Here is a 57,671-nt window from a genome sequence, read left to right on the forward strand (position 1 = left end):
TCCCTGTCCCGATGAAAAACGGCCTGCATCCATGCAGGCCGCCCTCCGGGTCTTCGGTTGCCTTCGTTAGTGCGCAGCTACGCACAGCCACTGCAAGAGCTACAGCTAGTGCAACTGCAACAGCAACTGCAACTGCAACTGCGGGAGCAGCAGAATTATCTGCAGACGCGACAATGCTCATTAATTGCATGCATCGAGAGTCCCTTCACGACGTGCACTGTTCCGCAAACACCACCTCTACGTCTGCTGGAGAAGTAGCGATAGCCGATTCGCGATGGAGCGAAGACGATCAATCTGCCAACGCCATCACCGGTGCCGCCCCGACCCGAATCGTCCATTTGCGCGAGTGCAGCAACAGGTTGCCGGCCATGCTGGCCTTCACGAACGCGGTCTTGTCGGTCACCCGCAGTTCCAGGGTGCGCGTCGCCGGTGTGGCCGCATCCTGGCGGAAGTCGTAACTGGCCGCGGTCGCGCCCGAAATGGCCACGCCGTCGAGGTACCACTGCACCGCGACGGTACCCACGCTGGGCCGCAGCAAGGTCGCGCTGAAGCGCCGCGTGGTGCCGCGCGCGTAACCGACCGCAGTCGCCGGCGACGGGATCTCGGTGCCCGGCTCGATCAGGTCGATGCCCGCGGCCGGCGAGCCAAAGCCGCCGCGATACAGCATGCGCACGTATTCCTGCCGGCACACCGCGCAGAAGCTGGTGCCGAGGCTGCGCATCAGGCAGCTGTTGTCGACCGGCCGGAACATGCCGGTGCTGCGGTAGCGCGCGCCTTCGAACAGGCCGGTGCCGGCAATGCCGTCCGGCGTCGGGATCGGCAGGCCCGGGGTGAACCAGCTGCGCCACTTCACCAGGCTGGCATTGCTCTGATTGGTGACGTTGGCTTCGCAGGCCGCGCTGCCGCTGATGTCGCTGCAGGCCGGAAACCCCGGATAGGGGCTTTCGTACTCGTCGGCGAGGCCGTGGAAGCTGTGGCCGAACTCGTGGATCGCGATCAGCGCGGCGCTGCTGTGCGCCGAGATGACCGCATAAGAGCCGCCGGCGCCGCCGTAGACCGGGTCGTTGACGGTGACGATGATCTTGTCCCAGTTCGGGAAGCTGGCCGCGGCCGCCATCACCTTCGAAGACCGCGCGGTCAACAAGTGATGGATCTGGTTGGTGCAGAAGGTGGAATCCAGGGCAGTGGCGACGAACTGGCCGGCGCGCGGATCGGTGCGCGAATCGGCGTCGGCGCAGCAACTCGTTCCGGTGCAGCCGGCCCGGTACGGCGGATGGTCGGCGCCGGACTGCTGCGAGGCGATGAAGCCGGCCTGCCAATTCACGAAGCTCAGGTATACCTTGTACGGGCTGACGTTGAACATCGCCGTCTTCAAGGACGCGGCCTGGCTCGTGAAGGTGCTCTGTTCGGCCGCGGTGTAGCCATCGCCGAGCACGAGGATGTCGAGGCGATTGGCCGAGTTCGCCGCCTTGGCGTCCTGGGCGTGCTGCGTACCCACCATTGCGACCGGCTGCTGCAGCATCTGCGCCAGCGGCAGCTGCGAGGAACGGATCGCCAGCTCGCGCAGGTCGATGCGCTGCACCGACTTGGCGTTGCCGAGCAGTTCGATCTCGTCGGCCTCCGCGAGTGGCACCCGCACGACGAAGGCGCGATGCGGGTCGCGCACCAAGGGGTTCAATTGGATCGCGCCATCGCCGTGATCGGGGTCGCGCGCGAACTCGGCGCGGATGAAGTTCGGCACCTGCGCTTCGTACAACGCCGCGCTCTTGGCGCCGTTGCGCGAGGCGCGATAGGCCACACGCTCGACGCCGCGCTCGGCCTGGCGCGCCCCCTGCCGGTCGCGTTGGCCATCGGACAGTTGCACCTGGGTGTAGAACACCGGCTCGGCGCGCCCTTGGGCGTCCCGTTCGAACACGACGTAGTGCGCCGGCACGGCGGCGATGGCGCAGGAACTCGCGAGCAGCCACAGGCTGGCGATGCGCAGGAGCGAAGACAGGGTCATGGGAGCGTTCCGGAAGCACGGCACGACGGGCGGCCGCGCAGCGGGCGCGGCCGATTCTCGCCGGAACTTGCCCGGACGACGACGCTGGACCGTCTTCGATCGGCACCCGACGACGACCGCACGCTAACGCAGTCGCCGCACCCGGATCACCGTACCGGTCGCACTATTCGGGCGCTTGCGGCCCCTGGATTTGTGACGTGCTTGTGCGAATGCGCACAAGTCATAACGAAGCCGGCGCATCGGCACACGATGCGGGCACACGCAGGGCCGGAAAACCGGTCCGCGACTTCCTCCTTTGCGACCCGATGGCGGAGTCCTTTCCGCCACGCGCGCCATCCCGGGCGCGTCCCCGATTCCGACCGGCCGCCGTTCCTTGGCGGTCGCTTCCCTTCACGCCGCTTCCGGGCGCGCCAGGTCGAATCGAGCGGGTTTTTCGGGCCGGCGCTTCCTTCGCCGTGTCGGTCGGGGCCTCGGTCGGAACGCGATCCGCCGACGAGGACGCGATGCCGCATTCCGTTGCTCGAGCCCCGATCCGACTGCGTGGGAGTCCCTTCCCTTTCGCGTGAGTCATTGTCGCTTTTGGGCGTCGCACAGGCTGAGAAGTGCCGGCCTCCGACGACGTCTTTTTTGCGGTTTTTTCTGCGGTTTTTGCGATATTTCGCTTGCTTTTTCCTCCGGCTTCCATGCGGTTTTTCGTCGTCGTGGGCGGCTGCGGCATCCGTGCCGCACGACCGGGTTCCATAACGGCCGCGACGCTTCCCACGGACATAGAATCGCCTGCGCCGCGGCCCGGGTCAGTCGGGCATCGGCGCAGGCGCGGGTAGGATTTTGCCGGGGCGTCGTCGGACGCCCACACGGCACTCAGGGCATCACGGGCGGGTGATAGGTCAGGGTCGAACCGAGCAGCCACAGCAGGCCCAGCACCAGCGGGATATGTACGAGCAACTGGATGAAGGTGAAGCCGACGATGTCGCGCGCCTTCAGGCCCAACACGCCGAGCAGGGGCAGCATCCAGAACGGATTGATCAGGTTCGGCAAGGCCTCGGCGGCGTTGTAGACCTGCACTGCCCAACCCAGATGCACCTGCAGATCGTTGGCGGCCTGCATCACATACGGCGCCTCGATGATCCACTTGCCGCCGCCGGACGGCACGAAGAAGCCGAGCACCGCCGAGTACACGCCCATGACCAGCGAGAACGTCTCGGTGGTCGCGATTTGCACGAACACGCTCGACAGATGATGCGCAAGCGTCTGGCCGTCGCCGCCCTTCGCCGCGGTCAGCAGGCTGGCGATGCCGCCGTACAGCGGGAACTGGATCAGCACGCCGGTCGTGCTCGGCACCGCGCGCGTGACCGCATTGAGGAAGCTGCGAGGGCGCCAATGCAGCAACAGGCCGGCGGTCAGGAACGCGAAGTTGTAGGTGTTGAGATTGGCGATCGCGGTGACCAGCGGCTTGTTGGCGAACTCGTAGGCGAGCCAGCCCAGGCTCATCGCCGCCAGCAGGATCGTGATCAGCGGGCTGTATTCGAGCCATTCGCCGGGCCGCGAACGCGGCGGCAGCACCGACGCCGCGCGCTCGTCGGCGACGTCGAAGTCGGCCGCGCGCCGCACCGAGCCGCCGCGCGGCGCGGTCACGAAACACACGACCAGCGAGACCGCGATCAACACCGCGGTCAGCGCGATCGACTGCCACAACAGGATGGTTTCGCTGAAAGGGATCACCCCGGTGATCGCCAACAGCGCCGGCGGCATGCTGGCCGGATTGGCCTGCAACTGCGCCGCCGACGAGCTGAGACCCATCGCCCACACCGCACCGAGGCCGAGATAAGCCGCGGCGCCGGCGGCGCGGTAGTCCATGTCGAGGTCCTCGCGGCGCGCGAGTGCGCGCACCAGCAGGCCGCCGAACACCAGCGAGAAGCCCCAGCTCAGCAGCGAGGTCAACATGCTGATCAGGCCGACGTAGCAGATCGCCCCGCGGCCGCTGCGCGGCACCCGCGCCAGCGCGTCGATGACCCGCGCCACCGCCGGCGCGGTCGCGACCACATAACCGCCGATGACCACGAAGGCCATTTGCATGGTGAAGGGGATCAAGCTCCAGAACCCGTCGCCGAACGCAGTCGCAGTCGCGGCCGGGGTGGCGCCGAAGCCGAGCGCGAACACCGCGACGATGACCACGCCGAGCGCCGCGAACACGTAGGCATCGGGAAACCAGCGCTCGGCCCAGGCGGCGCTGCGCAGGGCGAAACGAGCGAGCGGCCCGTCGGCGGGTGTGGCGGAAACTGCGGTCATGACGGCTGTCCTTCGACGAGAGCAAGGCATTGTCGAGGCGGTCACGGCCGCGACCACTTGCACTTTAGTCGCAGGGACGGGGTGTGGCGAAGGTCGTCGTCTAAGAGCAAATCCCCCTGCCCCCCTTTGCAAAGGGGGGACAGCATGCGGTTTCGCATAGACGCCGTTGCTACCGTATTTGCTGGACGGGTTCGAGAAGCGTTTCTGATCGACATCCAGTCCCCCCCTTTGCAAAGGGGGGCCAGGGGGGATTTGCTCTTACCCCCAAACCACCGCGCCCTACATCAAGGCCCCGCCGGCTTCGCAATCTCCGCCTTGGGCCGGCTGCCCGAGCCGATCACCGCCTCGGCCCGCAATTCGAAACTCGCGTCCTTCGAGAACAAGCCCGGCGTCGCGACCGCGGTCCAGGCCGGGTAGTGATCCTTGAAGAACTCGCGATGCACCTTCAGCACCGGATCCATGCGCCGCCGGAACTCGGCGTGATCGGCCGCGACATGAAAGCTCTGCAGCTCGACCACGTCGGCCAGGCTGGCCCCGGCACTGCGCAGATGCGCTTCGAGTTGCTCGAACACCCAACGCGCCCGGGCTTCGTCGTCCGCGCCTTCCATCGCCGGAATGCCGGAGACGATGACCCGGTCGCCGACCTTCACCACCGGCGAGTAATGCAGCCCGTGATACGACCCCTCCCAGCCCTTCGGCGCGAAATGTTCGCGGCTCGGCGCCGGCGCCGACTGCGCGAACGCGGCGCCGCTGGAACCCACCAGAGCGGCCAGGGCCAAGCCCCGCAACCACAGGCCACGCGACAGATTCAACATGACGGCACTCCACTCGGGACGATCCGCCATTGCACGCCAGCGGCGCGCGCCTGTCATTAACCGCGATCACGCACTCGCGGTCCGCTCCCGCCGATCCCCCTGGCAATCCTCGTCAGCGAGCGCTCGCGATCAGGCCGCGACGCTGGTCGCGCGCAAGGCATAGTCCAGGGCCAGGCCGGCGAAGATCGTCAGGCCGACCCAATGGTTGTGCAGGAAGGCGCGAAAGCACGGCTCGCGCTCGCGGTGCCGAGCGATCACGAACTCATAGGCCACCAAGGCCGCCGCCACCGCCAGACCGCCGAAGTAACAGATCCCGAGGCCGGCCCGCTGCCCGACCAGGAACAGCGCGACGAACATCAGCGCGTACAGGATGCCGATCGCGACCAGGTCCATCTCGCCGAACAGGATCGCCGTCGATTTGGAGCCCATCTTCAGGTCGTCCTCGCGGTCGACCATCGCGTACCAGGTGTCGTAGGCGGTCGACCACAGGATGTTGGCCGCATACAACAGCCAACCCACGGCCGGCACCTCGCCCTGCACCGCCGCGAACGCCATCGGGATGCCCCAGCCGAAGGCCATGCCGAGGTAGACCTGCGGCAGATAGGTATAGCGCTTCAAGTACGGATAGCTGGCCGCCAGCACCACGCCGACGAAACTCATCAGAATGGTCAGCCGGTTCAAGGTAAGCACCAGCGCGAACGCCGTCAGCATCAAGGCCGCGAACACCGCCAGCGCCTCGCGCCCCCGCACCTCGCCGGTCGCCAAGGGCCGGTGCTTGGTGCGTTCGACGTGCGGGTCGAGCCAGCGGTCGGCGTAATCGTTGATCACGCAGCCGGCCGCCCGGGTCAGCCAGACCCCGGCACTGAATACGAACCAGGTCCACAGCGGCGGCACGCCCTCGGCGGCGATCCACAGCCCCCACCAGGTCGGCCACAGCAACAGCAACCACCCGATCGGCCGGTCGCCGCGGGTCAGTTTCCAGTACAGCGCAAGCTTGCGCCGCCAAGCCGGCGCAGGGGTGTCGGGGTGAGCGTGATCCATGGCGCATAGAGTAACGCGGGCGTCCCGGCGCTTCGCCGCGGGAAGGGCCGGTGGGCTTTGCGGAGGGCGGCGGCGTCGGGCTGGGGAGCCATGGAGTCGAAGGGCCCGCATCGAACGGGAGCAATCGCGGCTGACAAGGACGGCGGACGCCATGGCACGGCCGGGCACCCTGCCCTCACCGCGGCCGGATCGCCGGGCCGGTTCGGGGCCACCACCTTCGGCTGCGGTTTCCGCTAGAATGCACGGCCGCACGATCGCTTCGTGCGTGTCTACCACGCGCCTGTAGCTCAGCCGGATAGAGTAGTGGCTTCCGAAGCCATTGGTCGGGGGTTCGAATCCCTCCAGGCGCGCCATCCCCCTCGACTTTTTCTACGCCTCGTCGCAACGACGAGTAGGCCTTATTTCCGAGGCTTTTGGCGTTTTCCATTGGTCGGCGAGTTATCCACAGCCTGGCCATTTGGCGATTTTTTCGCCTCTCTCCGGGCCTCTACTCCAAAGCCTGTGGTCGGCCGACCATTGCTCGCCCTTGAAAATCAGGCACTTACGAAGGGCGGTTTTTTCGATCTTTTGAGCCCGAGGCAACATCAAACCGCTTGATCCGACCATTGAAGGTGCGTCGACAGTCAGCTCCGCGTTCGAACGCCGGACGGGCCTTCCGCGCCCCGGCTCCTGCCCCCAACACACTCTCCCGAAGGTTCTTAGTTCGACACAAAACGAATCGGTGAGAAGTCGAATGATAGTTACCTACGAATGTCCGTTCCCTTACGGTAATTCCGTTAATAGAGTCTTGCGGCATGCATTCGCAAACTCGGTATTAGCCGCTCGGCAACAACCGGATCGTGTTCACTGCACAAGGAGAAAGTTGCATGGCAAAGAAACCGGCCAATCACGGCAAGAGCTGGACTCCTGCGCAAGAGAAGCAGCTTAAGCAACTCGCTAAAGAGAACACCCCTACCCCGGTCATTGGGCTTAAACTGGGCCGCACAGAGCATGCTATTCGTGGCAAGGCCGTCAACCTCAGTGTCTCACTGAAACCGACCAATCAATCTCCGTACAATCGGCGTAAGTCCAAATAGCTCATTCAAGCCGAGCCGCTTCGCGGCTCGGACTAGAGATCGATCTGATACGTTGGCGGCTCTAATTTGACGCGCCCACGGCTACTAAGTTCAAACCAGTCTCTTCACGCTGGGCTACCTTGGGGAACGCCATGGAATATCCCGAAGGCACCCCATGCTGGAATTCCGCGCCCACTGTCGACCTTCGACCTCCCTGTTACGAGCGATTAGGGCGCGCTCCTTATGGACAGACATATCCAGACCCGATGCCCGACGGGATCTCGTAGACGAACAAGAAAGCGACCGTCCGGGGCCGGAAGGAACGGAGTAAGGATCGCCTCCCCAGGTAGGGAATGGCATCTCATCCGGTGAGAGCCACGAGTCCTCTATTTAAGACAAACATGATCGCAGGCTGGTGACGAGGCCGTGCGCCCCCGCTTCATATCGCAACGTGTGCGATGCCGCCACACGAAACTCACCGCAGCGGGTAGATCTCATCAGGGTCGAGTCGAAAGCCGAGCACGCCTTGTCCCAGGATGGTGCGCTTCATTCTTTACCGCTTGTTCCAGCGTGTCTGCAGCCCTTCGAACGTGGGCAAGAGCCAGCTGCACACCGGAGCCGTTTTCGACGTCCAGATGGAGTTCCGCGACGGCTTTAAGGCAGTAATTTAAAACTGAGGTCGGCGCTCCCAGCTGCTCCCTCTCGTACCGAGACAGACAGCTTCGATCGACGCCAAGGCGCTTCGCAAACTCTGCTTGAGTCGCGGTCCCACGCGCTGCGATCAGGAGGTCTCGCTGAGAGGTCGGAAATACGTAAGCCATTTTGTAATTATCACACATTTGTGCTATAAAAGCACATATCTCCACAAGTGTGGGGCGCTTTTCGTACTATTCGCCCAGGAGGCTCCCATGGCGCGTGCTGACCAACTAAAAGCGCTTCTGCGCGCCTACGCAGGCGAAGAAGACGCACAGTTCTTCTCGGTCGCGCTCCAGATGGCGGCGGATGAGGCGCAGCGTGGGCATACACGGCTTGCTGCGGAGTTGCGCGCGCTCATTGACGCGGCCAAGGCAAAACAATTCACGAAGCCAAGTTCACGCCTCATTCCGCTGGCCCAGCCGAAGGGTGATCTGGCGGAACTTTTAACTGTGCAGTACCCGAGCCATCATTTGTCTGAGATGGTCGTATCGCCTGAGGTTCGAGCAAAACTCGCGCGCGTCCTAAATGAGCAGCGACAGCACGAACGACTTACCGGCCACGGCTTAGTTCCGCGCCGGAAATTGCTGCTGATGGGGCCACCAGGTACGGGAAAGACGCTCACTGCGAGCGTCTTGGCAACGGAACTGAGGTTGCCTCTCTTTGTTGCGCGTTTTGATAGCCTGATTACCAAGTTCATGGGCGAAAGCGCCTCCAAGCTCCGTCTGGTCTTCGAGTCTTTGAAGACCACGCGAGGCGTATATCTATTCGATGAATTCGACTCGCTCGGGTTGCAGCGTGGAACCCAGCACGACGTCGCAGAGATGCGTCGTACGCTCAATATGTTTCTTCAACTCATTGAGCAGGATTCGTCCGAAAGCTTGATAGTGGCGGCGACCAACCACGGCGACTCGCTCGATAGCGCGTTATTCCGCCGCTTCGACGATGTCATTCGGTACCGCGCGCCCGATGATGAAGAGATTATTTACCTACTCAAGAACAGCCTGGCGCTGCTGGCGCCCCCATTGCTGGACCCCCGGCGTCTTGTGTCCGCTGCTCGAGGCCTCTCTCACTCCGACATTGTGCGCGCGTGCCAAGACGCCATGAAGGATGCCGTTTTGGAGCATCGAGATTACGCGACCGAGGAAAGCGTGCTTCAGCACCTAGGCGAGCGTTCTGCTAGTCTTGGTCCGGTGAAACTCAGCTAAGGGACAGGCTGTCATGGCCTGTTAGGGGCCATGCCAGAGCTAGATCACCTTCGAATAGTCGATTCTGCCGACGCGCGGCCTTTCCGGTCGACCCTGACAGTACAGCAGCCGCCACCGCCTCCGAGAGATCGGGCGACTCATGGCCAAAGACTGCTTCGCCAGTTTGCTGCCCTGGCGCAACGAGAAACAGAGCTCACGCAACTCCGCGCGGAGAGAAATTTGCCCCAGCAGGGCATGTCCATTGTGCTCGAAATCTCTCCCAAGGGATTCCTTGACTATAAGAAGCTGGAGTGGCGTAGGGAAGGGATCGAAGTTCTCAATGTTGCCGAAGGAAGCACCTCTGACTTGGTCGTGGTGTTTGTTCCTGACGGGCACCTGACAGCCTTCGTCAGTCGTATAACCGAGTATTTGGAACAAGACACACGATTCAACAAGCCGAAAAATGCGGCGCTGGTCAACGTCATAGAAAACGTTCGGAAGGCCGCCTTCGACGAGCTTTGGACGGACGTCTGCGACGCGCCGCCTGCAGGCGAACCCAAATGGTTTCAGCTTTGGCTCAGGGAGTTGCCTGAGGGGCCATTGGTAACTCGCGATCGTTTTGCTGGACTCGCGCAGCAGCTTGGCATCGAGGTAGAGCCGGGCTTTGTGTCTTTCCCGGATCGCATAGTCATCGCAGTATGCGCAACCCGAGAAACGCTCGAACAGGCCATCGAGCTGCTGGACGCCGTGGCCGAGATCCGTAGCGTCGCACCCACGGCTGAGTTCTTTCTGTCACGGTTGAATCCTGCTGAGCAAGCAGCGTGGGTGAATGATCTCGCGGCGCGCACGACGCACGCCGAGGGTGAAGCGGTTCCTTACGTTGCGTTGCTCGATACGGGCGTAAATAGCGGACATCCTCTTCTCAGGCAAGGACTGGCGTATGACGACCTCCATGCGCTGCAGCTTGCATGGCGTAGCACCGACCATCATGGCCACGGAACGCAGATGGCCGGACTTGTGCTGCACGGAAATTTGGTGGACCCATTAGCATCGGCCCAGGACTATCAGGTCACGCATCGCCTAGAGTCCGTGAAGATTCTGCCGCCTGAAGGAGAGAACCCTCCGCATCTGTATGGATGGATTACGGAACAGGCGACAAAGACCGTAGAGAATCCGCATCCCAATCGTCGCCGCACATTCGCGATGATGACGACTTCCATTGGGAAGACAACAGGCTCACCGTCGGAATGGTCTGCGACCATAGATCGATTGGCATTCGGTGCACCCGATGTGGTTGATGATGAGAGCGAAGACGCGCAGAGCATGCCCCGCTTGTTCGTCCTATCTGCTGGGAACGTTGGATGGCCAGACTGGAAGAACTATCCAGCAATCAATGATCTGTCGCCGATAGAAAATCCAGGCCAGTCCTGGAACGCGATTACGGTTGGCGCATGCACCTATCTAACCGACTTCGATCAGGATGAATACCCATCATTCCAGACGATCGCATCCGGCGGAGGCTTGTCTCCTTCGTCATCGACATCGTTGATGTGGCCAAGGACCAACTGGCCGTACAAACCTGACGTGGTCGCCGAGGGCGGAAACGGCTGCTTGGATTCGAGGATCCACGTAATCGTCGGACCAGAAAACCTTCGCTTGTTGTCGACCTCACACGATATGGCGACGGCTTTGCTAGCGGAAACAGGGGATACAAGCGCTGCGACTGCCGAAGTAGCTAGGCTCTGCGCCAGGTTGTCGGACCGGTACCCGGACTACTGGTCCGAAACGTTACGAGCCTTAGTCATCCACGGTGCGCGGTACACGCCTGCGATGTTGGCGCAACTGCCGCTCGTTCCACTCATGCGGCATAAGCTGAACCTGCTGAAGCGCTATGGGTTTGGTGCCATCAGCTCGGACAACTCTCTGGAGTCGACAACGACAAGGCCTACTTTGGTTCTCCAGGAGATGATCAAGCCGTATCGTGTCGAGGGATCCAACATCAGACTCAACACGATTAATCTGCACGAGCTTCCTTGGCCGGCTACCGCGTTGCAAGCGTTGGGTGAGGCAACCGTAGCACTACGTATAACTCTCTCGTATTTCGTAGATCCAAATCCGAGTCAACGGGGCTGGCAGAGTAAGTTCCGCTACCAGTCACATGGACTTCGATTTGCGGTAAAGGGAGCCACGGAGTCGGCCGAAGAGTTCAATCAGCGCATCAACCTGCGTGAGCGGGAGGCGGCCGCCGAGAACGGAGAGGAAGAGCAGGGTGCCTTCAGAGACCCCGATTCGGCTGGGTGGTTTCTCGGAACTAAACTGCAATCCCGAGGCTCGATCCACTCGGACGTATGGATAGGAACGGGGGCGGAGCTCGCGGAGAAATCCCATATCGCCGTGTTTCCAGTCGGAGGGTGGTGGAAAGACTGGAGAGGCGCGGGACAGCCGAATAAGGCCGTTCGATACGCTTTAGTGGTCAGCCTAGAGGTGGCAGAGGGTATGGAGGTCGACCTGTACACGCCCATCCTTGTCCAGATACCAGTTCCGGCCGTGGTTGTTCCTGTTGCTGCAGATGTGAGCTGAGGGGAAATAGATGATCGAATCCAGCTACTGGCGCTTAGAACTTAGAAGAGATCTCTTATGGCTTCGACAGCATCGTAAATACCGCCGTTGGTCTGAGAAACAACACGTCCTATTTGAGCGGAAGCTCATGATCGTCGCTTTCCAAGTTCGTTCCTTGCTTGAACGGCCAAAGGTCAACGAAGACGCTAGGAAATCAGTCCTTTCGGCGATTCGATACAAGAAGACTGGAGGCCGGCCCTTCACTGTAATGGGCACAGGATGGCCACACGACAGATTCGATATGGTAGCCCCAGAGCCAACCACTCTTCCAGTCCTCACCGTTTGCAATCAGTTGATCCACTACTACTGGATGCAGACTCTTACCGAAGGTCGAGCTTTCGTGACGATGCTTGTCTTCTCAGACTACGAGCGCCACAAATGGGCCTATGAAATTCAGATTCAAGACTTACTACAGCTGTTTCAGATTTTCGCTGAAGATTCGTCCGCGCTTACTGACGCTAAATTCGAATGGAACGAAAAGAAGCAGGACTTTGTTATGCAATCGCGTGTTCCGTCGTAGGCTGAATCGTCCAGATTTTTAATACTTTTGACACGCAAAGCGATAGTCGAAGCCGCTTCGCGGCTCGATCTAAAACCAAGCACTAAGCCATTAAGAGGTCCTCATGGCAAGGAGAGTCAAAGAGACAGTATTCAACTGGCTGCTCGGCGCGATTGCAACGATACTTGTCACTGCGCTCGGCTACGCCGTAACTACTTCCTGGCAGAACGCTGACCGTCTCGCCCGCATATCAGGTGACCTGAAAAGCATCAAGACGTCACTCGTTCGCATCTCTATGAAGACGTCGCCCAACGATCCAACCATCCCGATCGAACTTCTTTCGAGCAAGGGTGCAAAAGAGGGCCTTCAGTTCTTCGCTGCCGGTGACTATCCAGCGGCATATGCAAAATGGAGCTCTGCTGCGGCTAGCGGCGATCAGTTGTCCGCTCTTTCCATCGGAGCGGCCCGAGAATCCTTGGAACTAAAGCTTAAATATGACCCGCTCACTCCAAAAGAAAGAGAACTTGTTACCAGTGGCATTCGCTCCGCCCCCGAGCTAAAGATCGTTGATGGCAAGTACGTGGTAAAGAATCCCGAGTGACCACCTGGAAATCCATTTAAGCCGAAGCCGCTTCGCGGCTCGGCTTACCTTAGGCATCAGGACTCATGACACACAGCTTCGGCTTTGAAGGCGTGATCGAAAAGCTATTTTTGCTGCAGCAGCTTCAGGCGCAGTCGCAACTACTGCCGAAACGCAGGTATTTGCCAAGGCTCATACCCATATGGCCACGATGACTGGAACGACTACGAGCACAAGATAAAGCCGATTGTGAGTGGCTACATGATTGAGATCGCAGCCAAGGTAAGAATCTTTCAGGACTCTATGTCGGGCCGCGATGCGCGATTACAGCGCCGCGAACGCGGTACCCAAGGCATGGGCCCGGGCAAGGCGACCGACACCTGGCTCTACGATCTGCCTGATCTGGAGATCGGCGAATGGCGGCTCGGCCCGATGAAAGTGCGAATCAGCGAGTTGCCGATCTTCGCGAAGTTGAGCCCCGACGGACGGCCCGCGGTGATCCTCGGCATCGACACGCTACGGCAGCGGCGGGTGACGATCGAGCGGGACGCAGCGGCGTTCTGTGTCGGCGAAGGCTGATGCGGCACTGGCGTCGGGAAGGGCTGACGAAGATCGAGGGGCTAGTCCCTCGCCCCTACGAACGGCCGTCAGACTGGTTTGAACTCAGGCGCCGTGGGCGCGCCAATTCCCAGCGGTGAACCCTCTCCGCCGTCCGCACGCCCCTCCGAAAGCCCGTTCCTGGCGGCCTTCCGCGCGGGGGGCGGCGGCTTGTCGGTGCGTCGCACTCAGGGCCGGGTCAGGCGAATATTTTCTGATCCAGGATGAGCTTCATGGCGCCGGATAGCGGCCACGCAGCAACGATCGGGCTCATGAGTCAACGCTGGGGAGGCCGCTCGGTGTGAAGAACATAGGCATCCGACAAGTCCCCCTGTGCGACCCTGCCCCCTTCGCTGTCGCTCACTACCGGGCCTTTGGGGCCCTGGGTCAAGACACAGCTGTTCGGGCAGATGTATTCCGCATCACCTATGGCGATGCTTGTCTGGGGCACCTCCGCCTTTGCGACTGTGGCCCCTGCGCTGTCGCGCACCAAGTGCCCGTTGGAGCCTTCGGTTATGACGCAGCGGTTCGGGCAGACATACTCGACATTATCGATCTCTATGGTTTCTGCAGTAACTTCCGACACGTACGTCTTTGCCGTTCTGGCCCCCGCAATGTCGCGCACCACGACCCCTTTCGGGCCCTGGCTTACGACACAACCGTTGGGGCAGGCGTATTCAACATTGTCCATCACCATGGTGTGTTCGCTTGCCCCATAGAAAGCAGCCGCCCCGGCCGCGATGACCGCAACGGCCATAGAAGCTTGCTTCAACAAAGTTACGGTTCCCAAACGGCACCCCTCTCGCGACACATCAGAAAATAGCAACGGCTCGTGGTCATTAGATCAGGCGGCACTGAAGAAGTTCAAACATGTGCTGGGCCGTCGCCCACAGGCCGGGACATCGCTCCGCGCAACTTCTGCGCCATTGTTGACAGTCATGCGCCCACGAGAAGCCGGGCCTGGCGCGCCAGTTTCCAGAGCCCCTCCGCCATTCGCGCACCCTTCCGAATGCCCCATTCCTGGCGGCCTTGCTCAAGAGGCGTTTGGTTCTGGGCAGGCGACGGTGCCGTGACGTCGCCGGTGCCAGCGACTGGTTCACCAGGAAACGAGAGCGGGAAGCCGAACCACGCAGAGAAGAGCTCGGCTACCGCGACACGACCCGCCTGAGCCTGGACGGCCGTTGCCTCGGCCAATCGACCCGGCCGGCAGGTGTCGGACGCAGCACTCCTGTACCCCGGGGCTCCGCTGATGCCGCTAATCGGTAGAGGTGAAGCCGTGCCGGTTCAGATGTTTCTCGATGCTCTCGTAGCGCGGCTCTTTCCAGTCGAACTCGATCCTCATTGCTTCATCGCTTTGTAGCAGTGGCACGGCAGATGTCACGCCGGGCAAGGTAAGTACCGCGTTCATTGCTTCATCTCGGAATGCATCTGCGGTGCTGCGGTCGACTGAGACTCGCCGGATGATCAGCTTCGGCATTTAGGTTCCTGTGCAAAGTGCATCGACGCGCGCAGCCTAACAAACGATTGAGACAACGATACTGTCGAATTCACATGGGAAACGTGCCATATCGCGCGGAATTTATCGCGAACGACTACATGCGATTGTCGTGCCGCCAGGGAGAACGTTGGATGCGACGTGGATCGCTTCGGATCCATGCGATGTCGGATCGCCATGCGTCGTTGCAACCTTCGAGGCGATGTCGTCGCGACACGGGCCCCGCGAGGGCGTGCCGTCGGGTGCCGCGGACGTAGCGCTGTAGCCTGCCGAGGATTCGCTGGCGACCATTGCGAACTAGCCAGATCCGGCTTGGCGAATGCGCCCACTGTGCGCCAGGATTTGGCTTGCTGCACGCCTTCGCCCGGAACCCTCTGCCACGGTCGGGAGAGGCCCAAGACATCCACCGCGCGCGCACTGGCGTGCGCGCGCGGTGGATCGGTACCGCAAGATCAGAAGGTGACGCTCCAGGTATCGATGCGGCCGGTGTCGAACCAGGCGTTATCGTTGACGCGCAACTTCCAGGTACCGTTGAGCGGCTCGCTCGACAGATTGAACGTAAACGTGCCGCTGACGTTATCGGCGCTGCCGCCGGTGCGGTTGTGGATGTTGTACAGCGAGCCGTCCGGCGCGACCAAGTCGACCTTCAAATCGCCCTTGTAGGTGTGGATGATGTTCACCGACACGCTGGCATTGGTAGGTCCGTTGCCGCTGCGGCCGGATACCGCGATCGAGCTTTCCACCGTGGCGTTGTCGCGGATGGCCACGTCGGTGCCATTGGTGTAGGTCTGAGTGCCGCCGCTGCCGACGGTGACCGTACCGCTCTTGGTGTGGGTGGCACCGTCGTCGTCGGTGACGGTCAGGCTGACAGTGTAGGTGCCGGCCGTGCTGTAGGTCTTGCTCGGGTTGGCCGCAGTCGATGTCGTGCCGTCGCCGAAAGCCCAACTGCGCGAAGCGATCGTGCCGTCGCTGTCGGTCGAGGTGTCGGTGAAGCTCACCGTCAGCCCGCTGACGCTGGAGGTGAAATTGGCGACCGGCGGGTTGTTGCCGGGCCCTCCGGAGAACAAGGAATACAGCAGGCGGTTCGGCGAGCCACGCAGGTCGGTGATCTTGCCCGGAGTGGTGTTGTTGACGATGGCCGTATGGACCTGATCGGGTGTCGCCGCCGGGTTCACCGCCAGGTACAGCGCGGCGACGCCGGCCACGTGGGGCGAGGCCATCGAGGTGCCGCTGTTGGCGGCCGATGCGGTGGCGCTGCCGATACCTGCCGATACGATCGAGGTGCCCGGTGCGAACAGATCGAGACAGCTGCCCCAGCTCGACGCCTGGCCGCTGGTCCAGATGGAACGCGCGTCATTGCGATCGCTGGCTCCGACCGTGAGCGCACGCGGCACTCGCGACGGGGATTCGGTGCACGCGTCGATATTGCCGTTGCCCGCCGCCACCACTGCGACGACGCCGGCATTGATCAGGTTGTTTACCGCGGTGTCCGTGGCCGTCGAAGCCGGGCCGCCCAGGCTCATGTTCGCCACCGCGGGTTTGACATGATTCGCGGTGACCCAGTCGATGCCGGCGATGATCTGCGAATTCGGCGCCGTAGAACCGCAACCGAACACACGCACCGGATGCACGGTGGCCTTCTTGGCCACGCCCCACGTGGTGCCGGCGACCGTGCCGGCGACATGGCTGCCGTGACCGTGGCAGTCGGTGGTGCTGGAGTCGCCGGGCACCGAGGAGAAGCCGTTACCGATGCGTCCGGTGAACTCGGTGTGGTCGGCGCGCAGGCCGGTGTCGACGACGTAAGCGTGTACGCCGGACGCGTCGGTGTCGTAGGTGTAGCTGGTGCTCAGCGGCAGATCGCGCTGATCGATGCGATCCAGGCCCCAGGTGGCGTTGTTCTGCGTTGCCTCCACCGACATGTAGCCGTCTTCCTCCACGAAGGCTACCCGCGGGTCCCTGAGCAACTGCGCCAACGACGCGTCGTCTGCATCGATGACGAAGCCACGCAACGCATGTTGGTAACTGCGCTGCAGCTTGACGCGGTACTGCTGGGCGATGCCCTGGGCGACGGCGGGCACGTTGGCTACGCCGTTGCGGCTGTCGGCCGACAGCATGGCGGCCTGTGCCTTCAGTACGACGATGTAGCGGCCCTCGATCGGCCTGTCGACGGTCAGCAGCTCGGCGGTCAGGCCTGGCAGCGCGACGGACATCAGTGAAGCACCGATAGCCAGCGACAAAATGCGACGATTCATGCACATCTCTCCGTGTGTGGACGGGACGAGGACAGGCACCGTGGACTACCCATTCGGCGCATTGGCGGTGAGCGGCGTCCCACTCCACGCAGTCCGGCGCGCCCGCTAGCGGCGAGCGCCCGGCATCGCACCGGATACGGCAGGGCGCTGCGGCTCCGCCGCCAGCGCTTCTACGGCACTGACCGTTGTTGCGGTCCCGATTGAAACCCCAAAGGTGCCGCGGTACGCGGCGGGTAACCGTCCTGGCTTCCGCAATGCGCAACATCAGAAAACGGGAAGACCCGACGGCATGTCCGGCCGATGCGCTTGCAGGGCCGTGGCCACCAACCTAGGTAGACAAGCAAGCGGCGTCTATGTTCTGAAAACGGTTTACCGGGGCGCAAATCGTGAACGTGACCCGCATTTCCAACTATCCAAAGAAAGCTTCATGAGCGCATGGCGAACCATACGTCGGCGTGCGCGCATCGTCACAGCATGAAATGCTCAGGCACGGGATTTCGGGCTGCGTGATCTTCGTGCCTACGGCTAAGCGCGGGCAGAGCCGGCGGCCTCGCCGCAATCGAATTCAGCTTCGGCACGGCTTCGGCGCATCGCCGACCGAAAAATCCTCTGTACTACGCATCGCGGCTACGGCTCATGCGGCATAGCGGCTACGACCCGGTCGCCGGCGCAGGGCTCGTGTCTTCGTTCATTCGACACAAATCGAAATCTGGAGTTCTTTCGCAATGCCGTTCGTTCATCCGAACGCTCACGCATATCCAGCCAAGGTTTCGAGCGGAGTTGGCGCTCGGTTGTTGCGCTTTCGGTCGACGCCGATCACGGGCGCGTCATGCCGTCACCGAGATAGTGCGGGCTCCCTTGAAGTAGCTTAGGAGTCAGACATGTCAGATCGTGCAACCATGCATAATCTCAACGATCTCATCGAGATTGCCCGCGACGGCAAGGACTTCTACACCGAGGCTTCCGGAGAGGTGAAGAACGCCGAGCTGTCCGCCTTGTTCTCCCGCATCGCTTCGACGAAATCCGACATCGTTACCGCACTCAGCACGCAAGTCGCGGCGACAGGAGGAAAGCCGGCCGAACATGGGACCTTCGCAGGTTCGATGCAACAGCTTTACGGCAAGGTCCGCGCGGCCTTTGGCGATACCGCCTACGGCTATGTCGCAGAACTGGAGGACTCGGAAGATCGTCTGCTCAAGGCCTTTAACGAGGTGGCCGGCGACTCCCAGCTGACGCCAGCCGCCCGATCCGCTGTGGAACGGTTCTTGCCGATAGTGCGGGATACGCATCGCGAAATGAGTCAGCTGAAGCACTCGATGAAGGGCGCGGCATAAGCGTTGTGTTCGCCGCCGAGCGCTGCGTCCGGATCGAAGCCGAAAACTTCATGCTGCGATCCGAGGCCTTGGTCGCACTACGCAGGTCAACTCGTTGGATCTGACTCGCGATCTCAGTATGGGAGATTCCCATCCGTCAGCATTTCAACACGGCAGACCAGCTTCCCCCCTGTAGTTGTTCTGCCTCGCGCGTCCGGTTCCCCAACCGGGCGCGTTTTTGTTTTCGGAGCGTGCCGGCGCTCGCCCGGATCGGCTGGCTCAGTTCCCCAAGGTTTCGACGTTCTTCTGCGGGCGCGACGCTGCTGCTTGACAAAAGGCGTCCGGGTTAGGGCCCGTGTCGCGCAGTTATGGCTCCGCACATCGCTTGAAATCCGCCGCGACTTGGCCGGTCGGCGCCTGCCCGGCGATGACTCTTGATGCGCGCAGCGGGCCATTCGCTGAGCCGATGCTTGAGGTGTCGGATCATGCTGCCGCAGGCTTCGATCACAGCCACCTTGGTCTGTATGGTGCATCGGGCCTCGCAGTTCGCGCGCGATGGATGGGGCCGTCAGTGACGTCCCCATCCATTCAACGACTACCCACCGAGGTGACCGATGACCCGGTCAGCGCTCAGGTCAAGGAGTGGCCGCGTTAGTCCGTGCCCCTTGCCCTTTCGTCCCTTCTATCGGCCTCCAGGCGGTTTCGTCGGCGGTGTTGAGATGATCGATGATCCCGTTGGCGACCGCGTCGAGGAGCGGCTGCGGCAGATCGTGCCCCATGCCCACGACCCCCTTCTCCGGGTCTCCGAGCCACTGGGCCCCAGGGATCGCCTTGCGAGTGGCCTTGCCGCCGGAAATGTGGATGAGCGCGTCCTCGTCGCCATGGATGACCAGGGTCGGCAGGGTCAGGCCATTGAGTTCCTTCGTGCGATCGCCTGCGAGCAGGATCGCGCCCACTTGACGAGCACCGCCGCCAGGATGGGCCGGAGTGCCGTTCGAATCGAGCGAACGCTTGTAAGCCGCCTCGGCAAGCGCTCGACGACGTGGGGCCTCTTCGCCAGCATGGGTTTTCGAACCGATAAGAGCGTACAGCGCCGCGATATGATTGATCGCGCCTTCCTGGTCGGACGGCGGCTCCTTGATCAACTCGCCGATGACGCCGGGCTGCGCATATCCGACCCAGATGTTGCCGGTGGTGCTCATGATCGAGCATAGGCTGCGCGCCCGCTCGGGACAGTTGATCACCAGCCTTTGCGCGATCATGGCACCCATCGAAGCCCCGACGATATGGGCGCTGTCGATCCCAAGGTGTTTCAGCAACTGGATGGCGTCATTGGCCATGTCCACAAGGCGATAGCCGTCGGCAGGCGGCTCGCCGGTCCGCCATCGGGTCAAGCCGCTGTCGCGGTTGTCGAAGCGGATGACCCGATATTCCTCTTTCAGCTTGTCGACGAGTTGCTGCGGCCAATGGATCAGCTGCGAGTTCAGGCCCATGATCAACAACACGGGCGGGTGCGATGGGTCGCCTTCAACCCGATAGCACAGCTTTACGTCATCGATCTCAACGAATAAGTCTTCGGATTTCGCCGTCATGAGTTTTCTCCGTTACTGGGTTCGTGGATGAGCGTTTATGGATCCGGGGAGAACCATCCAACCTGTCTCGACTACAACCAACCGAGCGACTCGCTTCGCCCCGCAGATCGATCAGCCACGCTCAAGCCGCCTTTAAACTGGCAGCAACGCAGTGGTTAGAGGCACGAGTCGGCTGCCCAAGCCCTTGTCGACGCGGCTCATGGACAGGTGCTGTTGGATATACCGACCATTGAGATCCGATTCCGAGACGGCGTAGTCGGAGTCCGGCTTCATCACCGAATCTAACGAACAAGCACGAAATCTAACGGGAAACTAAGGGTCTCGCGGGCTCTCATTGCGTGCACTCATTATGTGACGTGTCGCGTTCGCAGAGTGAGTCCAAAGCTTGAATGTTGCGATGGCGGCAGTGACCCGTCCCACATAAAGAGGTGCATCGCCGACAACGACGGCATCTTTGCGAGCACTCGCACTTTCGCGAGCCTCGCTGCAGGCGCCGGCCCCCGCAACAGGGATCGCGTAAGCCGATTGGAGCCTGACCGGACCGATGTGCGCCGATCCGACCTCCCCCGGCTTCTGGCAGCGCAGCCCTCGTACTGATTCGCGCAGTGCAACGATGCGAACCGACAGAAATGTCGAACGACCAGCACTGGATGCGGATAGCCGAAAGCTCCCCTGAGAGATCGGCTCCGATGCCCGCAAAGGCACAGAGAACTACCGCTGTTCGATAGATGCCGTCGTGTTCGCTTCTGCAAACCATCTCCATGGCGCGCTCTGCCTGCATCAAACGACGCCCGGCATACGCCCCGTAGCGCTGTTCAGAAACCGGCTGGCCGATGTGCGTACTGGTTCTCGTTACGCGAGAGAAGATCGGCTCTTAATGGGCTTCATTGCGCCTGATACTTTATGAGGTCCGGCATCTGGAAACGGCCGTGAAAGACTCAACGGCGCCATCGCTTGCTGCTCGTAGCTGCCTTGCATCTGGACTTACGCGCCCCTCGAACCGCCGGCCCAACGAAGATCCAACCGCGGGAAGAGGTAAATCGTCCGGCCTTTCTCCGGCCTTTCTATTGTTCGACGCTTAGGTGTATAGGTGTGACGCTGCTTGGCATTACGCGAAACTCGCGGCCTTAGAAGGGGCGTTCAATGCGAGACGTAACAATCCAGAGCGTCGCGAGCCCTCCTGGGACCGAGGCGCGATATCGAGCCGTCGTGCAGTCGGCTCTGGACGCGATCATCGTCATCGACGAACTCGGACAGATAACCGAGTTCAATCCAGCCGCCGAGCGCGTGTTCGGCTGGAGGCGCGAGCAAGTCATGGGCCTTGAGGTCGCAGAAGTCATCATCCCGCCAGACGTGCGGGACAACCATCGGCGGGGCTTTCGCCGGCATTTGATGACCGGCACCTCGACCATCCTCGACCGGAGACTGGAGCTTGTCGCCATTCGGGCAGGCGGCGAGAGGTTCCCCGTCGAGCTGACAGTGACGCGGATCGATGGCGGGACGGCGGCGTATTTCACCGCTTTCATTCGCGATCTTACCGAGCAGAAGCGATTGCTTGCCGCGGAGGCCGACCATGCCAGATACGACGTCGTAACCGGCTTGGTGCGCTATTCCGTTCTGGAGCCTCAGATGATTCGGGCGGTCGAGAACGCAGGGGCGTTCGCCGCGGTGATCTTTATCGACCTGGATCGCTTCCATGGAATCAACGGCTCTCTTGGCCATAAGAACGGCGACGGGGTTCTGAGGGCCGTAGGCGTTCGCCTGCAATCGCTCGCGAGCGAACAGGTCGCTGTATGTCACTTTGCGAGCGACGAGTTTGTCGTCGTCCAACAAGGCGGCGATGCGGTCGCGGCCGTACGTCTCGCCGAGAGTATTCGGAACCTGCTTACCTTGCCGTTCGAGGGCGAGGGTTACCGCGTGTTATTGACCGCGACGATCGGCATAAGCTACGCCCCCGCGCATGGCGACATTACGTTGGATCTGATGCGCCGGGCCCAAGCCGCCGCGGAGCGCGGAAAGGTTTTGGGCCGCAACTGTGTTTGCCCGTTCCAAACCGAGGACATGCAGGACATCGAGGACCGCATCGTAATGGGCGGCCTGTTACGCGAGGCCGTCCAGGCCGGCGAACTGATGCTCCAATACCAGCCTCAATTTTCGGCTTCGGATATGCGCCTGACCGGCTTCGAATCGCTGTTGCGTTGGAGCAGCCCTGTGCTCGGCGACGTCGCACCGGATAGATTCATACCGATAGCCGAAGGCTTGGGGCTGATCCGGGAAATCGGCGACTGGGTGATACGCGAAGCCTGCCGCCAGATACGCCTCTGGCTGGATGCCGGCTATACGGGGTTCACGATCGCGGTCAACGTATCGCCGCAACAGCTGCGGCGCGCAGGCCTGCATCGCGCGGTCGACGAGGCATTGCGGGAATTTCGGGTGCCCGGCCATATGCTCGAAATCGAACTGACGGAAAGCTCGGTGCTGGAGAACCTGGTTCGAGTGAAGGATGAGCTTGGCAAGCTCAAGTCCTTGGGGACCCTGCTGACGCTGGACGATTTCGGCACGGGTCATTCTAGCCTCGCCTATTTGAAGCACTTCGCCTGGGACAAGCTGAAAATCGACCAGAGTTTCGTGCGGGGGCTGCCGCACAGCGTTCTGGACGCATCGGTATCGCGGGCGATTCTGACCTTGGGACGGGACCTGGGGCTGCGGGTGGCGGCCGAAGGCGTGGAAACCACCAGTCAGGCCGACTTCCTGCGCGAGCTCGGATGCGACGAGTTGCAGGGCTATCTGATGGGACAACCGGCGCCTGCCGACGCGGCTCAGGTTCATTTCAAGGCCGTCTGAGCCTGGAGGAATGCCGTCGACTGAGCTTGGAAGGCGCGCTGGCAGCGAGCCGAATATTTCCGACGAGCGCTCCAGGATCCCCTGACCGGTCGCTGCCTTGCATACAGACGCCGGCGGCGATCGTGTCCAAGTCACAGCTTGCCTATGTCATGACGGGCGCCACCAGGGCCATGTGGGGGGCACGTAGCTTTCAACGTCATGGCCTGGCGGCGTGGCGTTGAAGCGAGGCCAAGGTGTCACACATACGCCCGCGAACCGAAGCCCGGTTTGGACTGGCTTACCGACGCGACTCGAATTGCGGATCGGCCGCATTGGAGCGTAACCGCAGGAATATCGGCGTTGCCGCCGTCGTTTCACGGGACCGCCTCGGCCAAGCGGATGCGGGACGCCTGGGCCGCGTCGGTGCGGCTCTGCCGCCTTAGTCATGTTGCCGATGTACCTGTCGAACGAAGCGCCTTCCGACCTGCGCTCGAGAAGGCGGTCGATCCTTGCCGAATATGCCGATTGGTTCCACCATCATTAGCCGCACGCTTCCGGAATGCGGCTGGCAGGCTCGCCGGATCGGAGCGGGTTTCTCGCCCGCCGATCGATTGCCCGGAAAAGCGCGGCTGCACTGGATCGTCTTCCCGGGCGTAGTTGCTTTGCGAGGTGAGATCACGATGACCGGCCCCTGGCCTCCCGACATCCGCTACCTGCAGCTGGCCGATCTGACCATCGATCTGCGTTTTCGCCGGCTGATCCACGCCGGGCAGAGCGCGGATGTGCCGCAACGGGTATTCGATCTGCTGGTGCTGTTCCTGGCCGAACCCGACAAGCTTCACACGCGCACCGAATTGTTCGAACGCCTGTGGCCGGGATTGATCGTCGAAGACACCAACCTGTCGCAGACGGTATGGCTGTTGCGCAAGGCGCTGGGCGAAGAGCGCAAGTCATGGATCCGCACCGTGGCCAAGAGCGGCTACGTCTTTCAGGCGCCCGAGCCGGTACGTTCGGTCAGTGAACCGCCGTCGGCGGCGATACCTGCAGAACCGGCGGCCGAGCAGCCCGCGGAATCGGACTCGACTCCCGCGCAGGTCGACGCGCCGACGCCCTCGCTCGAAGCAGCCAGGTCGACGCGAAGTGCGTGGTCGCGCCACCGTGTTCGGCTGCTGGCACTGGCGGCAATCGGCCTGGCCGCGATCGCAAGCGCATGGTTTTTCAATCAGCGCACCTCGCCTGCCGAACCGCAGCTCACCGTAGCCTTGGTCACGATAGAAGACGATAGCCGCGCGGCTCGCTGGCCGGCGGAACTGCTCGAACAATGGCTCGGTTGGAAATTGGCCAGCCTGCCCGGCATCAATCTGCTCGACGAAGCGCAACTGGCCGCCGGCGCGCCGGGTTCGGTGAAAGTGCTGTTCCTGTCGTCGGCGACCTCGCCGAGCGACCCCGCAAAGATCAAGGTTTATGTCCGTTTGAGGGACCGCGGCAAGGAGCAGCGGCTGGAAGTCGAAGGTCATCGGTCGGACCTCCCGGCATTGGTCGATTCCTTGTCCCGCCAGATCGTGAAGCGCCTGCAACCTGCTTACGCCGAGCCCTGGCCGGCCCTCGAGCTCAGCGCCGATGCTGCCGAGCGTTACGTGCAGGCAGCGCAGGCGTTCAAGCACGGCGACTGGATCGCTGCGGTGCATCTGGGCGAGGAAGTGATCGCCCGCGCTCCGCGTTTCGGCTTGGCGCGCATGCAGCTGGCGCTGGCACAGGCTCGTCTCGCTCAAGCCACAGCGGCCAAGGTGCAAATGGACCAGGCCGTGAAGTTGCTGGCCGGATCGCCGCCGCCGGTCATCGAACTGCTGCAGGCTCAACGCCTGGCGATCGACCCGACCCGCGGCCCCGAGGCTCTGGCGGCGTACGCCAAGTTGGCCGATCGCTCCCCCGAGACCGTGTCTCTCCAGCTTGAATATGCGTGGCAGCTCATCAGAGCGGGCGAACCGCAACGAGCGCTGGAGCGACTGGCGGATCGCCCGGTCAACAACGACACCACTTGCATCTGCGTCGGTAAATGGTTGCTGCGGGCGAACGCTTACGCAGTGCTCAGCGATCCGGTGCGCATGCGCGCGGCCGCCAAGGAGGCAGTGGAGCTGGCGCGAAAGGCCGGTCCGGCATGGAATCTGGAGCAGGCCGATGCGCTCATGGTGCTGGCCAGCGCGAATGCCGGGCAGTTCCCCGAGCGCGGCACGCCGCCCGAATTCGAGCAAGCCGCGGTTCTGTACGAAAAGGGAGGCAACGCCACCGGCGCCTTGGAGGCGCGCGTGCTGGCGCGGCTATCCGCCCCGTTGCCGGCCGACGGCGCCGACCCCGCTTTGGAGGCGTTGCTCGCACGCGCCAACGCCGCCGGCTACCGCGGCCTGGAAATCCACATTCTGATCGCCAGCGCGAATCAACATGCACGGGCCGGCGATATCGCCGGTTATCGGTCGCGGCTGACCCAGGCGGCGGCGATCGCGAGCGCGACCGGCGATCTGATTCCGCTGACCGATTTGAATCTATGGTTGATGGCCGACGATTTGCTCAGCGCCCGCCTGAGCAGCGCTTCGGCCCGATTCAAGCAGCTCTCCGAGATGAAACTGCCCAGCGCGCAGCGCATGTCTTCCAGCCTCTACGCTGCCGACATGAGCCTGGTGCGCGGCGAGTACGCTCAAGCCTTGAAGATCATCGACCATGCCGAAGGAATCTTTCCGCCGACTCCCGCCGGGCAGCCCGACTCGGAGATGCTCACAACATTGATCTGCCTGCGTTCGCAGGCCTTGTTGACCATGGGAGAGCCGGCCAAAGCGCGCGCAAGCATAGACCGATGCGCAAAAGGCGACCGAGAGAGCCTGCGCCACTTGGCGTTGAGCCTTCGCAGTCGGGCCGAAATGCTCGCGGGCGACCGGCCCCAGGCTAAGGCCTTATTGGAGCAAGCGGAGCAGGCACTGCCCTCGGGCGCAGCCGATCGATGGGTCGCGTCCTTGGAAGACGCCAGCCTGGCGACGCGTCTGGGCGAGTTCGACCGTTCGCAACGGCTCTACGCGCAAGCGCTGCAGCCGATCCGGTCCGCGGGTTATGCCTTGTTGCTCGCCAGAGCCCTGGCCGGCCAGGCCGAGAACGCCGCCGCGCGCGGCGATTGGGCAAGCAGCCGCGATCTCGTCGCGGACGCGCGTCGCCTGATACCGAACGATGCCTGGAACGTGGTCGCTCGGCTCGATCTGCTCGAAGCCGCCGATGCACTCGAACGCGGCGACCGCGCCAAGGCGACGGCGCTGGGCAGTGCCCTGCACCGCGAGGCGCGGCGAAGGGGCGACGCCGTCTTGGAGCTCGAGCTGCATCGAATATTCGAACCGGGATCAATGTCCGGCGACTGCAGTCCGGCCGAGCGCGAAGCCTTGATTGCACACACCGGCATGCGCGGCGCCGATGCGAATTGGCTCAATCTTCATTCCGCAGTTCCGGACGGCGGCAGCATCAAGACGCCCGTACCGGCAGGCGCCGGCTCGGACTGATTCGAGTCGGTTTCAATCGGCAAAAAAAGCGGACTCCGGGTCCGCTGGGCAAGCCGATTTCCAGCCCTGCCCCTGGCTCGTCCGCACGCCTCTGCGAAAGCCCGGTGCTGGCGGCCTTCCACAAAATGCGTTCGGTTCTGGGCGCCTAACACGATCGCGCCCCTTGCCTCTCGTCCGAGCGCGCAAATACGCGGATTTATCGCGATAAGCATCACAAACGTACAGATGCCATGACGACAGCCACTACGACGGCATGGCGGCGCATGGCATCAACGTCCGGTCCGATCTGCCAGCAGCCCGGGCGGAGCCCGTTGAGGTTCCGTCCGCCGGCCGCCGTGGCCAGAGCGGGCCGGTCGCGTTGCCTGCGATCGCCGCCGACTACTTTCACACCGTCATCGTCCAGGGAATTGCGCAGTGGCTATCGACTCTCGTAACTCATCGTCCCGATGCAGGCGCGTAACGCGCATGCTGCCGGTTTTGTTTTTAAGCGGGCTGATCGTCGCCCCGGCCATCGCGGCGCAACCGCGCCTCGGCGGCGAAGGCCAGGCCCATGCGGGCTTGATGTGGCCGAGCGAGCCGCCGGCGAATTATTGCCAGGCCGGCGTCATGCCGCGCGGCCCGGCGGCGCCGCCGCAAGGTGCGATCGTAGTCCCGGCCGGCGACAACAGCGGTTTCGATTTCCGGCGCGCCGGCGTGACATTCTGGTTCGAGCCGGGCGTGCACACCCTCGGCACGGACAAGTACAGCCAGATCATCGCCCAGGACGGCAATACCTATCTGGGCGGGCCCGGCGCGATCATCGACGGCCAGAACCGCAACCACTACGCCTTCACCAACACGGCGCAGAACGTCGTGGTGCGCTACCTGACCATCCGCAACTTCGGCCGCTATAGCGACGACCCGACGGAAGACTACGGCAACTTCGACCAGGGCGTGGTCAACCACGACGCCGGCGACCACTGGACGATCGAGTACAACACCATCGCCAACAACCGCGGGGCCGGCGTGTTCCTCGGCAGCCACAACAAGGTCAGCTTCAACTGCCTGAAGGACAACGGCCAGTACGGCTTCAGCATGTACAAAAAGCCGCTGCAGAGCGAGGGTCCGCCGACGCCCGAGCAACCGACGCCGGGCCGTTCGGCCATCGTCGATATCGAGCTGAGCCACAACGAGATCGCCGGCAACAACGTCGACGACTGGGAAGCCAGCACCAAGTGCGGCTGCACCGGCGGCGGCAAGTTCTGGGACGTGCGCGGCGCCAAGATCGTCGGCAACTACGTCCACGACAACCGCGGCACCGGCCTGTGGGCCGACACCAACAACATCGACTTCCTGTTCGAGAACAATTACATCCGCGACAACGCCGGCGTCGGCATCTGGTACGAGATCAGCTACAACGCCACCATCCGCGCCAACACCTTCATCAACAACGGCTGGACCTCGGGCACCTCCGACCTCGGCGCGCCGGCGCCGGCGATCTACCTGTCCGAATCCGGCGGCGACAGCCGCCTGCCCAAGGACGTCAGCGGTTCGGACCTGCTGCGCATCTACGACAACTACTTCGAGAACAATTTCTCCGGGGTGTCGATCTACGAGAGCTCCAATCGCTTCTGCAACTCCAACGGCAACACCAGCCAGGTGTACTGCACGCCCTTCGTCCACCCGGCGCTGATCGTGCGTCCGGACCCGAAAAATCCGAGCAAGTACCCCGATCCGGTCAGTCATCTGCACCCGTGCTACACCCAGATCAACGGCGATGCGGCCTTGCAACGCGACTGCCGCTGGCACGCCAAGAACATCGAGGTGACCGGCAACGAGTTCTACTTCGATCCGGCGGTGGTGCCGTGCGGCAGTTCCAGCTTCTGCGGCGCGCAGGCGCTGTACGCCACCGGCGACAACAACCTGAGTTGGTCGCCGTACACCGTGCAGCAGGTGCAGAACGATGTGATGTTCAACAACAACAACCGCTTCGCCAACAACCACTACTACGGCCCCTGGCGTTTCGCCAAGCGTTACGGCGAGACGATGAGCTTCAAGAGCTGGCAGGCCGCGCCCTATCTGCAGGACGCCGGCAGCACCACCGACGGCTCGTCGTTCAACCTGCTCGATCCGCAAACCGCCACCCTGGAAGCGTCGGCCGGTCTGTGGACCGCGTGGTACGGCAGCCGCATCGCCCGCGCCGATGTCGGCCACGGCGGCGCGCACAGCCTGCAGGTGGTGGCCGAGGACAGCTACTGGGGCGTGGCCCTCGCCAACCATCCCGGCTACTTGTCCGACAACGCCGCCAAGCGCTTGAGCTTCTGGGTCAAGCGTGTCGCCGGCACCCCGCCGCTGCCCGCCAACGCGCGCGTGCGCCTGCGCTGGCTCAAAGAGGACGGCAAGCCGGCGACCGGCGATGAAGAAACCTCGTTCAGCGACGTTTCGCTAGGCGCGGCCGGCGACGAGTGGACCCAGGTGGTCGCCGATGTGCAACCGCCCGCGCTGACCGCGAGCGTGTGGGTGCTGTTGGTGGGCTCGGGCGGCTCGGCCAATCACAACGCCAGCTTCTACCTCGACGACATCGTGTTGCAGGACGCGCCGCAGTAAGTACAGCGCACGACGTGCCGCGAACGATGCGTTCGCGGCACGTTGACTGCGCCCGCACACCGTTCGGACGGCTCGCTCCGTGCAGCCGCCTGACCAGCCCTCGCACCGAAACCCGTTGGCTTACTGCTTCGGGGCGATCTAGCCTTGCGCACGATGCGCCGCGGGTTCGGAGCGTTACGGCCCGACTGTTGGCAGGTGAGATGCGTCGAGGTCCATCCCGGTACGCACGACGCGACCATCCAGCACATATTCCAGGACATGCCGGAACGTCCCGAGAGCGCTCGGCCCCGTCATGTGTGACATCGTTCATGTGTGACATTTTCGGCGCGATGTGCGCCGCACATGAGGACGATAACGTATGCGCCTTCAACCGTCGGTACGCACCGTGCGGTTCAGACCGTTGAAGTCCGATGCGGCCGAGTCCATCAGCCCAGCGGCGATGCTATGGTTCGATTTCGCCATAGAAGCCAGGCGTCCGGAATCCGCTTGGGTCTGATCGATACGGTTATGTATGGCCAGATTTTCTCACGCATTCATCGTTTTCCTCTCACTGACGGCCCCGCAAGTCGCGGTGGCTTATCAGGCCTCAGCGAGCGCTGCTCCGCCCGGTGGCTATAGCATTCCGCCCGGCGCCTTGGACGATGCGCTCAACGCCTTCGCCTCTCGCAAAGACGTGCAGTTGATCTATTCGCCCGCCTTGGTGGCCAAACGGCGCAGCGCGGGCCTCAGAGGCCATCCCGGAGTTCGTGAGGGCCTGGCTCGATTACTGGAAGGGACCGGCCTCACCGCAGTCGCGGTAAAAGCCAATGTTTACCTGCTTCAGCCCACACCGCGCCCGCGGACCGACGCGAGGCCGGCAGCGCCGAAGGCGACCTCCTCGCCGAGGTCTCCGACCCAGTTGGACACGGTCCACGTCACTGGAAGCCGGATCAAGCGCGCAGGGCTTGAGAGCGCACTGCCTTTGACGCTGATCACGCAGGAGCAGATTCGCGCCAGCGGCCATCAGACCTTGTTCGATGTGCTGCGCTTGATGCCGGGCATGACCGGTCACCATCCCCGCAATATCGCCAGCGAGGGCGGCAACAGCCAAGTGCCGACGGCAGCCGCGGCTTCGGCCAGTTTGTACTCGCTCGGCCCGCGCGCGACCTTGTTTCTCGTCGATGGACGACGCATGGCCAACTACGGCCTGGTCTCGACCGATATGGGCGCGTTGACCGACCTCAACGGCATTCCCTTGAGCATGGTCGATCACATCGAGATCGCTCGCGGTGGAGCGTCGGCCATCTACGGCGCCGACGCGATGGCCGGCGTAGTCAACATCATCCTGAAGAAGGACTACCGCGGGGCCGAGGTCGGCAGCAATTTTGGCGTGTCCCAGCGCGGCGACGCCGAGCAGCAACGCGAGTACGCCAGCTTCGGCGCGCAGACGCGCAGCGGCGGCAACGTTTTCGTCAGCGCCGATCACTTCACCCGTAATCCGCTGATCGGCAGCCAGCGCTCTTGGAGCACGCTCGATCGACGGCGATTCGGCGGGACCGATCGGCGGATCGCACTGGGCTTCCTGCAGGACGACGGCAGCGTGCTCCCGATCGCAGGCTGCCGCAATCGCGATCCCACGCGATCCGGCGTCGAGTGCGGTTTCGACGCTCCGCGCTACAGCAGTCTGCAACCCGGTATCGCCAGCAACTCCTTGTACGCCCACCTGCGTCAGCCGATCAGCGAGAACCTCGAGGCCTACGCCGATCTGCGCCTGTCCCGGGTCGGGCTGGAGCTGCGCAACGCTCCGAGCCATGGGGTGATGCCGCTGTCCGGCGACCACCCCGATAGCGAAAGAGCTCGCGACTATTCGTTCTTGAATTATTGGTTCTCCGACGTGGGGCCGATCGGCAATCGGGTCGTTACCACCAACCGGGACTACACCATCGGCATAAACCGCTACCGCCGAACTTGGGCCTGGGATCTGAGTCTGTCGCGCCGCGACAACGAGGTCGCCAATCGCATCAATGGCTTGATCTGCCTGTCGGCTCTCGGGTCGGTCGTCGACGATCGAAGCTATCGTTTCAATCGGGTGGACAGGAATTCCGATGCCGTGCTCGCCAAGCTTTCGCCTCCCATCGTATTGGGCGGGAAGATGTCGCTGGAAACCTTGTCCGGCAGCGTGGACGGTCCGCTGTTCGCATTACCCGCCGGCGACGTCCAGGTCGCGGCCGGATTCGAAGCCCGTCACGAGCATCTGAGCAACCGGCCGGACCCCTTGCTGACGAAAGGCGATATCGCGCTGGCGATGGACTTCCAGGGTCGAAGCGACCACCGCGATGCAGCCGCGGTCTATGCCGAGCTCAAGGCGCCGCTGCACCATAAACTCTCGATGGACGCGGCCTGGCGTTTGGATCGCAACCGGGGCTACGGCGATCAGATCTCCCCCATGTTCGGTCTGCGCTGGCAGGCTTTTCAGTCGCTGAGTCTGCGCGCCTCGGTAGGAGAGGGTTATCGTGCGCCTACATTGGCCGAGCTGCGTGGCCCGCTGCTGATCAAGCAACAGACGCTTTCCTACGTCCCCGCCGACGATTCGACCCGCCCCTGCCGTGACGAGTTCGACGACTATTGCGCCGTCGACCTACGCGCACGAGTCAACCCGAGGCTGAAGCCGGAGACATCGACCAACCGCAATCTCGGTTTGACCTGGACCCCCAGCGAAAACTTCTCGTTGACCGGCAGTCACTATCGCATCCGGCGCAGGAACGAGATTCTGCCGATCAATGCGCTGGGTCTCGACGAACTGTCCCCGGAAGCCTTGATTCGCGACGAAAACGGCGAGCTGATCGCCGTCGCCAGCTATCTCGATAATGTCGGCAGCACCGAAGTGCGGGGCTGGGAGATCGAGGCCGAGTACCGTCACCAGACGCAGCGCTGGGGCGACCTCGATTTCAGCCTGAGCGGCCACTACACGCATCGCCTGCTCCGGCAGCATCGTCCGACCGAGCCGATCGAGGACCATGCCGGCATCGAAATGCCCAGCCGAAGCGTGCTGGGCGATGTTCGCTGGAGCTATCGCGATTGGATCGTAACGCTCAATCTGTACTACATAGGGCCAACGACGGTGTCCGTGCCGGGGCCAAGCACTACCTTCACTTACGGCAGTAACGTCGACCACACGCGCCGTACGCCCAGCACGACCTTGGCCGGCATCGATATCGCTTACGGCGGCTTCAAACGTTGGCTGTTCAGCCTCAACATCAACAACCTTGGCGATCGCCATCCTGGCAACTACAACTACAGCAACGGCGGCTACACTATTGCCGACAGCGACCCGATCGGACGCTACTACTCGGTTAGTGCGACACATCAGTTCTGAACCGGACACCCGCTTCCTGGGCCGACCTTTGCATTTCCGTATGCCGCGCAAGCCCGGCTCAACTCCAAAGAGACGAGAGACAAGACCCGGTCTCGATGCGGTGGACTTCGGGGCAAGCATTGCTGGAGCGCGCGCGCCGTAGCAAGATGGCGAAACGGCTCTTTCAGTCCGTTCTCCGCTGTCGCCGCGGCACCACGGAAAGGCTTCTTGCTGGGTTATGGCGATAGCCCGTAATCGGCGCCCGATCCCCGTCTGGCGAATACGGCCCGAGATCGTCCCCTCTCTACTGTCGGCATTCTCCAGATCTGTCCTCGGCCGAGCGTTGTGCATACATACGAATCAGCGACTTAGCATTCGCTGGAGACGGCCGCACTTGCTGTTGCCGGCGCCTGGCGTTATCAAGGCACTTCAATCGGATCATCGCGCCTTCAACATCGAAAGGATTCCAGTTTGAACGGTCGGTATCGGCGCTCCGCACGGATCGCGGCGTTTTTCCTGGCGCTCATGGCGTGTATCGGCCAGGCCCAGGCGCAGTTCGGGGCGAGCGGAACCAGCGACCTGCCGCTGCACCTCGTATTCGGCCCCTGGATCGTCCTGCTCGGCGTACTGCCGGTAGCGGGCTGGTTGCGCCCGTCCTGGCGGCCGCGGCTTTGCAAAGCGGCGCGTCGTGCGGTGGCCGGCTACCTCTTCATCGAGTTCGTTCCGCTGCTTGTCTGCATGCTGGCGGCCGGCCTGTTTTGATGGCCTGGGCTCTGTCGATGCTGGGCGTGATCTTTTCCGGACTGGTACTCCTGTTATTCGTATCGGTGGCGCTGATCCTGGATTGGGTGTTTTCCTGTCGATGCCGGGCGCAGACCGACCGGCAGCAACGCGAGCTGGCCCCATGACCCACCAAGGGCCGCTCGCAACCAATCCGCCGCCGGTGGATGCCCGGCTGGCGAAACGCCATCGCCGCGCGCGTATCTGCGCGATCGCCTGCCTGATCCTGGCACTGCTGCTGGCAGCCGCTTCAGTCGTCTCCTTAAGCACCGGGGTCTTCGGTTGTTGGGGTGGCGCCTATGTGTTCCTGGCCTGCCTGGTGGTTCTCGGCGTCCCGGCGCTGATCCTGCTGCTGACGGTCGCCTACCTGAGAGCGTTCGAGTTGATCTGGCTGGGCGTCGCGATATGGCTGATCTATTTTGCGGTCGAGGTGGCCTCGCATATCCTTCCGCCGGTGTTTTGCAGCGGCTCCGGCTGAGGTCGCCGATTGCCGGCGGAACGTCGGCCCGCACCGAGCGTGAGTAATCCAACCGACCGAAGCCGCCCCGCGGCTCGGCTCAATCCGAGTATCCGCCGTCAAGATGAAGCCACACTCTGCCGCCGCGCTTTCGGCGCTGATCTTGCTCTGCCTTCTGTCCGCATGCGCATTCCCTGCCAGAGAGAAAGCCGCCGACCTACCCGACTCGGAGCGAGAGATCGCCGAGAACTGCGCACTGGCCAAGGAACGGCAGAATCAGGCGGCCATCGACCACTGGTGCCGTGAGCAAGCGCAGGGGAAGTGATCGCGATGGCCGACAAGCCGAAGCCGTTTCGCGGCTCGCGACGCCAGCGGTCTTCGTCGACATCCGCGTATGCTTACGCAGGCAGATTCGATGCGGCCGAGAACTGAGACCGGCCTGGGCTTCCCCCGCTACCGCAAGAGAAAAGGACTTTTCAGATGAGTACGCAAGCCGATACCCGCCAAGCGTCGATCCCGGCCCTGCTGATGGTCGCGGCCCTATGCACCGGACCGGTCCTGGCTCGGAGCCCGGCGCGGCCACCGATTCCGCCTCCGCCGCCTGAGCCATCCGGAGTGGTGCTGGAGGCGCCGCCGATGCCGATGGCGCCGCCGCCGGCGTCCTCGCTGCCGCTCAAAGGCCCGGTCGACGTCAACGACTATGTCGGCTACCCGGCGGTCCAGCCTGCGCATCATGTCGGCGACGCCATCAGGGTGTTCGCACTCAAATCGACCTGGGCCAAACCGCCGGCCGCCAGCAGTTCTCAGGACGCGTCCAACGACCTGCTGACCATCATTCCGGCGGAGGTGGTCGCTGTGAAGCCGGACGGCAGCGTGCAGATTCAGGGGCTGCTGGCGCTCGATGTCAGCGGCACGCAACAAACCTACCGGGTCTCCGGCCTGGTCCGCCGCGAAGACCTCGACATCGATAACGCGGTGGTTTCGAACCGGATCGCCGACGCCGGGCTGGAATTGGTCGACGATGGCGGAATGGATTCCTCGCGGCGCCAACGCGCCATCGAGAACATGTACAAGTTTCTGAGTCTGCAGCGGGCGCGATGACGGCTTTCATCCAGCCGCCGCAACACTAGCGGGAGGCGACCACTACCAGCGAGGTCCCGCAGGCGATGACGATCGCGATGGCGAACATCGCCCAAAGCAACGTCTTCCTGTTCTTTTCGTTCATCGATCACCCCTGAGTAACCCCGGCTGTTCTTGAATCCTAGCACCGCCCCCACACAGGCGCCGCGATTCGTACCCAGGCTCTGGTTTGCGTTCGTTTGAGTCCTTAGCCTGCCAAGTTTCATGCTGCCTATCGGGGATACCCGTCCTCGCCGGAGCCGAAGCACGAACCAGGAGCCGTCCGAATGATCGACTACGACCTCGAGCTGCAACGCCACAACGCCGTGTTGCGGCGCGCGTACGGCATCCTCGCTTCCGATCGGGTCCTCGACATCGGCTGCGGGACCGGGCAGACGACACGCGAAGCGGCGCAACTCGCGGCAACGGGGTCTGTGCTCGGTATCGACCGCTCGGATGAGATGATCGAGCGCGCACGGGAACTCACTCGTGCAGCAAGGCTCGGCAACGTCGAATACTCATGCGCCGACGCCGAACGACATGGGCTGCCGCACGAATCCTTCGACGTGGCCATCAGCCGATTCGGCACGATGTTCTTCGAGCATCCGTTCGCGGCCTTCTCCAACATACGCAGCGCATTGCGTCCGCAGGGACGGCTGGTGATGATGGTGTGGCAGCAGCGCGATCGCAACGAATGGGCCACCGCCATCGAAAGCGCGTTCCCGCCCGATGAAGCAGGAGTCGAAAACTCCCCCGCCGCTCCGCCCGCCTTCTCCCTGGGCGATCAGGACTTCGTCAAACGCATTCTCGATGCCACCGGCTTCGCTGCCCCGATGTTCGACGAAGTGCATGAGCCCGTCTTCTACGGGACCGACGTCGATGCCGCCTTCGAGTTCGTCTCCGGATTTTCTACCGTGCAGGAGAAGGTCGCCCGCCTCGATACCGGCCCACGCGAACAGGCCCTCGATCGCCTCCGCGGTCTGTTGACCGAGCACCAACAGGCCGATGGCGTCTGGTTCGATTCGCGTGCCTGGATAGTGACCACACACCGAAGATGACCCGCCCGCCGACATCGCGAGATCTGCATGCGTCATAGCATCGGTCTGCTACCGGGTGCGGACACGCCATACGACTTGGCCGTCACGCTCGGGGTCATCTCCCATTTTCCCGGCGACCTTTATGAAACCGTTATGGTGATTAGCGCCGGCGCCCTTATGCCTTGGTCGTGAACGGCAAGGCTTGATCCTCGCCCCCCGCACTCGCCAACGACGGAAGCGATCGCTCGCTTCCGTCGGGGCGTCATCGGGATCGCAAGGCGATCGCGATCAGTTGGTGGGCACCGAGAACACCGTCTTCAGGAAGCCCGGCCAGGCCGACTCCTGCACATAGCGAATCGGGCGATCGGTATTGCTGACCTTATAGCCGCCGCTGGAGTAGTCGGCGTTGAACTCCTTGGCGTTCTGCGGGAAGAACACCGCCAGACCGGTGTCGCCGTAGAACTTGTTGCCGATCTTGTTGCCGCTGCTGTAGTTCGCCTTGACCGCCAGCGCCAACGCGTCCTGCGCGTCCTGCACCGCGGCCTTGCTGTCGGCGTCGATGGCCTTGGTCTTGAGCGTGGCCAGCCACGCACCGATGTCCACCCCATAGGACGTCTCGTACGGGGTCATCGCCTTGCGCGCATCGCGCGCGGCCTGCTTCTCGGCGGTGGTGGTCAGGCTTTCGGTCACCGCGTCGAGCGCGTCGGCGACCAGACCGGTCTTGCTCAGGTCGATCGAGGACAGCGTGGTGTGGCCCGACGGCTTGTTGGTGTAGTAGGCCTTGTAGCTGTCGACCACCCACTTGCCCAGCGCCTGCGCCTCGGTCGTGGCCGGCTGCTTGGCCAGATTGGCCAGGAAACCGTAATCCCAACCTTCGCCCGGCTCGAGTTCTTCGCTGCCGACCAGGAACTTGGCGCGATCGCGCAGTTCGTAAGCCGGTTCGATCATCGCCATCAGGCAGGCGTCGAAAGAAACGATGTCGAGCTTCTTGCTGCCAAGCGCGGTCTTGATCGCATCGGCGACGTCGGAGTTGTAGATGATATTGCCGGTTTCGTCGTCCGAGGACACCGAGCGGTGGGTGTTTTTCGCCCCTGGCGCAACGCGGAAGCCTTGGCCGTGGTTCCAGATCACCAGCATCGTGCGCTTGGCCGGATACTTTTGCGTGCCCCACTTGATGAACTCGGCGAGCGTTTCCTTATCGCCCATGTCGGTGTTCAACTTGGACTTGCCCAAGTCCATCAGCGCGCCCGCGGCAGTCGGCTTGTCGCCCTTCTTGACCCGGAACCGCTTGACGCCGGTCCAGTCGCCGTTGCTGCTGTCGTAGCCTGCGATGCGGCCGTATTCGACGAGGATGTTGACCTTGTCGGAGCTGCCGACTTTCGCCATCTGGTTCCAGTTGTGGACCGTGAACGGTTCCAGGTTGTTCTTGCCGTTCATGAACACCAGCACGTTCCACTCGGCCTCGGCGGCTTTGGCAACGGGTTTGCTCGGGACTTTCGCGGTCGCCGCGGCACTGCCGCAAGCGAACAACGCCGCGGCAAGCAGTGACTTGTTTAACAGCTTCATGGATTCGATTCCTGTGTGGGTAAGGTAAGCCGCGCGCACGGCGCGCTACGTTCGCGCGGCGAAAGCGAGTGCACATTCGCTACAGGTAAAAGCGCAGGCAGGCGCATGTCTCCCCCGGCCACCCCAGCCGATCGCATGGCGATTTGTGTGATCCCTATAGAGGAACGCAGAGGAACACGATGACGACGCACGCCTCGAGGGCGTCGAGGACTCGCCTTGCGACGCGCGAGTGCTCAGAGAAATCCGTCCGCAACAAGACTGTTTATCGCAGATCGACGCCACCACAATCCGTCGCTCCCAACCGCAGAGACGGACCATGAAACATTGGATATTCCTAGCTCGCGATTTTCGGCGAAGTAACGGCAACGTCCGCGCTCAAGGCAAGCGACGGCTTCAGCAAGCTTGTTCCGTCGCTCGTGGTGATCGCGGGATACGTGACGGCGTTCTACTTCCTGTCGCTTGCGTTGCGCTCGATTCCGGTGGGTATCGCCTACGCCATCTGGGCCGGTCTCGGCGTGGTCCTCGTCACCGCGTTCTCGTGGATCTATTACGGACAGAAGCTCGACCTGGGGGCGGGGGCCGGCATGGCTTTGATCGTGGCCGGAGTCGTCGTCATGAATCTGTTCTCCAAGACCATGTCGCACTGATGTGTGCGCCGATATGCACGGTCTGCGAATCGAATCGGGCGCGGGCCTCTGGGCACCTTCACTTCGCATCGGCACGGAGCGCGGCCGGTGAACCGCGATGCAATCCGGACGGCCATGACACAGACGCCAGGCACCGACCCGGTCTAAAGCGCAGGGCCGCATGGCCGCGGGTATCGGCGGGAACGAATCGACGTAATTATCAGGCGCAGCGCGGGGTTACGGCGTTCCAGACAGCGGCCTGCGCATGATCGTCGGTGCGGAGCCGCATCGCCGCTTGACCCGCGTCGTTCCCGGCATGGCCCGGTTTCGGCCTTGAGCGATGGCGGGCATTACCTAGTATCGACCCGGCGCATCGGACGCGCACGGCGGCTTCGCATGGAGCGAGTGTCCTGCCTGCCCCGCGAACGCGCGGACAGGTTTCCGCTGCGCAGGAACTCGTGCACCGACGTCCTCGCCATGGCCGCGGGTGCGCATGCGCCGCGTCGGCAGGTACTCCATCGGTCTCAACCTACGAGGGAACAAGATGAAGATGCTTTTGAAAGTATTGGTGCTGGGCACTGCGCTGCAGGCTGCGGCGTGGTCGACGGGCGTCGGCCAGGCCCAGGCGCAAGCAGGCAACGGCCCGAGCAATCCGGACTATTCGTTCTGCGCCGAGGGCGAAATCGCAGTGGATTATCCGCCCTACTGCATCAACCCGAACGATCCGGGCACCGGGCCGGGCGGGCCGGGCTCGGGCGGAGAGTGCGTGCCGCCGCCTTGCGTGCCTGGCAAACCTTGCCTCGATCCCTGCCCTTCGTTCGACCCCAATCAAACCGTACAAACCGTCTCGGCCTGAGCGTCGATGGCGAGGCACGGCGGAAGCCGGCGCCCGCCCGTAGCCGAGCGCGTTTGCCTTGTCTGACTGCCACCCTGCCCCATCCCTCGGAGGATTCATGAAACGTCCCGTCCGCACCGCTCTGTTGATCGCAGCATCGCTTTCCGCACTGGCCTTCGGCGCTTCGGTCGCGCGCCCGCCGCCGACCGGTTCCGGCTGGATCGAATACAAGTACTACGACAGTTCCAACAATCTGGTGGGAGCCCGGTTGATCGACTGCACCGGCATCGTCTCGACCTTCGGTGTCTCGCAGGGCCGTGTCGAGGTCGAGCAAGGCCCCTGCTTCTGAAGCGCTCTCCTCGGACTGACGCGTTTCGATCGCTCATGCGATCGCGACCCGAAGTCTGAATCGTGCACGGAGCTTTCCCCGCCAGTCGAGAGAGCTCCATCAGGGGCGGCTGGGCTGCGCGGTCAGCCCAGCCGTCCATGTTCGGCCCTTGCTGAATTTGCGCCCTCGTGGGCACCGCTCAGTCGCCGATGCCCCGCGGCAAGGCCAGCCCCGCTGAGCCCGCGACCACTTTGCGTACGCTGGAGACGGCGGCCGACGAAAGCGACCGGTGCGCCAGAAACGCGGGGGTCTGGCCGCCGATGTCGGTCAACGACAAATAGGTCAGTCGCGTCCCGGCACTGGTCGGGGTCATGGTCCACTCACCGCGCGAACGCAGCGCAATGCAATCGGGCTTGGGTTTTCTGCCGACATAGTCGAGGGATACGAACTTCACCCGTATCTCGCCGCTGGGCAGGGCTTGCCGCTCGAAACGCATGGAATAGCAGCGCTCGCTGGTGACCGGCGTGCTGAGCACGTCGGACCAGATCGCCTGGTCCGGTCCGCGCTGGACGAAGCTGCGGCGGATGTTCTTGTTCTTCTCGTCGAGGTACTTGCCGAGCAGGTAATCCGCAATCGTTTGCGGCGAGGCTTTCAGCGAGGTGGTGACGCGAAGCTCGTCGAAACGTTCGCGGGGAAGGCTGCGGGCTTCCAGGCGGATGCCGTCCTTGTCGCTGACCGTCCGCCACGCCGGGGCCTGTGCGCCAAGGTTCGCCGACCAGGCGATCGGCAAGAACGCAAGGCAGGCCAAGTACCGGGCCAGCCTAGCGGGGATGGCCGCGATTCGGCGCGTCGCAAGAATGCAGAACGAAACCATGACTCGTCTCCCCGGCACTTGAGCCGTTCCGGGGATTCGATGCCCAGGCCATGACAGGATCAAGACAGGCGAGATCCGATCGGCTGAATCAGGCTAGTTCGCTTGCTCGGCCGCAGCCTAAGTGCCGCATTCGAAATCCGCCGCGCCCATATGGTCGAATCCCTGCAGCGTGAGACAGGATTTTCCCTGCGCACAATCTTGAAGATCCACAGACATGACGTTCTCCGGCTTCGGGCCATCGATGCGCAGACCGAACATGGCCTCGACCTCGCGCGCGCTCACCTTTCGATCGAATGTCACGGACAGGTCCTGCAGCTCTCCGTGCTCCCATTCAAGGTCGACCTCACTGATCGGCGAAGGCAGGGACTTGGCAACGCTGAGCGGAAGTGCTGGCCCGACATTGTAATTAGTTGTAGCACCGAGACAGGCGTCACCCCAGTCCATGCGGTCGAAATCGGCCGCGCAGCCGTATGTTTTGTCTTGTATTCCGAAACGCTTTTCGAGCATGCAACCGAAATCGGTTGCCTTCATTCTCGGCCACGTCGCCAGTTCGGGCGGCACCAGCTTGATAACGAAGGGTTTTTTTGCGGGCAGGGCGGCGAAAACCACATCCGCGCAAGCAATCGTCAAGACAGCGATAAGCACTGTTTTTCGCACAGCTGACACTCTCCTTGTATTCGGATTTCAGCCTATCACGTGCCGATTCGCGAACTCGGACAGTGCAAGCGAGCGCCGATCCGGACACTCTCATCGACATCCGTCATCCAGGCATTGCAAGACGATCGTCTGCGTCGCCCACGACAGGGCCGAGCCGGTGCCATGGACCTTATCGCTGCCGGTCTCGCCCACAGAAAGAAACTGTAGCGGTGCAGTGATTCGGTCGGCAGCCGGGAGTGAAGGGCCGCGGTTCGTTCGAGCGGTCCGACGTATGCGGGCCGACCTTCGAGCTGCCCTCACTGTCCCCAATCGACCCAGGCGCCCGGCGTCAGCGGCTGTATGTCGATCGCCTTTCCACGAGCCGCCTTTTTCAATTGCTCGATCGGGTCGGCGACCTCCACGTATTCGTCCATGCCGGACACGCCGTAGTGGATGGGGACCAAGCGCTTCGCACCCAGGATGGTCGCGGCGGCAACGGCTTGCTCCGGCGTGAGCACGCCGGGCTGGCCGCTGACCGGCTTGCGCCAACCGAAACGCGCGCCGTTGACCGGCAGGAATGCCGCATCGAAGGGGCCGAACTGGCGGCCGATCCGCCACCAGTGCCCGTGCCAGAGCGTGTCTCCGCCGTGGAAGATGCGGCGCCCGCCCGCCGATACCACCCAGGACACTTGCGGGTCGCCATAGCCGTCCGACGCCGGCACGGCCGTAGCGGTGAAGTCGCCGATCAGTTGCGGCTCCCACAGCGGGCTCGGCCGCACCCGGGCCTTGGCAGGCAGCGGCAGCGGATTCGTTCCCGCCGGATGCGCGAGGACACCGCCGTTGCCCAGCGCATCCGCGACCGCCTTCGCGTCGAAGTGATCGCCATGCGCATGGGTAATGAGGACCGAGGCGTCGCCCACGGCATCGCCGACCGGGATCAAGGCGTCCTTGAGCGCGGCGCCCCACTCCTGCGGATTCACCAGCGGATCGATGAACAAGGTGGCCTGCGGCAACTGCAGGCGGATACCGGCCCAGGCCAACCGCTGGATGCGTAAGCCGTCGGCGCGACCCGCCGCGAACGCGGCACCGCCGAAGGCCGCGCCACCCAAAGCCGCACCGGCCAGGCCGGCGCAGCCGAGCAGGAACTCGCGGCGACGGATGGGTCGGCCCAGGACTTCGTCGTCGCGGCTCATGCGCAGCGCTCCCGCGAGGCCATCGCCGTGTCGAGCTCGAACACCGACTGCGCGACGATGACCTCCAGGCTGCGCTGGTGCCAGTCGCGTTCGAACGGCGTCGGTTCGACCTGCGGCGCCAGGCAGGCTTCGATGGCGATCGCAGCAAGGCGCTGCCCGATGTCCTGTCCTGCGGCTTCGTTGCGAATGCGGATGACCTGGTCGCGCAGCCGATCCAGGTAATGGATCGCGTTGTCGAGCACGGTAGCGGGGAATCGCCCTAGGTGTCCGCCGATCACCGTGCTCCGGCCGAACTGGCGTATCCGGCCGATCGCGGCACGGATCAGCGCGGGGTCCGCCTTGGACAGGTAGACGATGTTGCCGACGATGTTGTCGCCAACGCAGACCAGGTCGGCGGTGGGCACGTCCACGCTGACGTGGTCCATGGTCTTGCCGGGGTTATGCACGAAGCGCAGTTCGTGTGCGCCCCAGCGCAGGGTCATGGCGCTGTCGAAGACCAGCTTCGGCTCGCGATAGAAATCGTCGACACGCCGGTTCTGCGACAAAAACGTATGGCGATGATGGCGGTGGGCCAGCGTGAGCGCGTCGGGGAACAGCGACAGACCCGCCATGTGGTCGCTCATGTAGTGCGTCGCGGCGATGGCCCGCACGGTCTTGCCCAGGTCGTCGCACAGGACCCTGCGCATCCACTTCGCATCGTCCACGCTGCTCAGCGAATCGACGAGCAGGACATCGTCGCCGTCGAGAAAGGCGGTGGCGACCGACTCGTAGTCGTCGCCGACGAACATCAGTACATCGGAACCCAGGGACTCGAATCTCATGACCAACGCTCACCATGCTGCGACGGGCCATCATTGCCAGCGCCCCGGGCGCCGACAAACGAGATGTTTTGAGGCCCGCATTAGAAAAACTAACTTGATAGGATGCGCGTTCGGTCCGCGAACCCGAGACGCTCTTGAAGTCACGCCCCCCTGCCCCGCTCAACGCCCTTCGGGCCTTCGAAACGGCCGCGCGCTGCCTGAGTTTCCAGGAGGCGGCCGGGCAGTTGTTCGTCACTCCGGCGGCGGTCAGCCACCAGGTCAAGCGCCTGGAGGCCTACCTCGGCGTGAAGCTGTTCGAGCGCGGCCACCGCGCGGTCGAACTGACCGCCGAAGGCGCAGCGCTGGCGGCGTCGTTGAGTGAACTGTTCGGCCAGCTCGATCGGGTGCTGGACCGGGTCGCCGCTCCCGCGGCGGTGCATCTGCGCGTCAGTACTGTGGAATCCTTCGCGGCGAAGTGGCTCGCGCCGAGGCTGCACCGGTTTCACCACGACCATCCCGATATCCAACTGCGCATCGAGACCGGTAACGAACGCGTCGATTTCGTCCGCGACGGCATCGACGTCGCCATCCGCTACGGGCCCGGCGCCTACACGGGCGTCCATGCCGAGCGCTTGCTGGATGCGCCGGTGTTTCCGGTGTGCGCGCTTGCGCTGGCGAACGATGAGCGCCGGCCGCTGGCCACTCCCGACGACCTGCGCCAGCACACCCTGCTGCATGACGAAGGTTCGACCGGGCGCGCCGGCGTACCGGATTGGGCCGCCTGGCTGGAAGCCGCCGGCGCGATGGGAGTGGATGCGACCCGAGGCCCGATGTTCGCCAGCATGTACCTGGCCCAGGAGGCCGCCGTCGCCGGGCACGGCGTCGCCTTGGGCGTCGCCCCTTTGGTCGAGGAAGACGTGCAACGCGGCCGCCTGATCAAGCTTTTCGACGGGTCCCTCGACAACGCCTACGCGTTCTGGATCGTCCGTCGACAAAGCGCCGACACTGCGCCGGCCGTCGATGCGTTCTGCCGGTGGCTGCGGAAGGAAGCGTCGACTAGCGCGATGCCTTCGTCTGGCTAGGAATCGTCGCTAAAGCGATCGTCGCGCCGCCCCGCGGCCATGCGTGGGTGGAGATGCGAGCAGAAGCGGCCGTGCCCACCATCAATGCAAGTGAATCGCCAACCACAGTGCGCCCTCGGAAACACGGCGCACGCTATGCGGCGTGCCGGCAGGCAGGAACAGGTAGTCGCCTGAGCGCAGCTCGACGGCCTCGCCTGCGACCTCGAGCGTCGCTTCACCCTGCAGCATCGCCACCCACTCGTCCTGGGTTTGCACGTACTGCGTCGGAGTGATCGTCGCGGAACTGACGATGCGCTCGATCACCAGGTTCTTGTGAGTGAGCAAGGCTTCGAAGCGCTCGCCTTGCGCCGGCGCCGCGGCATTCGCAAACAGGTTGTCGACTCGCATCAGGATGCTCTCGGTGGGACGCCTGGCGTCTGGGGCCAACCAGGCCGCAGCCCGGTTCTGGTTCTGGTTCTGGTTCTGGTTCTGGTTCGGCTGAATTATCGGACAGGGCTGCCCGCACGAACCGGGATCAGGCGCACTCCGAGCTCTCGATGGACCGAGCCGGACAACGGCCATCCGCGCAGGCCCGATTGCTAGAATCCCTGCCCGCAGAACGGTGAGACAGACTCATGACTCAAGACGAAATTCGGCGGTATCTCGCCGCAAACGGCTCGGTTCGCATCCAGGTGGCGGCGCGCGAAGACGGCAGCCCGGAGATGGCCTGGGGCGATACCTTCTGCTTCGCTGTGGGCGCCGACGGGCAAACGAAGAAGATGCCGTTCGTCACCATCGTCACCAAGGACTACGCCGGCTTCGACGAAGAGTCCCAACTCGATCGCGGCCTGTACCGGGTCAACCTCGATGTCGGCAAGGCGAAGTTCGAGGCGCTGTTCGGTTTCGCTCCCAGAGATCTGGCCGATCGTCGCGGCGACTTCGACTTCGCTGCGGTCGATACGCTGATTCCGCACCCGACCTATGGCGCGAACGGCTGGGTGTCGATCGTCGAGCCAGGCGAGCGATCGCGGAACGCGCTCGAAGAGCTGCTGGCTTTCGCGATTCATCGGGCAATGCACTGAGTTCGCGTTGCGGCCTTGGGCGGAGGCTCTCTCCCCTCTGGAGCCGCAGCCGACCTGTCTGTGGTTACCGCGGCAGGCCTCGCACCGTTTCGCCTGCCGTCATGGCCGACGTCCGGCGCTCGATTGCACTTGCCGCCCGCCTTGAAGGAATCAGTTCACCGAACAACTCAGGGTGATGGTTACCGTCGCCCCCATCGGCAGAGTGCCTAATGCAACGCCTGCGTTGAGCGCGGCCAGAGTGATCGGCGCGGCCGGACAACCCGCGCCGCTGCAGGTCGGTGGCGTGGTGCAGGTCAGGCCGATACGGCTCGCTATCGGGTCGGCAACGATCGCGCCGGTCACGCTGTCAGGGCCGTTGTTGGTGATCACGATGCTGTAGGTTTGCGGCGCGCCCCGGCTGACGGTATCCCCGGCCTGGTCGCTCGGACCCGCCGCCGGCGTGTTGGTCTTGGTGATGCTGAGGTCGACGATCGGGTTGCGGATGTTGGCGAAAGTGCAGGTCAGGTCGTCGCCGACCGCCGCGGTCAGGCTGAAGCTGGTACCGCTGCCGCTCGGCGTCTGCCCGCCGGCGAGCGCATTGGCGCAGGTGTAGGCGCTGGCGTAACGGGCCAAGTCGGCTCCGGCCGCTGCGGTTTCGGACAAGGTGTAGGCGCCGCCGACATTGCCCGGATTCAAGGCCGCCTCTCCGCTGGCCGCAGTGCCGGTGCCGGTCGTGGTAACGGCGACCGGCCCGCCTGGGCCGGCGATGTTCAAAGCGAATTGGTCCCCGCCGAGGAAACGGCCCAGCGGCAGCGATTTGCGCAGACGCAAGATCGGGCGTTTGCCGTTGCTGAAGGTGCAGGTGATGTCCGCGGCCGACGACAGCGCGCTGCTGGGCAAGGTCGCGCGGCGATTGGCCAGATCGTAGACCGCCCCGGCGACGGCGGCGCCGCCCGACTGAGTACAGGCGATCGCGGTCAGTGTCCAATCCGCGGGTAGCGTCGCCTCGGTGACGGCCACGCTGGCAGCGAGATCGTCGATCGAGACCGGCGTACCGGTCACTGCGGTTCCGGCCGTCGCCGTCGTCAACGCGGACGGCTGGCTGAGCGTGTTGGTGGTGGAAAAACCGAACGGACCGCCGGCGCCGGCCTGGGTGATCTTGGCGACGCGAATCTTCGGATCGGCGATGGTCACGGTGTAATCCTCGACCTCGCCGGTGCCGGCGACGCCGATGGCGTTGAGGATCTCGAGCGCACTGGTGGCAGTGCGCACGCGCAGGAAACTGGCCCCGGGCGCGATGTCGGCGGGCACGGTCCAACTCAGGCTCGCGCTGCCGGTCGCGCATATCGCGGTCGCCGAGCGCTCGTCGCTGTCGAAGGTGCCATTGCGGTCGAAATCGATCCAGCCGGCCAGCGACGCGGTGCCGATGCAGCTCACCGTGGCGGTGTAGACGTTGCCCGACAGGCCGCGATACAGCGGCGCCAAGGCAGCGGTATTGACGCCGTCTTCGTCGTCGGCCGCGCCGTCGTTGTCGTCGCCGAGCGCATTGGCGCTGAACAGCGATGCGCCCTCGACGTCGGCCCGCGTGCCCAGCAAGGCCGTCAGCGGCTGCGCCTGCGTGGCCAACGTGAAACCCGCTCCGAAGATGTTGACGTTGCCGACCGGCAATGTCCCGCCGCTCCAACTGTATTGGGGAACGTGTCCGGCCAGGCCATAGCTGTTGGGCGCATCGCCGAAGTCGGCGACGTTGAGCATCACGCCGAGCGCAACGGCCTGCAGGCCCGCGGCCGCAGGCCCGCCTTGCAGGACGATGTTCGCGCTGCTGGCGTTGTCGATGAAGAACACGCCCATCGGCGCGATGGCGCCCGCGCCACTGCAATCGCCCAGAGTGGAGAAACGGTAGGTCACGCCGCTGCGATTGACGTTGTAACCATCGGTGCAACCGGTGCCGCGCAGGCGCTCGATGACGCGCATGGTCGCGCCGCCCGGCAGCGTCACTTCGGTGTACTCGGTGGGGCTCGTGGTTTCGGCATCGGCGAACACCAGACCGTCGAGCGCATACGGAACCCCACCGAAGGTCGCCGAGCAACTGTAGGTGAAAGAGACGTTGGCGCCGCCGACCCGGTTCATCAGGCCGATGTCCATCGTGTTGGATGCACCGGAGCCGCCAATGTTGTAGAGGTCGTCCAGGCCGTCGAGGAAGAACGAGCCGGGTCGGCTGATGCGCAGGTCAGGGTCGGCGGCGATCGAGGAGATGTTGCTCAGACTGCACGACACGATCAGGGTCTGCCCGGCGATGTTGAAGGTGTTGGTGACCGACGTGCCGCCCTGCGGGATGCTGTTGGGCGTAGTACCCCAGTCGAACCACAAGATCTGACTGCGGTATTGGCCAGAGCCACCGGTGGCGTATTGGGCAAAGGCCGGTGGCGCGAAACAGGTCAGCAACAGCATTGCGGCCAGGACGACGTTGGCACGGCCGCCGATGCGATGACGGCCTGCGTCGGCAGAGCGGTCGCAGGCCGTCATCGCGCGCACTACGAGAGCCTCGGCGAATCCAATGATCGATCCCCAATCGATGCGACGCCCCTCAGGCCCGCTGCTCGCGAGCCCCGTCCGACCGATCTCGCGCATGTCCCACCCCTGCCTGCGACACATAACTGTGACGAACGTCACTAAATATACCCGTACCGCAAGACCGAAGTAAGCGTGCCCGGTCGTTTTCCGCGGCGCCCGTATGGAGTTCAGAGGTCCAAACCCTTTGAATACGGCCTGTCCGGGACCTGCCCAACCAGCGGGTGAACCTGAGTGCGCCCGACGACCGGCCGTTCCGGAAAGATGGGCGGCCTGGGATTGAGCCTCGGCGGCGACGGCGCCAGAAGAAAGCACATTGCCCGCGCGACTCTGCCAAGCCGCCGATGGAACGCGTAAGCGACACAGTCAGGACCCGGTCCCGGGCACGGCGAGGCAGCGGCATCGGAACGAACGCTAGACTGACAGCGCCATCCAGATTGTCTGCCGATACCTTCGCCTTCACTCTCTATTCCGACGCCATCGACCGTGCCCGACGCCTGCATCACCGCACCGCCCGCCGATCGCGCCTGGACCGGCACCCTGCTGCTCGGCGAGCACCTCGCGGTGCTGCAGGGCCAGGCCGGCGGCAGCGATCGCCATGCCCATTACGCGCACCAGTTGTTGCTCAGCGATGGCGCGCCGTGGCAGGTCGAGATCGACGGCGAACGGCGTACCGGCCAGCGCCTGTGGCTGCCTTCGTTTCAGCCGCATGCGGTGCTGGCCGCGCCGAGCGAAGGCTGCACGGTCTATCTCGAACCCGGCCATGCCGACGTGGAAGCGATCCTGCGGCGATTGCCGCAGCTGCCGGCCCGGCTGCCGGCGCTGCAGCCCTTATTGCCCGAGCTATGCCGGGCGCAGCCCCTCGACCGCCGCCTGCAGGCAGCCATCGCCGAGATCGTTGCGCGCCTGCCCGACAGCGTTTGCGCCGCCGACATCGCCGAGGCCGCGCATCTCTCGCCGAGCCAGCTGCACCGCCGCTTCCAGTCCGACCTGGCGATTACCTTGCGCGGCTGGGTCTTGTGGCGACGCCTGCATCACGCCTTGGCGCGTTTCCTGGCCGGCGACAGCCTCACCGCCAGCGCGCATGCGGCGGGCTTCGCCGACCTGCCGCATCTGTCGCGCAACTTGCGGCGCATGTTCGGCATCGGCGCAACGCAGTTACACGGCTTGCAACTGCAGGCATATCGCTAACCGCACCGAACCCTCGCCTGCAACAGTTCGGCCGGCAGCGCCGGCACATCGCCTTGCGGCAGCACCCGGAACGGCGCCAGCAACTGGCCTGCATAATCGCGCGGATAATCCGGCTGAGTGCCGATCCCCAGGTCGCGGCTGCCCAGTCGATAACCGGGCGCATCGAAAGCGGTGCCCAACAACCGATCCCAAACGGTGAAGAACAGGCCGAAGTTTACGTCGCCGGCGGCGCCGTAGCGCAGGTGATGGAAACGATGCAACGGCGCCCACGCCACCAGCCGGCCCATCAGGCCCGGCCGCATGTCGACGTTGGAATGCTGCAACAGCAACTGGATGGCGATGGCGAACGCCAGCACCGCCGCGACCGGATGCGGCAGGCCGAGCAGCAACAACGGCAACACCCCACCGACCGCTTCGACCGCCTGATGCAGCGGATGCTTCATCAAACCGTTGAAACCATACATGCGGGTCACGCTGTGGTGCACCGCATGCAAGCGCCAGAGCCAACCGATGCGGTGACTGGCGTAGTGCATGAGAGTAACGCCGAGATCGGCCCCGATGACCGCCAGCAACAGTTGCAACGCGAACGGCCAGTGCGTGGGCCAGTACTGCCACGGCATCCACGCCGCCAACAGCGGAACGGATGCGATCGACAGCAGGTTCAGCGCCTCATTGACCACCGCGTGCGCGACATCGCGAGCCCGGTCGCCATGGTCCTGGTTGAAATGCCGGTCGTAGGGCCAACGGCGTTCGGCCAGAAAGGACAGCACCACCGCCAAACCCAGCAATGGCAACAACCACAAGGCAGGGCCGTGGCGGTAACCGACCCACCACGCGGCCGTGCCGACGAAACCGAACAGAAACAGCGGCGCATACCAGCGCAATATCCAGTCTTTCATCTTCAACCCAGGCATCGACGAGGCCAGCATGCTGGCCCCGACGCTGGGCTTGCGGCTTGGATAAACCGCGCATGTTGGTGGCGAATTGCAGCCTGTGGACTGAGTGGCCATCCGAGCTACGAGCAGGAGGTACCGAGCGGAAGCGGAACGATGATTCGCCGGGAGCGAATCTACCCCGAATCAGAATTTCCCTACATCCGCCCGGGCAGTTCCTGCACTAAGCTCGCCGGCACCTCCAAGCCGATATCCGATCAGAAGAAAGCACATATAGCGCCATGCTTTTTTACCGGCTATAAGCAGTTTCAGATCGCCCCCAATGCGACCGGGTATGCCGCCAGAGCCGATCGGCCGTTGCGGACACACCGTCACCGGCTAACAATCCGGCCACGAATGCCAGGTGGATAGGGGCAAGTCACCGGGGCTGTCCAGGCGAGCACGAAGCATCAACTGCAGCAGGAAGCACACGAGCACAAGGACTGGGCATTTTTCGCCGACTGAAGACGAATAGATCAATCCCAATGCGTATCCGCAGCCATTCAAAGCCGCGGCTTCTCGGCGCTTGGGACAAGGTGTTGTTGTACTGGGAATCCGTTGATCGACAGAGCCGCCCGGTAAGGGCGCAGAAAGGGGACAGCATGAAGGGATCGATCGAGCGGCGCGCAGCTTGCGTGCTGGCCGCTGCCGTGGCTATTGCTATGGGGACGGCACACGCCCGTACGCCGGTCGCGCCGCTGGAGGAGTACTCCAAACGCGTACGTTCGGCCGAGATGGTCAGCCCACTGCAGTCCGATCTGATGGGCGAAAGCGTGAGCCTCTACAACGGCTCCACCGAATTCGTCGCGACCGATATCGATCTTCCGGGCAACAACGCCCTTCCCGTACGCCTCGGCCGGCGTTTCAAGGTCGAGTCACGCAAGGAGACAGAAGTACTGGGCGGCTTCGGCGCCTGGGATATCGATGTCCCTTATATGTATGGCGTGTTTCCAGCAGGGTCCAAATGGAACGTGTCGGGCACGGGCACTACCCAGAGATGCTCGCAGGTCTGGTATCCGGACGTCGGAGCCCCGTTCAGTACCGCCGACATCTGGAGCGGGACCTACATGCATATTCCAGGAGGCGGAGATACCGAGATGCTTCTGCTCTTGGCGAATACCGTCGTCCCCAATGACGGAGCGACCTACAAATGGGGTTCCCGGTCGGACCATAGATTCCGCTGCAAGCCCAATACCAGCAACGGCTACCCGGGCGAAGGCTTCATTGCCGTCGATACGCAGGGCAATCGCTATACCTTCGATGTGGGCATCGAACGCGGAGCCCCGTTCGTCAGCAAGTACGGATCCGAGGACGGCAGCGCCATGATCGGGCGCGTCAAGGTCTTCCTGATGGCCAGCCGGGTCGAGGACAGACACGGCAACTGGGTCGCCTACAACTACTCGGGCGACCAGCTCGCCAGCATCACCTCCAGCGACGGCCGATCGATCCAGCTCGGCTATACCGACGGACGGGTGTCCAGCGCGACCGCCGATGGGCGCCAGTGGACCTATGAATACGCGACGCAGACGATCGGCGACTATTACCCCAAGAAGCTCTTGTCCCGGGTGGTGCAACCGGATGGATCGTCCTGGCAGTACCGCATCTATGGCGAGAACGGCACCATCAGCAATGCCCTGCTGCTGCCCCAATACCAGGGCCTCGACGCCAATCTGCGTTGTGCGCAACCCCTCGAGCCGGTCGACATGCTCGGGGTGCAGATTACCCACCCCTCGGGCGCCTTGGGCACGTTCCGATTCAACTTCATGCGCCATCTGAAGAACGGCACGCCTGCCAACGCCTGCGTATTCGATCATCGCGACAACATGGGTAACGAGTACTACTCGCTGGGCATCCCCGAGTATTTCGACAACTACTCGTTGGCCACCAAAACCATTGCAGGGCCCGGCTTGCCGGCCATGCAATGGACTTACGAGTACGAAGTTCCGCAGGAGTTCGGCCGCGTCAATCAGATACCTTGCACCTCCTGCCGCGACTGGAAGCGGGTCTGGGTCACCCAGCCCGACGGAAGCATTCAGGAGCAGAAGTATGGGGCGTTGTGGCTGGTCAATGACGGCCGCCTGCTCGGCACGACCATCAAGAAGGCCGATGGAACCGTGCTTAGAACCCAGACCTCCGAGTACGTGTCCGAAAGCGAGATATCTTCGATGCCGTTCCCGGACATCTACGGCGTCCTGACGGGTTCCGACGACTCCAGCTCCGTCCGTATTCGCCCGATCAGGCGCAACACCATCGTGCAGGACGGCGTCGAGTTCAGCTCATACGTCAACCAGTTCGACAGCTTCGCCCGTCCCGTCGCCGAGAGGAAGTGGAGCTCGCTCGGCCCCTCGAAGGTGCAGACCACCGCTTATCACGACAATCTGACGAGTTGGACTTTGGGGCAGGTCAGGTCGACCAGTATCGACGGCGTACTGAGCGAGGAAACCCTCTATCACTCGACGACCGCGCTGCCGACGGAGATCCGCTCCTTCGGCAAAACCATCCAGACGCTGGTTTACAACCCGGATGCGACGCTGGAGAGCGTGGCCGACGGCCTGAATCAGAGGACCAGTTTTTCGAACTGGAAACGTGGAGTGCCGCAGAACATCAGCTACCCCGGTGGCACGTCCCAATCGGCAGTCGTCAACGACAGAGGCTGGATAGGCTCGGTGACGGACGAAAATGGCTTCGCCACCAATTACGGCTACGACGCCATGGGACGTCTGGCCAGCATCGCCTATCCCACCGGCGACAGCACGGCATGGAACCCGGTCTCGCTGTCGTTCCAGCAGATTGCCGCCGATGAACATGGCCTGCCTGCCGGACACTGGCGCAGCAGTCGTGTCGAAGGCAACAAACATATCAATTTGTACATGGACGCCCTGTGGCGGCCGGTACTGGAAGAGCAGCACGACGCCGCCGACACGGCCGGGACCTTGAGCCAGGTCGTCAAACGTTACGACTCCAACGGCCGGCTGAGCTTTCAGTCCTATCCGCTACGGAACGTCGGCAACTTCGGCGATGTCGCTCAGGGCACCCGTACCTTCTATGACGCACTGGACCGGGTCATACGCGTGGAACAAGACAGCGAACTGGGCGTCCTGGCCACGACCACCGAATACCTGGCGGGTTTCCAGCGACGGGTCACCGACCCGCGCCAGAAGGTTTCCACGCAACGGTTCCAGGTCTTCGACCAACCATCCTATGACGCACCCCTGGGCATAGATTCGCCCGCAGGCGTGTCGACGACCATCAATCGGGACATCTTCGGGAAGCCGCTGGAGATGATTCGTTCCGGCCCAGAAGGCTGAGTACGCACTCGTCGACACGAAGACTGAAGCTCGCAGCGATTTCGAGCGTTCCAGTGCCCAGGACCTGAAGGACCGACCCCGATGCTGTACTCAATGATTTCCCGACTGCTGCTGACGCTGTTGTTGATCGGCGCGGTCACCGATGCTAACGCCACGTACGTCACCATGACGTCCTCGGAATACGGCAACGTCGTAGCGCCTGCCACCGTGACCGTCGGCGTCAACGGATACAACGACGACGACGGCATTCCGATCCAGCAGGTCAATCTGTTCCATAACGGACAATTGATCGCAAGCAATCCGTACGGGCTGTCGCACACCTTCACCGGCCTGCAGATCGGCACCCACCATTTCACCGGCCAAGCGGTCGCCGACGGTGCCGGGGCCAGCGAGACCGTTACGATCCAGGTCATCGCGCCGGGCGGCAATCTCCCAACGGTGACAATCAACGCTCCGACTGGTGGCCCCTTCATCGCTCCGGCGACCATGACCTGGACCGCAAACGCCTCGGATCCGGATGGGCAAGTCGTTCGGGTCGAGTACTACGCCAATGGCAACCACATCGGCACCGCGACCAGCGCACCTTATGGGATCACCGTAAACAACGTCGCCGTCGGCACCTATTCGGTCTATGCGAAAGCCGTCGACAACAATGGTGGAGCCACTTCATCCGCACCGGTATCGGTCACGGTAACTCAAACGGAAGTTACCGGTTCCATCGATACCGTCGGCCTGGCCAACGGTGAGTACAAAGTCTTCGGCTGGGCCTGTTCGACCGGCAGGAATCAGTCCATCGACGTGCATATGTACGTGGGAGGCGCCTACGGCACCGGGACATTCGTCGCCGTGCAAACCGCGAATCAGCCTAGCGAACCCGCGGTCGCGGCAACCTGCCACGCTCAAGGCACGGCCTACCGCTTTTCGATTCCGCTGACGCCGACAATGCGGCAGGAACATGCCAACAAGAAAATCTATATTCATGGCATCTCGCTGGAAGGTGGTTCCAACCCTCTATTGAACGGCTCAGCTGTATACAGCGTGCCTGCCCCCTTGGCGCTGGCGCGTCGTTACGTGTACGACCAACATCAGCGCCTTTGCAAAGTGATCGAACCAGAGACCGGCTCGACCGTGATGGAGTACGACGCAGCCGGCAACCTGGCATGGTCCGCGAGCGGGCTGAACCTGCCCAGCGCCACCGCTTGCAACCGTACCGAGGCGCAGTCGTCAGGGCGGGTTGTCGGACGCGCTTATGACGTGCGCAATCGATTGACGGCCTTGAACTCCCCGTACGGGCGCGGCAATCAAAGCTGGCAATACACCCCCGATGGCTTGCCTAGTGAAGTCATCACCAGCAATGAAGGCATCGGCCAAGGCAATATCATCAACACGTATGCCTATAACAAGCGCCGCCATCTAGTCTCCGAGACACAAGCGCAGTCGAACCGGTATAGCTGGGTCTTGGGCTACAGTTACGACGCCAATGGCAACCTGCGTTGGCAGAGTTATCCCACCGGGACGGTGCTGGATTACGCGCCTAATGCCCTGGGTCAGCCCACCCAGGTGAATTCGCCACAACATACCTACGCCAGCGCGATTAAGTACCATCCGAACGGCGCGATTGCCCAGTTCTCCTACGGCAACGGCATCGTGCATTCGATGACCCAGAATTCGCGTCAGTTGCCCGCCCGCAGTCTCGATAACGGCGTGCTCGATTTGCGCATGAGCTACGACGCCAATGGCAATGTGATCGAGATCCTCGACGGTGTACGAGGCGAGCAGTTCGGCCGCTGGCTGGCTTACGACAGTCTGGACCGCCTCACAGCGGCCGGATCCTGCAGTTTCGGCGGCGATTGCTGGCATCGTTTCAGCTACGACGCGCTCGACAATCTCAGGAGCTGGTCGCTTGGTGGAGTAAAGAATCATCATTACTACTATGATGGCCACAACCAGCTGACCAATATCCGCGACGGCAGCGGTGCGTCTGTGATCGGCCTGGGCTACGACTTGCAGGGCAACCTGGAGAACAAGAACGGCCAAGCCTACTCCTTCGACTACGGCAACCGGTTGCGTGAAGTGGCCGGCAAAGAATCGTATCGCTACGATTCGCTCGGCCGGCGCGTGCAGTCCACGCGTCAGGGCGGGGGTTATGGCCTGTCTATGTACGGCAAGTCCGGGCAGATGCTCTATAGCGAAGACCACGGCACACCAGCAAAGGCGCTGGAGCATATTTATCTGGGCAATTCGCTGCTCGCCACTCGTCAAATCGATTGGGCGAATACACCGGCCATTGTGCGCTACCAACACACCGATGCGCTCGGTAGTCCGGTCGCGGTTACCAACACCGCGGGGGCCGTCGTCGAACGCACCGACTGGGAGCCGTACGGAGCCGCAATCGGCAAGCCGACTTATAACGGCGTCGGCTATACCGGTCATGTCATGGATGGCGCGACTGGGCTAACTTATATGCAGCAGCGCTATTACGATCCGCAGATTGGAAGGTTCCTCAGCGTTGATCCTGTCACGGCAAATCCGGCGAATGGGACGAACTTCAACCGGTACTGGTACGGAAACAACAACCCGTACCGGTTCAAAGACCCCAACGGGCGCTACGTTTGCTCAGGTAGTAAGACTGATTGTGGGAATTTTGATAAGGCGATCAACATGGCCAAGGAGGCTTCCACTAGCTCCAAGTTAACCGCAGACCAAAGAGGCGCGCTGAGCGCGGCTGTTGGCTTCTTTGGCGAAAAAGGCAATACGGATATAAAAGTTTCGTTTGGCGATTTGAAGGGCGACGCCGCTCGAATCAACACGAACCGCGGAGGAAAAGGTACGGTCACGTTTGACTTGAAAGCTATCGCTGGAAAGAGCACGAGCGTATCCGGCACGTTGAATGGGCTGGCGATGCGGTCGCTACATGAAGGCGATCATGGTGTGCGGATAGTGAATCAAGGTTTTCCAGGATCGAGATCGGACCGCTTGGATAGAGAAAAATCCGGATATCGAGCCGAAGCGTTTTACCAAAAGGCTGCGGGGTTCCTTCAGAACTCAAACAACCTTTGGGCGCCTTGGAATCCAGGTGACGGCATAAACGAAAGCGCAGTTGATGCGAGAGCCAACTTCTCGGTGATGTCATCTTGCACAGGATCGAACGAAGGGAGCTGCCGATGAAATTGCAATCGTTCCTCATTTGCCTCGCCGTGGCCACGCTCTCGGCTTGTGCAAGTTCGTCCCCGGTTGAATCTACTGCTACGGATAGCAAGCAAGGCTATTTTGCTGATCCTGGCGACTTCTGGGGCGTCAACTTCAAGCCTGGCCAGCCAGCTTCCGACAAGACGTTGTTGGAAGCGGTGGCTGGCCCTCGCGATCAAGAAGCGCTGGGGAATGACCTTGCGCTCCTTAAAAGGATGCCGCCGGAGATCCCCTTAAGAGTTCTAGGCTTTACGGACTCAGAAGAATGCTCCGAGTTGCCGTGCTCTGAGTTGTCGCTACGCAGGGCGCAAGCTCTGCACGATTGGTTGCTCAGTCATGGCATATCGAAGTCTCGGCTGTCTGCGCCGAAGGGTTTAGGTAGCGCGAGGCCGATTGGTGATAACGAGACGGAAGACGGGCGAGCGCAGAATAGGCGCGCTTACATCAGTTACGAGGATGTCCCGTAGAGCTTGCTCGTGAGGCGGGAGCACAAGGCCCGCATCTCTGCGGGCCCTGTTCGTTATCGGGGTTGTGAGGTTGGCATCTGGCCTTCGGCCTGCTTCTTGTCGGTGCGAGCCCGCTGCATGCGCAGCTGCGACTGCTAGGCCTGGTGCTTGAGGATGAGTCCTTCAAGCACGGCCTGCGCGGTCTGTCGTTCGTCTTCGTCGAACTGCTGCAGGGCCTCGGACTTCAGGCGCAGGGTGTTGTCGGGCCGCGTTCGTCCGCATCGAACAGAAGTTCGTCGGCGCTGACGGTGATCGCCTTCTCGCCACGCGCTTCGTGCGCGTGCTGCGCACGCTCACACGGAGATGCGTGCGCGCTACGCGCCCACGCTTGGCGACTGGCTGTGTGCGGGCGGCTCGGCTTAACCGCTGCGCGGTTCGAGCCGAAGCCGCATGGTTGTCGTCGTGGTTGCAGCAAAAGCGCGTCAGCAGGGAGGAAGTCACATCGGATTACGAACACTGCCGCCCTGGAACGCGAATCGCCGTCGGCGCGATCGCGATCAAGAGCGTCACCGTCGGGGCGCTGCCCCGACACCCCGTCATCGCCTGCTGACCTTGTGTGGCCAGAGACGGCACACGATCCCGGCTGGAGCCGAACCGGCCAATCGGAGCGCTGCTGTTCGCCCTGAATTGTGACGCTGTGACGATGCGGCTTATCGCGTAGTTGCACGCACCATGCCGCAATTACGCGGTACTAGAGCGGTACTAGCCGACCAGCAGCAAGATCAATGCGTTAGGTGTGGCGTGTAGTACCTGATCAGTACCGCTCTTCTCGCCGTCCCCGAAAGACCTCAACGCGGCCAATGACTTGCGAAACCGCGTCTTGAGCTGTGCCATTGAAATAGCCGAAAGTCGCGTCAAGGCGTTTTTACGAGTCGGAAGGAGGTGCTTCAAGGGCGAAATGCGACGGCGGGCTAGATCGCGTCTAGGGTTGATCGCAGTAACAGGCGGAACCCGCATCGGGTCAGAGTGTTCAGCGCTATTACGATCCGCAGATTGGGCGATTCTTGAGCGTGGATCCTATCTCGGCGCACGGCGGAAACTCTGGGCCGACAGGAAATCCTTATCGGTTCTACGACCCAGACGGTCGTTGCACAGGGTCGCGCATCGCCAATGATGATGGAACTTGCAAAAGCACCGGTGAGTTCACAACCATGGAAAATACGGCTATAAAGCCGCAAACGATCACTTCATCTATAGTCAGTTCTGTTGGGCCAAGTCAAGCCACGCAAGGCCAGATAAATGCCGCAGTTAAAGATGCAAATGCCGTTGGTAGAACGGCAAAGGCTTCTGGCG

General features: G+C 62.9%; 39 protein-coding genes, 1 tRNA gene and 1 pseudogene. 25 read left to right on the forward strand and 16 right to left on the reverse strand.

Annotated elements, in window-relative coordinates:
• Positions 1-289: 289 nt before the first annotated feature.
• The 4 genes from EX88_RS0101280 to ubiA all read right to left on the reverse strand — a co-directional run bounded on the left by EX88_RS0101280 (position 290) and on the right by ubiA (position 6,147).
• On the reverse strand, positions 290-2,002 hold the full coding sequence (locus EX88_RS0101280; protein ID WP_031370215.1) for a M64 family metallopeptidase: 1,713 nt from the start codon (positions 2,000-2,002) through the stop codon (positions 290-292).
• An 861-nt stretch (positions 2,003-2,863) separates the two neighbouring features.
• Positions 2,864-4,291, reverse strand: coding sequence for a short-chain fatty acid transporter (locus EX88_RS0101285; protein WP_031370216.1), 1,428 nt, complete (start codon positions 4,289-4,291; stop codon positions 2,864-2,866).
• Between the two features lie 284 nt (positions 4,292-4,575).
• Positions 4,576-5,106: a Rid family hydrolase gene (locus EX88_RS24210; RefSeq protein WP_051884299.1), complete on the reverse strand. Its 531-nt coding sequence runs from the start codon at positions 5,104-5,106 to the stop codon at positions 4,576-4,578.
• A 129-nt stretch (positions 5,107-5,235) separates the two neighbouring features.
• On the reverse strand, positions 5,236-6,147 hold the full coding sequence (ubiA, locus tag EX88_RS0101295) for a 4-hydroxybenzoate octaprenyltransferase (protein ID WP_031370218.1): 912 nt from the start codon (positions 6,145-6,147) through the stop codon (positions 5,236-5,238).
• 276 nt (positions 6,148-6,423) lie between these two features.
• Here ubiA and EX88_RS0101300 point away from each other — a divergent pair.
• From EX88_RS0101300 to EX88_RS0101325, 7 genes are all read left to right on the forward strand, one after another.
• A tRNA-Arg gene (locus tag EX88_RS0101300) sits at positions 6,424-6,500 on the forward strand.
• 513 nt (positions 6,501-7,013) lie between these two features.
• Positions 7,014-7,223: a hypothetical protein gene (locus tag EX88_RS24995; protein ID WP_081930531.1), complete on the forward strand. Its 210-nt coding sequence runs from the start codon at positions 7,014-7,016 to the stop codon at positions 7,221-7,223.
• An 887-nt stretch (positions 7,224-8,110) separates the two neighbouring features.
• On the forward strand, positions 8,111-9,103 hold the full coding sequence (locus EX88_RS0101310) for an AAA family ATPase (RefSeq protein WP_031370219.1): 993 nt from the start codon (positions 8,111-8,113) through the stop codon (positions 9,101-9,103).
• 234 nt (positions 9,104-9,337) lie between these two features.
• Positions 9,338-11,662 (forward strand): S8 family peptidase, encoded by a 2,325-nt coding sequence (locus EX88_RS0101315; protein ID WP_200875784.1) that lies wholly within the window; start codon positions 9,338-9,340, stop codon positions 11,660-11,662.
• 10 nt (positions 11,663-11,672) lie between these two features.
• On the forward strand, positions 11,673-12,221 hold the full coding sequence (locus tag EX88_RS26730) for a hypothetical protein (RefSeq protein WP_200875785.1): 549 nt from the start codon (positions 11,673-11,675) through the stop codon (positions 12,219-12,221).
• 103 nt (positions 12,222-12,324) lie between these two features.
• Positions 12,325-12,801 carry a hypothetical protein gene (locus tag EX88_RS25630; RefSeq protein WP_152566037.1) on the forward strand — a complete coding sequence of 159 codons (477 nt, stop codon included), beginning with the start codon at positions 12,325-12,327 and terminating at the stop codon, positions 12,799-12,801.
• Positions 12,802-13,041: 240 nt separating this feature from the next.
• The gene (locus EX88_RS0101325) at positions 13,042-13,359 is read left to right on the forward strand and encodes a hypothetical protein (RefSeq protein ID WP_152566038.1); all 318 of its coding nucleotides are present in this window, start codon (positions 13,042-13,044) and stop codon (positions 13,357-13,359) included.
• 295 nt (positions 13,360-13,654) lie between these two features.
• Here EX88_RS0101325 and EX88_RS0101330 read toward each other — a convergent pair whose 3' ends face one another.
• From EX88_RS0101330 to EX88_RS27360, 3 genes are all read right to left on the reverse strand, one after another.
• Positions 13,655-14,134: a hypothetical protein gene (locus tag EX88_RS0101330; protein ID WP_031370223.1), complete on the reverse strand. Its 480-nt coding sequence runs from the start codon at positions 14,132-14,134 to the stop codon at positions 13,655-13,657.
• 498 nt (positions 14,135-14,632) lie between these two features.
• On the reverse strand, positions 14,633-14,854 hold the full coding sequence (locus EX88_RS25635) for a hypothetical protein (protein WP_152566039.1): 222 nt from the start codon (positions 14,852-14,854) through the stop codon (positions 14,633-14,635).
• Positions 14,855-15,324: 470 nt separating this feature from the next.
• Positions 15,325-17,124, reverse strand: a complete 1,800-nt coding sequence (locus EX88_RS27360) for a S8 family serine peptidase (RefSeq protein WP_161786061.1) — start codon at positions 17,122-17,124, stop codon at positions 15,325-15,327.
• A gap of 881 nt (positions 17,125-18,005) precedes the next feature.
• On the opposite strand from EX88_RS27360, the gene EX88_RS0101345 reads away from it, so the two are divergent.
• A complete protein-coding gene (locus EX88_RS0101345; protein ID WP_031370225.1) occupies positions 18,006-18,458 on the forward strand; it encodes a PA2169 family four-helix-bundle protein in 453 nt (150 codons plus the stop codon).
• A 614-nt stretch (positions 18,459-19,072) separates the two neighbouring features.
• On the opposite strand, the gene EX88_RS0101350 is transcribed toward EX88_RS0101345, so the two are convergent.
• A complete protein-coding gene (locus EX88_RS0101350) occupies positions 19,073-20,029 on the reverse strand; it encodes an alpha/beta fold hydrolase (RefSeq protein ID WP_081930532.1) in 957 nt (318 codons plus the stop codon).
• Between the two features lie 1,143 nt (positions 20,030-21,172).
• Between EX88_RS0101350 and EX88_RS0101360 the strand changes: the two genes are divergently transcribed.
• From EX88_RS0101360 to EX88_RS0101415, 8 genes are all read left to right on the forward strand, one after another.
• Positions 21,173-22,873, forward strand: coding sequence for a putative bifunctional diguanylate cyclase/phosphodiesterase (locus EX88_RS0101360; RefSeq protein WP_081930533.1), 1,701 nt, complete (start codon positions 21,173-21,175; stop codon positions 22,871-22,873).
• 497 nt (positions 22,874-23,370) lie between these two features.
• Complete coding sequence (locus EX88_RS0101365) at positions 23,371-26,388, forward strand: winged helix-turn-helix domain-containing protein (RefSeq protein ID WP_081930534.1); 3,018 nt, start codon at positions 23,371-23,373, stop codon at positions 26,386-26,388.
• 465 nt (positions 26,389-26,853) lie between these two features.
• Positions 26,854-28,974, forward strand: a complete 2,121-nt coding sequence (locus tag EX88_RS0101370) for a right-handed parallel beta-helix repeat-containing protein (RefSeq protein ID WP_051884302.1) — start codon at positions 26,854-26,856, stop codon at positions 28,972-28,974.
• A gap of 511 nt (positions 28,975-29,485) precedes the next feature.
• Entirely contained in the window at positions 29,486-32,329 is a 2,844-nt protein-coding gene (locus EX88_RS0101380; RefSeq protein WP_081930535.1) for a TonB-dependent receptor, read from the forward strand.
• 450 nt (positions 32,330-32,779) lie between these two features.
• Positions 32,780-33,070, forward strand: coding sequence for a hypothetical protein (locus tag EX88_RS0101385; protein ID WP_152566041.1), 291 nt, complete (start codon positions 32,780-32,782; stop codon positions 33,068-33,070).
• Positions 33,071-33,212: 142 nt separating this feature from the next.
• The gene (locus tag EX88_RS0101395) at positions 33,213-33,566 is read left to right on the forward strand and encodes a hypothetical protein (protein ID WP_031370232.1); all 354 of its coding nucleotides are present in this window, start codon (positions 33,213-33,215) and stop codon (positions 33,564-33,566) included.
• 594 nt (positions 33,567-34,160) lie between these two features.
• A complete protein-coding gene (locus EX88_RS0101405) occupies positions 34,161-34,646 on the forward strand; it encodes a flagellar basal body L-ring protein FlgH (RefSeq protein ID WP_031370234.1) in 486 nt (161 codons plus the stop codon).
• Between the two features lie 305 nt (positions 34,647-34,951).
• Positions 34,952-35,722 carry a class I SAM-dependent methyltransferase gene (locus EX88_RS0101415; RefSeq protein ID WP_031370235.1) on the forward strand — a complete coding sequence of 257 codons (771 nt, stop codon included), beginning with the start codon at positions 34,952-34,954 and terminating at the stop codon, positions 35,720-35,722.
• 267 nt (positions 35,723-35,989) lie between these two features.
• Here EX88_RS0101415 and EX88_RS0101425 read toward each other — a convergent pair whose 3' ends face one another.
• Positions 35,990-37,267: a clostripain-related cysteine peptidase gene (locus EX88_RS0101425; RefSeq protein ID WP_031370236.1), complete on the reverse strand. Its 1,278-nt coding sequence runs from the start codon at positions 37,265-37,267 to the stop codon at positions 35,990-35,992.
• 316 nt (positions 37,268-37,583) lie between these two features.
• Here EX88_RS0101425 and EX88_RS23380 point away from each other — a divergent pair.
• The 3 genes and pseudogenes from EX88_RS23380 (at position 37,584) to EX88_RS0101440 (ending at position 39,077) form a co-directional block, all read left to right on the forward strand.
• Positions 37,584-37,914, forward strand: a pseudogene (locus tag EX88_RS23380) (DMT family transporter).
• 523 nt (positions 37,915-38,437) lie between these two features.
• Entirely contained in the window at positions 38,438-38,749 is a 312-nt protein-coding gene (locus EX88_RS0101435) for a hypothetical protein (RefSeq protein WP_031370237.1), read from the forward strand.
• Between the two features lie 97 nt (positions 38,750-38,846).
• Positions 38,847-39,077, forward strand: a complete 231-nt coding sequence (locus EX88_RS0101440) for a DUF6289 family protein (RefSeq protein WP_031370238.1) — start codon at positions 38,847-38,849, stop codon at positions 39,075-39,077.
• Between the two features lie 178 nt (positions 39,078-39,255).
• On the opposite strand, the gene EX88_RS0101445 is transcribed toward EX88_RS0101440, so the two are convergent.
• The 4 genes from EX88_RS0101445 to EX88_RS0101460 all read right to left on the reverse strand — a co-directional run bounded on the left by EX88_RS0101445 (position 39,256) and on the right by EX88_RS0101460 (position 42,580).
• Positions 39,256-39,930, reverse strand: a complete 675-nt coding sequence (locus EX88_RS0101445; RefSeq protein ID WP_152566044.1) for a hypothetical protein — start codon at positions 39,928-39,930, stop codon at positions 39,256-39,258.
• A 117-nt stretch (positions 39,931-40,047) separates the two neighbouring features.
• Positions 40,048-40,575, reverse strand: a complete 528-nt coding sequence (locus EX88_RS0101450; RefSeq protein ID WP_031370240.1) for a hypothetical protein — start codon at positions 40,573-40,575, stop codon at positions 40,048-40,050.
• A 308-nt stretch (positions 40,576-40,883) separates the two neighbouring features.
• On the reverse strand, positions 40,884-41,759 hold the full coding sequence (locus tag EX88_RS0101455) for an MBL fold metallo-hydrolase (RefSeq protein WP_036147815.1): 876 nt from the start codon (positions 41,757-41,759) through the stop codon (positions 40,884-40,886).
• The gene (locus EX88_RS0101460; protein WP_081930537.1) at positions 41,756-42,580 is read right to left on the reverse strand and encodes an MBL fold metallo-hydrolase; all 825 of its coding nucleotides are present in this window, start codon (positions 42,578-42,580) and stop codon (positions 41,756-41,758) included. Before EX88_RS0101460 ends, EX88_RS0101455 begins: the two co-directional genes overlap by 4 nt.
• 134 nt (positions 42,581-42,714) lie before the next feature.
• On the opposite strand from EX88_RS0101460, the gene gcvA reads away from it, so the two are divergent.
• Entirely contained in the window at positions 42,715-43,641 is a 927-nt protein-coding gene (gene gcvA / locus EX88_RS0101465) for a transcriptional regulator GcvA (RefSeq protein ID WP_036147816.1), read from the forward strand.
• A gap of 81 nt (positions 43,642-43,722) precedes the next feature.
• On the opposite strand, the gene EX88_RS0101470 is transcribed toward gcvA, so the two are convergent.
• Complete coding sequence (locus EX88_RS0101470) at positions 43,723-44,028, reverse strand: cupin domain-containing protein (RefSeq protein WP_031370244.1); 306 nt, start codon at positions 44,026-44,028, stop codon at positions 43,723-43,725.
• Positions 44,029-44,255: 227 nt separating this feature from the next.
• Between EX88_RS0101470 and EX88_RS0101480 the strand changes: the two genes are divergently transcribed.
• Complete coding sequence (locus EX88_RS0101480) at positions 44,256-44,702, forward strand: DUF6194 family protein (RefSeq protein WP_031370245.1); 447 nt, start codon at positions 44,256-44,258, stop codon at positions 44,700-44,702.
• A 150-nt stretch (positions 44,703-44,852) separates the two neighbouring features.
• Here EX88_RS0101480 and EX88_RS0101485 read toward each other — a convergent pair whose 3' ends face one another.
• Positions 44,853-47,207, reverse strand: coding sequence for a CshA/CshB family fibrillar adhesin-related protein (locus EX88_RS0101485; RefSeq protein ID WP_031370246.1), 2,355 nt, complete (start codon positions 47,205-47,207; stop codon positions 44,853-44,855).
• Between the two features lie 531 nt (positions 47,208-47,738).
• Here EX88_RS0101485 and EX88_RS0101490 point away from each other — a divergent pair.
• On the forward strand, positions 47,739-48,443 hold the full coding sequence (locus tag EX88_RS0101490) for a helix-turn-helix transcriptional regulator (protein WP_152566046.1): 705 nt from the start codon (positions 47,739-47,741) through the stop codon (positions 48,441-48,443).
• On the opposite strand, the gene EX88_RS0101495 is transcribed toward EX88_RS0101490, so the two are convergent.
• Entirely contained in the window at positions 48,440-49,342 is a 903-nt protein-coding gene (locus EX88_RS0101495; RefSeq protein ID WP_031370248.1) for a sterol desaturase family protein, read from the reverse strand. The two genes, EX88_RS0101490 and EX88_RS0101495, sit on opposite strands and share 4 nt — an antisense overlap.
• Before the next feature lie 518 nt (positions 49,343-49,860).
• Between EX88_RS0101495 and EX88_RS0101500 the strand changes: the two genes are divergently transcribed.
• From EX88_RS0101500 to EX88_RS27430, 3 genes are all read left to right on the forward strand, one after another.
• A complete protein-coding gene (locus EX88_RS0101500; protein WP_152566047.1) occupies positions 49,861-52,683 on the forward strand; it encodes an RHS repeat protein in 2,823 nt (940 codons plus the stop codon).
• An 81-nt stretch (positions 52,684-52,764) separates the two neighbouring features.
• Positions 52,765-55,851: an RHS repeat domain-containing protein gene (locus tag EX88_RS26400; RefSeq protein ID WP_036147817.1), complete on the forward strand. Its 3,087-nt coding sequence runs from the start codon at positions 52,765-52,767 to the stop codon at positions 55,849-55,851.
• Positions 55,848-56,339: an OmpA family protein gene (locus EX88_RS27430; RefSeq protein WP_081930538.1), complete on the forward strand. Its 492-nt coding sequence runs from the start codon at positions 55,848-55,850 to the stop codon at positions 56,337-56,339. Before EX88_RS26400 ends, EX88_RS27430 begins: the two co-directional genes overlap by 4 nt.
• The last annotated feature ends 1,332 nt before the right edge of the window (positions 56,340-57,671 follow it).

This window comes from Lysobacter antibioticus (genome assembly GCF_000731095.1).
GTDB classification, from domain to species: domain Bacteria; phylum Pseudomonadota; class Gammaproteobacteria; order Xanthomonadales; family Xanthomonadaceae; genus Lysobacter; species Lysobacter antibioticus_B.

Bases quoted from the DNA above. Each gene is read 5' to 3' on its own strand.
- EX88_RS0101280 (WP_031370215.1), bottom strand. From the start codon at position 2,002: ATGACCCTGTCTTCGCTCCTGCGCATCGCCAGCCTGTGGCTGCTCGCG.
- EX88_RS0101285 (WP_031370216.1), bottom strand. From the start codon at position 4,291: ATGACCGCAGTTTCCGCCACACCCGCCGACGGGCCGCTCGCTCGTTTC.
- EX88_RS24210 (WP_051884299.1), bottom strand. From the start codon at position 5,106: ATGTTGAATCTGTCGCGTGGCCTGTGGTTGCGGGGCTTGGCCCTGGCC.
- ubiA (WP_031370218.1), bottom strand. From the start codon at position 6,147: ATGGATCACGCTCACCCCGACACCCCTGCGCCGGCTTGGCGGCGCAAG.
- EX88_RS24995 (WP_081930531.1), top strand. From the start codon at position 7,014: ATGGCAAAGAAACCGGCCAATCACGGCAAGAGCTGGACTCCTGCGCAA.
- EX88_RS0101310 (WP_031370219.1), top strand. From the start codon at position 8,111: ATGGCGCGTGCTGACCAACTAAAAGCGCTTCTGCGCGCCTACGCAGGC.
- EX88_RS0101315 (WP_200875784.1), top strand. From the start codon at position 9,338: ATGTCCATTGTGCTCGAAATCTCTCCCAAGGGATTCCTTGACTATAAG.
- EX88_RS26730 (WP_200875785.1), top strand. From the start codon at position 11,673: ATGATCGAATCCAGCTACTGGCGCTTAGAACTTAGAAGAGATCTCTTA.
- EX88_RS25630 (WP_152566037.1), top strand. From the start codon at position 12,325: ATGGCAAGGAGAGTCAAAGAGACAGTATTCAACTGGCTGCTCGGCGCG.
- EX88_RS0101325 (WP_152566038.1), top strand. From the start codon at position 13,042: ATGATTGAGATCGCAGCCAAGGTAAGAATCTTTCAGGACTCTATGTCG.
- EX88_RS0101330 (WP_031370223.1), bottom strand. From the start codon at position 14,134: ATGGCCGTTGCGGTCATCGCGGCCGGGGCGGCTGCTTTCTATGGGGCA.
- EX88_RS25635 (WP_152566039.1), bottom strand. From the start codon at position 14,854: ATGCCGAAGCTGATCATCCGGCGAGTCTCAGTCGACCGCAGCACCGCA.
- EX88_RS27360 (WP_161786061.1), bottom strand. From the start codon at position 17,124: ATGAATCGTCGCATTTTGTCGCTGGCTATCGGTGCTTCACTGATGTCC.
- EX88_RS0101345 (WP_031370225.1), top strand. From the start codon at position 18,006: ATGTCAGATCGTGCAACCATGCATAATCTCAACGATCTCATCGAGATT.
- EX88_RS0101350 (WP_081930532.1), bottom strand. From the start codon at position 20,029: ATGACGGCGAAATCCGAAGACTTATTCGTTGAGATCGATGACGTAAAG.
- EX88_RS0101360 (WP_081930533.1), top strand. From the start codon at position 21,173: ATGCGAGACGTAACAATCCAGAGCGTCGCGAGCCCTCCTGGGACCGAG.
- EX88_RS0101365 (WP_081930534.1), top strand. From the start codon at position 23,371: ATGCCGATTGGTTCCACCATCATTAGCCGCACGCTTCCGGAATGCGGC.
- EX88_RS0101370 (WP_051884302.1), top strand. From the start codon at position 26,854: ATGCTGCCGGTTTTGTTTTTAAGCGGGCTGATCGTCGCCCCGGCCATC.
- EX88_RS0101380 (WP_081930535.1), top strand. From the start codon at position 29,486: ATGGCCAGATTTTCTCACGCATTCATCGTTTTCCTCTCACTGACGGCC.
- EX88_RS0101395 (WP_031370232.1), top strand. From the start codon at position 33,213: ATGACCCACCAAGGGCCGCTCGCAACCAATCCGCCGCCGGTGGATGCC.
- EX88_RS0101415 (WP_031370235.1), top strand. From the start codon at position 34,952: ATGATCGACTACGACCTCGAGCTGCAACGCCACAACGCCGTGTTGCGG.
- EX88_RS0101425 (WP_031370236.1), bottom strand. From the start codon at position 37,267: ATGAAGCTGTTAAACAAGTCACTGCTTGCCGCGGCGTTGTTCGCTTGC.
- EX88_RS0101435 (WP_031370237.1), top strand. From the start codon at position 38,438: ATGAAGATGCTTTTGAAAGTATTGGTGCTGGGCACTGCGCTGCAGGCT.
- EX88_RS0101440 (WP_031370238.1), top strand. From the start codon at position 38,847: ATGAAACGTCCCGTCCGCACCGCTCTGTTGATCGCAGCATCGCTTTCC.
- EX88_RS0101445 (WP_152566044.1), bottom strand. From the start codon at position 39,930: ATGGTTTCGTTCTGCATTCTTGCGACGCGCCGAATCGCGGCCATCCCC.
- EX88_RS0101455 (WP_036147815.1), bottom strand. From the start codon at position 41,759: ATGAGCCGCGACGACGAAGTCCTGGGCCGACCCATCCGTCGCCGCGAG.
- EX88_RS0101460 (WP_081930537.1), bottom strand. From the start codon at position 42,580: ATGAGATTCGAGTCCCTGGGTTCCGATGTACTGATGTTCGTCGGCGAC.
- EX88_RS0101470 (WP_031370244.1), bottom strand. From the start codon at position 44,028: ATGCGAGTCGACAACCTGTTTGCGAATGCCGCGGCGCCGGCGCAAGGC.
- EX88_RS0101480 (WP_031370245.1), top strand. From the start codon at position 44,256: ATGACTCAAGACGAAATTCGGCGGTATCTCGCCGCAAACGGCTCGGTT.
- EX88_RS0101485 (WP_031370246.1), bottom strand. From the start codon at position 47,207: ATGACGGCCTGCGACCGCTCTGCCGACGCAGGCCGTCATCGCATCGGC.
- EX88_RS0101495 (WP_031370248.1), bottom strand. From the start codon at position 49,342: ATGAAAGACTGGATATTGCGCTGGTATGCGCCGCTGTTTCTGTTCGGT.
- EX88_RS0101500 (WP_152566047.1), top strand. From the start codon at position 49,861: ATGCGTATCCGCAGCCATTCAAAGCCGCGGCTTCTCGGCGCTTGGGAC.
- EX88_RS26400 (WP_036147817.1), top strand. From the start codon at position 52,765: ATGCTGTACTCAATGATTTCCCGACTGCTGCTGACGCTGTTGTTGATC.
- EX88_RS27430 (WP_081930538.1), top strand. From the start codon at position 55,848: ATGAAATTGCAATCGTTCCTCATTTGCCTCGCCGTGGCCACGCTCTCG.